Below are 57671 nucleotides of genomic sequence, written 5' to 3'. Positions count from 1 at the left end.
CCAGGCGATCGGTCCAGGCCGGGCCGCGTCCGGGTGGTGGGCGCAGGACCCATCCGAACGGCCCTGGCGCCTGCGCCTCGCCGAACACCGGCAAGGGCGGGGTGTCGGTGCGTGCGCGCCCGTCCAGCGACCAGGCCTCGACCGGCGGCGGCTGGGCGCGCGCCGGCCCGGGCGGCGCGGCCGGATCGCGATAGGCCAACATCATCAGCGCCAGGGCGTAGCGGTTGTTGGAATGCTCCAGGAAGGTCGGGAAGTCGGTCATGCCCAGGCCGTGATTGTCGAACCCGCCCTTGCCGAGGTCCATGCCCAGCACGGTGCGGATGCGACCCTTGACGCCGCCTTGCATCTTCAGGGTCGCCAAACCGGGATCAGCGTCGAGGATCGCCAGGGAGAACGGCCCCTTGGCCATCGAGCCGACGGGCAGGCGCTCGAAATTGTGGTTCTGGTCGATCAGGTTCCGGCCTCGGCGCGTGCGGCGCTGGGCGGGCGTAAGGTCGTTCTCAACCAGGGGCCAGGAGGCGACGGCCAACACCTGGCCGCTGGTCGTGTCCATCACCGTGACCGCGGCCTTGAAGGCGTCGCCGGGCTCCGGCTTGGTGTCGGGGGACGGGCTGGCGCGCACCGTGGCGACGCCGGCGGACAGGGCGTCCTGCGCCGTCTGCTGCAAGCGTGCGTCGAGCGACAGCCGCAGGGGCTTGGGCGGCCGACCGGCCATGGCGCGTTCGACCGGTTGCGCCAGGGGCCGCAGGGCCGGGAAGTAAGCGCGGGCGCCCGAGGGTTCGCCGTGGGCGATGTCGGTCGGCCCGCCGTCGAGGCGCAGCCGCAGCACCGACTGACCGGTCCGTAGGGTCAGGGTCTCGCCTTGTGGGAGGGGCGTCAGGGCCACTTCGCCGTCGGCGCGGGGCCGCGCGTCTCGGCCGCCGACCCGGATTTCCAGGATCGACGGGGTCTGCACGCGCACGACAGCCTGGTCTCCGACCAGGATCACCGAGCCGACGGCGTGCGGCGGCGCGTCGCCGTCCTTCAGGCAGATCGAGAGGGCGCGACGCGGCCCGGGCGCGCTCACGCGGCGCGTGGGCATCAGGATGTCGCAGGCGGCGGCGGGCGCGCCTCGCGGTTCCAGCACGATCGGTGGCGGGGGCGGCTCGCCCAGCGGCTGCAGGCGCGGACCTGGCGAGGGGCCGGCGCGGAACAGGATTGGCCCGCTCCAGCCGCCGCCGCCCGAGAACGGCCGATCGAGCTGATGGGCGTAAGGATCGATGCCCTCGACCCACTGGCCGTCATCGCTGAGACGCCAGACCGCCGGGTCCTGGAGGTCGTTGCGCAAATAGGACTCGTTGACGAAGGCGCGCAGACGCCGGTCGTCGCCGACCGGGCCGTCGCGCAAGGCGATCCGCGGCTCGCCGTTGGCGTCGTAGCGCACCGACAGCCATTGCCGCTGGGCGATGGCGTCGACCAGGCGATCATAGCCGCTGGCGACACCCTGGCCCGACGGCCGTCCGAGCGCGGCGAGCACCGCCGGAGCCCCGGCGACGAGCGCGACGACGGCGACCAATGGCGTGGCGATGGCCAGGGCCCGGGCCCAGCCGTTGAGGCGTTTCGGCCGGCGGCTCATCGCTTCGCCTCCGAGGCGTGTTCGGCCAGGCCCCAGACGGCCAGGGCGACCAGGATCGCCCCCTCCAGCAGGTCGCCCCCCGAGGTCGGGGCCAGGAGATAGGCGTTGCGGCCGGTGAAGGGGACCAGCTGCAGGTTGGCCAGGGTCATGTAGGCGGCGGCGCCGAACAGGCACCACAGGGCCAGAAGGCCCGTGGCGCGTCGGGCGTCGAGAACAGCCGGGCGTGTCATGACCCAGACCGCGATCGGCGCGACCGCCAGCAGGGCCAGGAGCAGGCCGGTCGCCAGGCGCCCGAACGGCGACATCAGGTGGATGGCGGTCAGGTTGTCAGTGGCCTGCACCGGCTTGAGGGCCGTGAGATTGGCGGGCGACAGGTAGCCGCGGCCGAACAGCGAGCCCGTATAGTCCGAAAGCTGGGCCGACCAGATCTTCAGGGCCTCTGCCTCGGTCGAGGCGTCCGCGCCCAACGCCTCGGGGGCGGCGATCAGGTAAAGGCGCAGCAGGTTCTGGCTGGCCTTGGCCTGACGGTCCAGCGACGCCAAGGCCTGCTCATCGTTCAGGCCCGACGACATCTGGCCGCGCGACATCTGGGCGGTCTGGCCGAGGCGGTCGGCGCGGGCGGCGCCGACGGCGCCCAGGACGGGCAGGACGAGCAGCACGGCCATCGCCGCGGCCGCCGGCGCCGTCCACGGGAAACGCGCGATCCGTCGGCGCCAGGCCAGGCCGGCGGCGACTCCGGCGATCGGCAGGAACATCAGGGCGTAGCCGCTGTCGCGCACCGTGAACGGGACGGCGAAGGTCGCCAGGGCCAGCAGCGTCCAGAAGACGCCCGGACGGAGCCATCCGGTCGGCCGGGTTTCGCTGGCGGCCAGAACGCGGCCGAAGCCGACCAGGATCAAGGGCGTGTAGACGACGCTGATCGCCAGCACCGTGACTCCGAGATCAATGCGCTCCTTCCAGCCGACCGCCCCGACCGCGAGGCGGACGACCAGGACGATGACCAGCAGCAGGACGCCGGACAGCCAGGACGATCGGGAGGCGGGCCGCTGCCGCCAGCGCGCCGCGAGGCGGCCGAGGGCCGAAGGGGCCGCGCCTCTGGCCGGCGGCGTGTTCGCGGCGCGCCAGAGCACGGCGACGCCCCAGGCGGCGATCAGCAGCAGGGTCAGGACGCTGAGGTGATGGGTCCAGGCCAGCACGGCGGCGGCGGACAGCGGCGGGGCGAGATCCAGCGTCAGGTCGCCGGCTTGGCGTGGCTCGCCGGCCCGCGTCCAGGCCAGCAGGGCGGCCGGCACGGCGACATAGGCGACGGCGGCGTCGCCGAGGATCTCGCGCCAGTCCAGCGTCGGATCGGCCTCGGCGGCGGCCAGGCCGATCAGCAGCCGCAGGGCCAGCAGCAGATGCAGCAGGCTGAGGATCGTCCACAAGGCCGGGCGGCGATGGAACAGGTCCCGGCCGACGACGAGGAGGCTGGCGGTCCAGGCGAGGATGATCAAAACCGCCGGCCAGGGCGTCGCCAGCCGATCCAGCGCCAGATGCGCGGTGCGCAGGGCAGGACCGGCGGCTGGGGCGTCCAGCCTGGCGTGGGTGAAGCGCCCGCAGGCCGGTCCTTGGGGCGCGGGAGGTGCCGAGCGGAGAGCATCGGCCGTGAGGCCGCCGACGATGGCCGCCTCGAGCCCGAGGCGTCGCGGCGTCCCGGTCGGGTCACAATGGCCGACGACCTCGGTCGGCGGCGTCCTGAAGGCGATTTCGGCCTGGCCGTCGCGCTCGGCCAGGGTCAGGCCGCGCCGCAGTTGCAGACGGCCGCGGCGCGCGTCGGGCCCATCGAGGACGCCATCGACGAAGCGCGGCTCGAAGATCTCCACCGTGATCCCGGTTCCGAGCGGGATCGGCGCGGGCGCGGCGTAGGGAACGACCCGGCCGCCGCGCGCGATGCGCGCGCCCGGATCGACGAGAAGGATCGACCAGGCCGAGCCGCCGAACCCGCCCTGCTGAAACAGGAAGCTGCGGGCCGGCGCGCGGGCTCCGGCCTTGCCGACGCAGAGCCAGCGATCGCAATCGGCCAGCACGCCGGAGTCGGGGGCGCTTCTACGGGGGAAGAAATCGCGCAACGGATGGATCGCCTGAACCGGGGTCCAATCGTTGACGCCGCCGAAGGCCAGCAGGGTCTTGCGCGCCGGCATGGCCGGACCGGCGGCGGCTTCGGGCCGTGCTACGACCTCGCCGTCGCGCCAGTCCGCGGGGACCAGGACCCGCCCGCGCAGCATGGCCCAGGCGGCGCCGGCCTTCTCGCAGGGCGCCTGGACGCAGACGGCGTCGCCGTCGGTGAAGGCCAGGGCGGTGGGCCAGGCGAGGCGGCGGCCCTGGCGCAGGCCGATCACGGTCTGCGGCGGCGCGGCGTCGGAGCCGGCGATGATCAGGGCCAGCGGCGGGGCCTCGCCGCCGCGCGAAAGATCGGGCTCGACCGTGGCGAAGCCGGTGGGCAGCCGGGAAACGACCAGGTCGTCGCGGCTGGCGTCGCCGCCGAGTCGCAGCGGGAATTGCCGGACCTCGGCCGTCAGCCGAACCAGGGACAGGCGAAGCTCGCCCGTCCGGCCCTGAAGGGCCGCCGTCAACAGGCATCCCACGACCAGCACGGCCGGCGCCGCGACGCCTACGGCCAGGGCCGCCATCCGCCAGGCCGAGGGTTTGCGCCGCGCCGGCGCGCCGTCCGCCGCCACACGCCAGAACGCCAGCCCGAGCGCCAGGCAGGTCACACCCAGCAGGACGCCGCTCATCCGCTGCCCGCCCTCCGCGCCGCCCCGAAGGTGGACCGACCCAACAACCGCCAGCGGTCGAGCGCCCGCTTCAGGGCCAGAAGGCGCCACAGCGCCAGGCCCACGCCCGCGATCGCCGCCGCGACCAGGCAGGGCCAGCCGAGGCGCGGGCCGACGGCCACGATCACCGGCGAGACCGCGGTCAGGTGCTCGAGGGGCGCTGGACAAAGCTCGGCGTCGTTGCGCACCAGGGCCCGTCGCGCTTCGCGAAAGGCCGGATCGGCGGCCATGCCGGCGCCCTGGCAGAGGTCTCGCTTCAGCGCCGCGCCATGCGGCGTGTCGCCCAGGGCCGCGAGGCGCTCAGCGAAGGCCGGGGTCGGCGACGACCAGGGCTCGAGCTGTGACAGGCCCAAGCGCTCGATCCATGCCCCGCCGCCCCGCGTGGGGGCCGCGCCGACCGTCGAGGTCCCCAGGTGCGGCGCCAGGCCAAAAGCCCAGGCGAGCCCGACCACGGCCAGCACCGCCAGGAGGCCGCTGGCGACCAGCGACCCAACGCCGCCATGCCGGGTCACGGGGCCGGCTCCGCGAGCGGCGCCTCGGCCGGCTGACGCCGACGGAACAGGCTGGCCACCCCGTCCCAGGCGCGCCGCTTTTCGGTGTGTTCCTTCAGGCGCAGCAGGGCGCGGATCAGCTCGGTGACCCCGACATGGCCCAGCCGGTAGTTGATGGTCGTCGATCCGCGCGCCACGCCTTCGAAGGCGGTGGCGAACTGGAAGCTGGCGAGGGCGAACCATTCGTCGATCTGGCGCGCGACCCCTGGGCGCAGGGCGTTGAGGGTCGCGAAGGCGTCGGCCTTGCGCGGCTCGCGCCGGAGGACGCGCAGCAGGTGGGCCGCGCGCGGATGGCCCTGCAGCAGCCGGCGGATCGGCAATTGCACCGCGTCGGAGCGGTGGGTGAGGTCGTCGCTCTTGGAAAGGACGATAAACATCGGCTTGGTCGGCTTCTTGCGCTCGGCGTCGCGGCTGCGGTCGAACACGGCGTAGGCGTCGATCGACGGATCCAGGTCGGGGCCGCCGCGCTCCTCCATCACCACCATCAACTGGGCCATGAGGCCGACGCCGCTGATATATTCGCCGAGCTCCTCGTGCTTGGAGGCCAGGCGTTGCAGCGCCTGCTCGACGCCGCCCTCCAACAGGTGCTTGCGCTCGCGGACCAGGGTCTTGAGCTTGGCCTGAGCCTTGCCGTCGCCGGTCTCCGCCGCCTTGCGCGCCTGGGAAATCATGCGCTTCAGCGTGTCGACTCGGTCGATCAGCGCCTGGGCCGGCGGCAGGCCGGCCGGATCGACGGCCGCGGTTCCGCCGGCGGCGGCGCGGCGCCACAGGGCGTCGTGGGCCAGCTCCGACAGCAGGGTCTCGTCGGCCGGCAGCAGAGTCAGGAAAGCTTGGCCGGTATGGATCACGTGCCGCATCAAGGTGTTGGACTCGCCGAGGAACGAGCCCTCCACGGCGCGCAGGAAGCGCTCGCCCGGGATGTCGATGACGTAGAAGTCGTTGGCGCCCTTGCGGAAGCGGTGGGCCGTGAACTGCACGGTGTTCTCCACGTCGCCCGGCGGCGCGCGGCGCGGATAGCAGGCATAGGCGTCGCCCTCCTGCAGTTCGTACTTCAGCCGGTTCAGGAACCAGGTCTTGCCGGCGGTCGGAAAGCCCAGCAGCACCACGGTGAACACGCCGGACTCGCGGATGCGGCGCAGGGTCTCGATGTCCAGTTCGCGGGCGGCCTGGCCGAGGATGGGGCCGTTGGCGGCGGGATCGGCCTCGGTCGGTTCGGGCGCGAAGGTCGGCGCTTCCGACGCGGCGGCGGCGGCCTGATCGACCTTCTGCTCGACCAGCGCGCGCAGGCTTTCGCTCAGGCCCTCGGGGGGCTGCGGCTCGGAGGTCGGCGGCGCCTGGGGCGGTGTCTGGGGCGGCGTCTGAGGTGACGTTTCTGGCGGCGTCATGCGGCGCAGGGTGTCGATCACCTCGCCCATGGTCACCCCGGGGGTAGGGGCGGGCGCGTCGGAGGCGCGAACCGCCGGCGTGGCCGCGCGGCCCTCGGCCAGGGCGCAATGCGGGCAGTCGGCGAAGTCCTCGCCGGAGAACGCGTTGGTGCACACTTCACAATAGATCATCGCGCCGCCCTCTCCGCGCTGGTCGCGGCGACCAGGGCCCAGGCGGCGCGGGTGAACTCGGCCGGATGGCGCGCCTGGCGCAGGCCGGCGGGGATGGCCCGAGCCGCCAGCGTGGCCGACAGCTCAGGGGCGAAGGTCTTGGCGGCCTCCAGCACTCCCGGGTCGGCGAGGGCGGCGTCGGCGCTGGCCGGCGGCGCGGCGAGCAGGGCCGAAAGGGCGATGCGAAGGCGAGCGTCCTCCAGCGTCCCGCGCGCGCATCGCAGGCGCAACAAGGTTCCGGCCAGCCACCGCGTGTCCTCGTCGTCGAGGCGGGCCAGGGCGGCGTCGAGCGCGGCGTCGAGGAACGGGGCTCCGACCGCCGCGACGGCCTCGGCGAAAGCGGGATCGGCCGCGAGCCGGGCCGCCCACAGGCGAACCACGCCGGTGAGGTCCAGGCGGTGGACGATATCGCCCAACCACGCCGCGACGGCGGGCCTGGCCATCACTGCGTCCAGGCCCGGCAAGGCGGTGAGGGCGACGGGATCGGCGCCGTCGACCAGCCCGCGCACATAGAAGGCGGCGCCCTCCGCGTCGGCGACGGCGACCACGGCGTTGAACGTTTCGGAAACGCCCTCGCGCAACGCCACGCTGACCGCGTCGGCGCCGCCGGCGTGGCGCATCACCGCGCGCAGCAGCGCGATCATCGCCGCGGGGGTCAGCGCGGCGCAGGCCGAGGCGATCTCCTCGAACATCACGTCGTCGGCGGGCAGGCGGGCCTTGTCCTGCGACCACCGGGCCGAGCGCAGGGCGGCGGCGGCCGGCTCCCGCTCGGCGATCGCGGCCAACTTCAGCCATGCTTTCCAGGCCAGGGTGGGTTCGGCGAGAGCCTTGAGCGACAGCAGCTCATGCGTGGCCTGGAAGGCCGCCGGGCTCTCGGCCGAGGCGTGGGTCACGAGCCGGAAGGCGCGGGCCGGGTCGAGATCGCCAGCCGGGGCGATCAGGCTGGTGCTGGCCCATCCGGTCAGGCGCGACCGTCGGGCCGGGGACTCGACGCCCTCGACCAAGGCGCAGAGCGCCGCCTCGGGATCCTCGTCGCCGACGTCGACGGCGACGTCGCCCCAGCCCACGCGTGACGCGGTCAGCGGCCGGGCGACGGCGTTTGTCAGGTCGCCGGGCGAGACCATGATCGGCTCGAGGCCGAAGGCGGCGTCTTCCGGTTCGGGCAACAGACGCAGCAGGCGGGGCGAAGCCCAGTCGAGGGCCTCGAGCAAGGCGGCGTCGACGACGAGCAAATGGGCGACGGCCACGGGGCCAAGTTCGCCCTCGCCCAGGTGACGCGCCCGCGCCACGGCGAAGCACGAACCGTCGCCGGCCAGCGGCAGCATGGCCACGAAACGGCGCCGTCGCAGCATGGCCCATCCGGCGAGGGAGAGGGCGAAGTCGGCGAGGCCCGCCTGGCTTTCGGAGGTCAGGCGGGGACCGGCGTAGCGGCGCAGGCCGTAGTTGCGGCCCTGGGCCTTCGGGCCGATGACGGCGGTCGGGACCAAGGCGGTCATTGGGGCGTCGCCGGTGTCGGAGCGGCCGGCGTGGCCGTGGCGGCGCCGACCGGCTGGGTCGAATGCGCAGAAGCGTCGCCGCTGGTCGTGGCGGGACGTCCCAGCGCGCGCGGCTGAGTCCGTGAGGCGGGTTTCGCAGGGGCCGGAACGGCGCGCTGAGCGGGAGGCGGCTGCTCGGTCGTGGGGCGGGGCGCAGGCCGCGCCGGCGCGTCGGGTTCCGGGACAAGCGGCGCGATCGGAGCGGCGGTGGAAGCGGCCGGCGGCGGCGCCGCTGCCGCCAGGGCGCCTTCGGTCCTGCCCGTCCGCACGCCGAGCAGGAAGGCGGCGACCAGCAGCGCGATCATGGCGACGGCGATCAGGCCGAGTCCCCAGGGGGACGCGACCCGTAAAATGCCACCGGCGTTGCCACGGCGTTCGAGCGCCTCGGCGATCCGATCGGCGGCGTCGGCGGTCAGGATCTGATGCTGTTCGGCGACGGCGCCGCGAGCGGCTTCGCTCACGGCGCGGGTCAGGGCGGTCGACATCGCGCCGTCCGGATCGTCCTTCACCGCCTTCCCGGCCCATTCGAGGATCAGGACCGCGAGTTCGCGCCGCAGAAGTTCGACGTCTGGAAAATGGCCGTCCGCCATCGTTCGGTCCTCGTCGCCGTTGGGCAGGCGCAGGCGATCGCGAGCCCGTCGGGGCTTGCCGTCTGCGCGGGCCGAAGCATCTCCCTTCCAAGATGAAGCGCGCCTGAACGAGCTTGGCTGTAGAAGCGGTCAAACTGTCGCGGGCGCCCGCGCCGTTTCGCGCCGTTCTAGCGCGAAGAACCGGGCTTGGCCGATCGGTAGCGATCAATCTCGATCCCATGGCGGCGCAGCTTGTCGTAGAAGGTCTTGCGCGGGGTTTGCAGCAGCGCCATGGCGGTGCGAGCGTCGCCGCCGCAAGCCGCGAGGGTCTCGCGAAGGATCATGGCCTCGTAGCGCCCCGTCCGTTCGGCCAGGCCCTGGGCGGCGCCCTGCGCCCCCTCCTCGACCGTCGAGGCGGACGGCAGCCCCAGCGCCACGCGCTCGGCGTAGTGGGCCAGCTCCCGCACATTGCCCGGCCAGTCGTGTCCAAGCAGGTGGCCGCGGATCGCCGAGGTCAGACGCGGCGTCGGCCGCCGCAGCCGCGCCGTCGCCTCGGCCAGGAAGTGACCGAACAGCGACGGCGCATCCTCGCGCCGCTCGCGCAGCGGTGGGATCACCAGGGTGACGACGTTCAGCCGGTAGTAGAGGTCGGCGCGGAAGGCGCCGTCGCGCACGGCTTCCGCCAGGTCGACCTTGCTCGCCGCGAGGATCCGCAGGTCCAGGTGTCGCGGCTCGGCCGCGCCGACCGGCCAGATCTCGCGCTCCTCGACGACGCGCAGCAGCTTGGCCTGCATGGCCAGCGACAGGCCCTCGATCTCGTCGAGGAACAGCACGCCGCGGTCGGCGCGCTCGATGCGGCCGATACTGGGGCGCAGGCTCGCCGCGCCGCTGGCCACGCCGAACAGGTCGGTTTCGAACACGGCCTCGGGCAGGGCGGCGCAGTTGACCGTGACCATGGGCCGATTGCGGCGCGATCCTCCGCGATGCAGGGCCTGGGCCACCAGGCCCTTGCCGACACCGGTCTCGCCCTGGATCAGCACGTCCACCTCGGCCTCGGCCAACTGGGCGATGGTGGCGCGCAGACGCTGTATGACCGGCGTGTCGCCGATCAGCAGAGAGCCGCCGGCGACCTGGGCGGCCGCCTCCAGGCGGCGGTTGTCCAGCACCAGGCTCCGCTTCTCCAGGGCGCGCGACAGGGCCGCGGCCAGCCGTTCCATCGGAAAGGGCTTGGAGACGAAGTCGTAGACGCCATCCTGCAAGGCCGCGACGGCCATGGCCACGTCGCCGTGGCCGGTGATCAGCAGCACCGGGATGTCCGGATCGACGGCCTGAATGCGCTCGAACAGCGCCAAGCCGTCCATGCCGGGCATGCGCACGTCCGAAACGACGACACCGTCGAAGTCGCGCGACACGGCCTTGAGCGTGGCCGGAGCATTGGCGAAGGCCGTGACGTCGAAGCCCCGCAGCGTCAGGCCCTGGGCCACCGCGACGCGCAGCGCCTCGTCGTCGTCGACGAGCAGGACCCTGCCGACCGGCGAGGTCATGGCGCGGCCTTGCGCAAGGCCAGGGTGAAGGTCGCGCCTTGCCCCGGCGCCGAAACCGCTGTCAGCGTTCCGCCGAAGTCGGCGGCGATGTCGTGGGCGATCACCAGGCCCAGGCCCAGGCCGCGCGGCTTGGTGGTCAGGAAGGGCGTGAACAGGGCCCGCTCCACCTCCGGCGCCAGGCCCGGCCCATTGTCGCCGACGGCGATCTCGACGGTGTCCGCGCGGTCCCGCACCGTGACGGTCACCACGCCGTCGGGGCGGCTCTCCACCGCCTCGAAGGCGTTCTGCAACAGATTGACCAGCACCTGTTCGAGCCGGACCCGCTCACCCAGCACGCTCAGTCCCGCGGTCTCGCCGCGTCGAACCAGCCGGGCCTCCTGCCGCCGCGACCGGCTGGCGGTCAGCAGCACCGAGCCGTCGATCACTTCCGAGACCAGGGTCGGCTCCACCCGGCCGTCGGCCTTGCGCGAGAAGGCCCGCAGTTCGTCGGTGATCCGGCCGATCCGCTCGGTCATGGCGACAATGGCCGAGAACGCCTCGCCGGCCGCGTCGGGACGATCGCGGGCGATCAGCAGCAGACCGTTGTCGGCATTGGCCCGGATCGCCGCCACCGGCTGGTTGATCTCGTGCGCCACGCCAGCGGCGATCTGGCCCAGGGAAGCCAGCTTGTTGGCCTGAACCAGGTCGGCCTGCAGCGAACGGAGCCGGACCTCCGTGCGCTGGCGTTCCTCGACCTCGTGCGAGAGGGCGCGGTTGGCGTCGGTCAGTTCGACGGTGCGGGCCTCGACCCGTCGTTCCAGCTCCAGACGCGTCTCGCGATCGCGCAGGGCGGCCAGGCGAATGCGCCGCCGCCTCACCCATAGCCACAGCAGGGCGGCGCTTAGCAGGATCCAGACCAGGGCGGTGATCCATCGCGCCGCCGCCGCCGCCTGCTCGGCGGGGCGAGCGGTGCTCAAGAGGTGCAGCGTCCAGCCGGGCGCCACCTCGGGCAGGCGCGTCTCGATCTGGCGATCGGCGCGCGGCGTGTCGGTCCGGACCACGCCGCCGGGCTTGGGATCCAAGGGCAGGGGCGCGAAGGTCGCCGCGCCGTACTGGCCTTGGGCGCGCAGGGCGTCACGCCGCGCTCGCGACAGCGGCTCGCGGGCGAGGAACCGCCATTCCGGCTGGCTGGTGATCAGCACCAGGCTTTGGCGATCCACGACGAAGGCCGGTTCGCCGATCGCGCGCCAGGCCGCCTCGACGCCGTCGAACTCCAGCTTGACGACGACCACGCCCAGCGGTCCGGTTGGGCCGTCGATGCGGCGCGCGAGATAGAGGCCGGGCTTGCGGCTGACCGTGCCCAGCGCGAACTGCTCGGCGTAGCCCCGACGCAGGGCCTCGGTGAAATAGGGGCGAAAGCCATAGTTCGAGCCGACGAAGCTGGTCGGCAGCCGCCAGTTGCTGGCGGCCGTGGTGACGCCGTCGGCGGCGACGACATAGACCGCCGCGGCGCGGGCCTGGACGCCCAGCGTCTCCAGCTTGCGCGACAAGGCCTCCAACCGGGCGGGCGATCGGCTGGCGAGCGCGGCCTTCAGGTCGGCGTCGTCGGCCAGGACCAGCGGCAAGGCGCGCTGCTTGTCGAGCTCGCTGCGCAGCACCGCCGCGTGCAGCGCCGCCGAGGCGTCCGCCCGCGCGCGCAGCGCCGTCATCGCCCGCGTCTCGACCAGGGCGCCGACCGCCCAGGCCAGGAGCGCGCCGATCAGCGCCGCGACCACGGCGAATGCGGCTAGCCGCGACCGCGACACGGTGGGGCCCGAGGCGGAAGGCAGTTCCGGTTCGGCCGGTTCGGGTTGTGCCATATTCCACACAATATGGGGGAGATCCGGGCGAACTATGGCACGGAGAGTCGCGCGATGACGAGCTGAAATCTACCCATTCCCGCTATTAATCATGGGCTTATGGATTTTACCGGCGACGTGGCTCTCGTCGTCCGACTCCGGCGCCATTCTTGGTCCAAGCGCCTACCTGCAAGGGCGCGCGAGGAAACAAGCCAGGAGCTCGCCGAATGATCCCGCAAGCCTCGTCCGCCGCCGCGCCGCCGCGCCCCGGCCGCTGGTACGCACACCTTTACGTCCAGGTGCTGGTCGCCATCGTCGCCGGCGCCCTGATCGGCCACTTCCAGCCGGGCTTCGGCGAGAGCCTGAAGCCGCTGGGCGACGCCTTCATCAAGCTGGTGAAGATGGTCATCGCGCCGGTGATCTTCCTCACCGTCGTCACCGGCATCGCCGGCATGCGCGACCTGGGCAAGTTCGGGCGGGTGGTGCTCAAGGCCTTCGCCTATTTCCTGACCTTTTCGACCCTGGCCCTGGCGCTGGGCATGCTGGTCGGCAACCTGGTCCATCCAGGGGCCGGCATGAACATCGATCCGGCAAGCCTGCACAGCGACAAGGTCGCCGACTACGCCGCCAAGGCCCACGAGACGACCGTCGTCGGCTTTCTCAGCAACATCATCCCGGCCACGGTCACCGGCGCCTTCGCCGACGGCGACATCCTGCAGGTGCTGTTCTTCTCGATCCTGTTCGGCGTGTCCCTGGTGCTGGTCGGCGACAAGGGGCGGCCGGTGGTCGACCTGCTGGAGTCGATCGCCCACGCCTTCTTCCGCTTGGTCGGCATCCTGATGAAGGCCGCCCCGATCGGCGCTTTCGGGGCGTTCGCCTTCACGATCGGCAAGTACGGCATCGGCGCGGTGGTGAACCTGGCCGCCCTGGTCGGCGCCTTCTACGCCACCTCGCTGATCTTCGTGCTGGTGATCCTGGGGGCCGTGGCCCGCTTCAACGGCTTCTCGATCCTGAAGCTGATCCGCTACCTGAAGAGCGAGCTGCTGCTTGTGCTGGGCACGAGCTCGTCGGAATCGGCCCTGCCCAGCCTGATCGACAAGCTGGAGCGCGCCGGCTGCGCCAAGCCCGTCGTGGGCCTGGTCGTGCCGACCGGCTATTCGTTCAATCTGGACGGCACCAACATCTACATGACCTTGGCGGCGCTGTTCATCGCCCAGGCCACCGGCGTGCACCTGTCGCTGGGCGACCAACTGCTGCTTCTGGGCGTGGCCATGCTGTCGTCGAAGGGCGCCGCGGGGGTCACCGGGGCGGGCTTCATCACCTTGGCCGCCACCCTGTCGGTGGTGCCGTCGGTGCCCGTGGCCGGCATGGCCCTGATCCTGGGCGTCGACCGCTTCATGAGCGAGTGCCGGGCCTTGACCAACTTCATCGGCAACGCCGTCGCCACCATCGTCGTCAGCCGCTGGGAAAACGCGCTCGACAAGGACGCCCTCGACGCGGCCCTGGCCGGCCACGCCGCGCCGTCCGACCTCGAGCCGGTTCCGGTCGCGGCCGAGTAGCGGGGAGAACCGACCATGCGTACGCTTTTCGCCACCACCGCCCTCGTGGCCGTCGGCTTCGCCGGCGCGGCCCGCGCCGAGGACGCCGACCTGGCCGCCCTCAAGGCCCAGATCCAGCTGCTGCAGGCGCGGATCGACGTCCTGGAGCGCCAGTCCGCTGTGCCGACCGCGCCCGCTCCATCGGTCGCGCCCCCGCCGCCGGCGGCCCCATTGGCCCCGCCGCCGCCGAAGACGGAGCCGGTGCGCTGGGAGAACTCGCCGCGCTTCACCGACCCCTCAGGCGCGACGTTCAAGCTGCGCGGCCGCATCCTGCTGGACGCCGTCGACGCGGTCGCCGAGCGCGATGGCGTGGCCGACTACCGCGCCCGCCAATTCAAGGCGCGGCAGCTGTTCCTGGGCGTCGAGGGCCAAACCGGCCGCTGGGCCTATCGCCTGGAAGGCGGCGCGGTCAGCGGCGGCGCCTGGGGCTGGGACGACGCGATCATCGAGTACAAGCTCGACGCCCAGACCTCGCTGCTGGCCGGCAACCAGAAGGCGGCTTCGCTGGAGGGGCTGACGTCGTTCAAGTCGATCACCTTCATGGAGCGCGGCGCCTATGGCGACGTGATCGACGCCGGCTACGCCCTTGCGCTCCAGGCCGTGCGCACCGGCCCCGACTGGTCGCTGTGGGCGGCCTTGCAGGGCGACAACATCAACAAGACGGACGCCGCCGGCGGCTACGACCCCAACCAGGCCGTCGAGCGTCTGGGCGCCACCGTCCGCGCCACCTGGTCGCCGCGGCTGTCGGAGACGGACCGTCTGCACCTGGGCGCCTGGTTGCGCCGGCGCGATCGGGGCGGAGAGGTCGGCTTCACCTATTCGGCGGCCGCCAATACGGCTTTCCGGTCCCAGACCTCGTCGGGCGCGACCCTGTTCTCGACGGGCGCGGTCGGCGACGGCGACACCACCGTCGGCGTCGAGGCCGCCTGGATCCACCGCGCGCTGTCGCTGCAGGGCGAAGCGGCCCGGATCAAGGTCGACCGCATCGCCTCGAGCCTCAGCCCCGCCCTGGGCGGGCCGGACTTCGACATCGTCACCGGCTATGCCGCGGCCAGCTGGTTCGCGACCGGCGAAACCCGTCCCTACAATCCCAACGGCTCGTTCGGCCGGATCAAGGTCGCCCATCCGCTCGACAAGGGCGGCTTTGGCGCTTTCGAGCTGGCGGCGCGCTACGACTATGCCGACTTCAGCGACATGGCGCCCAACAGCGTGGTCGCGTCGGCTTCGCAGACGGGTCTGGCCACGGCGGGGACCTATCGCGCGGTGACGTTGGGAGCCAACTGGTATCCCTACAGCTATGTCCGACTGACGGGGAACCTGACCCGGGCCAAGATCGACAACCGGCCGATCGCCGGCGTTCAGCTGGACGCCGACGTCACCGTGGCGCAGGCGCGGCTGCAGGTGGAATTCTAGCGGCGGGGGCGAGCTGGTGGCTTCGACCGCTAGGTGCAATCGGCATTCATTGCAAATTGCCGCCTTCCTGGGCCTTGTGCCCAGGACCCAGGGTTCAGCTTCAACAGAATTGAGGCTGAGTTCACRGTCTTTCAGCGGTGCAAACCCAGAGAGTCCACACCTGCCTCGAACATGGGTCCTGGGCACAAGGCCCAGGAAGGCAGTGAGATTTTGACCCGCCCCAGGTGAATGTCGACCCGACCTAGCCCTCGACGCGTTCGATGTCCGCGTCGCTGTACCCGAAGTGATGGGCGACCTCGTGGACGAAGACGTGCTCGATCAGCGAGGCGATGCCGGTGTCGGAATCGAACCATTCGTCCAGGATCGGGCGTCTGAAGAGACGGATGGTCGAGGGCATGGCCGCCAGGTCGAGGATGCTGCGCTGCGTGAGGTCGACCCCCTCGTACACGCCGGTCAGTTCGAACGGATCCTCGATGTCCAGGGACGCCAGCAGCTCTTCGTCGGCGAAGTCCTCGACGATCACCCGGGTTTCGCCGACCGCGGAGCGGATCGCGGCCGGAAGGCCCGTAAGCGTCTGGTTCGCGATCTCCGCGAAATAGGCCGGGGACGGCGCTTGGAGGCCGAGCCAGCCTTCGGCGGCGGAAGCGGCTCCGATGACCCGCGCATCCCCGCCCAGTTCATCGACCAGCACGTGGCTGATCAGCTCGCCGAGCGAGACGTCGCCGCGCTCGGCCCATTCATCGAGGATCGGGCGGCGGAAGAGCAGCACCGACGGGTCGGCGCCTTGATAGAGACCGGTCAGCGCGAACGGATCCTCGATCCCCTGGTCGGCCAGCATCGCCTCGGACGGAAAGTCCTCGACCCGGACCGCCACCTCGCCTGACCGGGCGCGGACGTCGGTAGGCAGGGCGTCGAAGGCCTGTTTGGCCAGGACGGCGAAGTCGTCGAGCGAGGGGGCGAGGCGGTCGGACCAGGTCATGACCCTCCAAATAGAGCGATTAGAGGCGAGCGCCATCCGGTCGCTCGGCGAAATAGCGACAGACCGCCACGTGCGGCCTTGATCGCGCTCTGGTCATGGCCGGACTAATCTGGGATTCTGATTCGACGACCCGCTGGGGTAAGCGACGCGCCTGATGACTTCGAATGACCTGATCCTCGCGGCGGCGGCTGGCGCGGTCTGCCTCGCCATTTGCGCCACCTTGTGGTCGCTGGGGCAGCGCCGGAGCTTCGAGGCCCGCATCGCCGCGCTGAAGGCGCGCCTGGCCCGGCAAGAAGGCGGGGCGTCCGGCGCCCAGGCGTGGGCCGAAGCCTTCGACACCGCCGTGATCGAGGTCGAGGGCGGCGCCGCCGGCCTGGTTTCGGGCGTCGAGAGCCTGTCGGCCTGCGCCCAGGCCCTGGGCGTCGGCCATGACGTCAATGCGGTGGTCGCGGCTTTGGGCCAGGCCGATCCCGACCACGCCCACAAGCTCTCGGCCCTGTTCGAGCGCGGCGAGGCCTGCGCCTTCGAGGTCCGAGGCCCGAGCGGCTCGGTGTCGGTTGAGGGCCGCGCGGCCGGGGCCCTGGCCTGGCTGCGAATGTCGGCCGTCACCGGCGCGGATTCAGGCCTGCCGTCCGCGGCCCGCTTCGCCGCCTTCGTCGACAGCGTCGCCGAGCCGGCCTGGGTGGCCGGGTCGGACGGCCAGGCGGTCTGGGGCAACGAGGCCTTTGTCCGCGCCGTCGGGGCGACCTCGGCCGCCGCGCCGGCCCTGGTCGGCAAGACCTTCGATCGCGCCGCCGACGCCCTGGTCATCGAGGCCGCCGAGAAGGGCGAGCGCCGCGAGGCTCTGCGCTGGATCAATCTGGAGGGCCGCCGCCGCGCGTTCCGCCTGTCTGCCCAACCGCTGGAAGGCGGCGGGGTGGGCGTGTTCTGCGCCGACGTCACCGAGATCGAGGACGTCCGCGACGCCTTCAAGAAGCACGTCGAGGCCCACGACGAGACTCTGAACCACATCGCCGAGGCGGTGGCGATCTTCAGCCAGACGCGGCGCCTGTCGTATCACAACACCGCCTTCGCCGAGCTGTGGGGCCTGGAGCGGGCCTGGCTGGACGAGCGGCCGACCCACGGCGAGGTGCTGGACCGCCTGCGCCAGCGCCGCCGTCTGCCCGAGACCATCGACTACGCCAGCTGGAAGGCCGCCGAACTGGCCCGCTACGAGGACCTGGGGCCTCAGGCCGACGACCTCTGGCACCTGCCCGACGGCCGGACGCTGAAGGTCGTGCGCCAGCCGCACCCGCTGGGCGGCATGCTGCTGATCTATTCCGACATCACCGGCGAGCTGAAGCTGCGGGCCCAGTACAACGCCCTGATCCAGGTACAGCAGGCTACGCTGGACAAGCTGAACGACGCGGTCGCGGTGTTCGGCTCGGATGGCCGCCTGCGCCTGCACAACGAGGCGTTCGAGACCTTCTGGAACGTCACCCCGCACGCCCTGGAGGCGGCCGGCGACTTCGAGGGTGTGGTCGAGCTGTGCGTCCCGCGCCTGCACGACCTGGCCTTCTGGCGCGAGCTGAAGGGGCGGGTGGCCGATCCCGATCCGCAGATGCGGGCGCCGACCTCGGGCGAGGTGCGGACCTCCGACGACCGCATCGTCGTCTATCAGAGCCGGCCGTTGCCCGACGGCGCGACCCTGATCGCCTTCGCCGACGTCACCGACACCCGCGACCTGCAAAGCGCGCTGGCCGACCGTTCCGCCGCCTTGGCCGAGGCGGAGCGACTGAAGCGCGACTTCGTCGGCAATGTCTCGTACGAGCTGCGCACGCCGCTGACCACGATCATCGGCTATTCCGAGCTGCTGGAGCGGGCCGACGGCATTTCGGAGCGCGGCCGCAATCATGTAGCCGCCGTCCGCGCCGCCGCCACCCAGCTGGCCCGCTCGATCGATGACGTGCTGGACATGGCCCAGATCGACGCCGGCGAGATGGCGCTGGAGATCGAGGACATCCGCGTCGCCGACCTGCTGCTGAACGCCCAGGAGCGCGCCCTGAAGGACGCCCAGCTGGGCGGGGTGACGCTGGCGGTGGAGTGCGAGGAGGATGTCGGCCTGATCCGCGGCGACGCCAAGCGCCTGACCCAGACCCTGGACCACCTGGTCGAGAACGCCCTGCGCCAGACCCCGCCCGGCGGCCGGGTCACCTTGCAGGCTCGCCGCGCCCTGGGCGAGGTGCGCCTCGACGTTTCCGACACCGGCCGGGGCGTGCCGTTCCACGTCCAGGCCCACATCTTCGACCGCTTCGTCGGCCGCGACCGGGGCGGCCCGGGCCTGGGCCTGGCCTTGGTCAAGGCGCTGGTCGAGCTGCACGGTGGCTGGGTGGCGCTGGAAAGCGAGCCGGGCGCCGGCTCGACCTTCACCTGCCACCTGCCCGAGACCCAGCAACCCGGCGCCATGCAGCCCGAACTGGGCTTCTAGGATGATCCGGCTGGCGGTTCCGACGCCGGCCTCATGGGCCGTCCTGGGGCCCGTCCTGCTGGCCGGTCTGCTGCTGGCCGGGCCGGCCGTCGCTCGCGACAAGCTGGAGGTCAAGGACTGGTGGGGCGCCTGCGACAACGTCCGGGCCTGCACGGCCTATGGCTTTTCGTCGAATGATGTCGACGGCGTGGCCCTGCGCGTGCGGCGGGACGCCGGACGGACCGCCCCGCCTCTATTCGACCTGGTCCTGGGGCCCGAGCAAAGCCGAGGCGTCGCGGGGGCCCTAGACCTGTTCGTCGACGGCAAGGCCGTGGCGCGGACCGRCGCTCCGGAAGGCGAGAACGACGATTTCCGCACCTGGGCCGTGGCGGACGGCGCGGCGTTTTCGGCGGCGATCGCGCGCGGAACCGGGCTGGAGCTGAGGACCGGCAAGAAGACTGTGGCGACGGTGTCGCTGTCCGGCGCCTCGGCCGTCCTGCGCTGGATCGACGACCAGCAGAAGCGCGTGGGCGGGGTCACCGCCCTGGTCGCCAAGGGGCCCGCGCCCGCCGCCGCCGTTCCCGCGCCGCCATTGGCGCCGGTTATCCGCGCCGCTCGGGCGGTCAGCCAGAAGGGCCTGACCGACAAGCCCCCGGCCTCGGTGTTGAAGCGCCTCGCCGGCCTGGATTGCGCGACCGACAATCCGGCGCTGGACGCCCCGGTGTCCAGCCGGCCGGCGCCAGGCCTGGTGCTGTGGGTGATCCCCTGCTGGGTGGGCGCCTACCAGACCGCCTCGGCCCTGGTGCTGGCTGACGAGGCGGGCGGCCACGCGCGTCTCGCCGACTTGGGAGATGGGCCCGCCGCCGAACGGGCCATGGCCACCAACGCCAGCTACGACGCCGACCATCAGAAGCTCCACAGCTACGCCAAGGGCCGGGGCGTCGCCGACTGCGGGATCACCGAGACCCGTGTCTGGACCGGCAAGGCCTTCGTCCTGGCGGCGCGTAGCGAACTCTCGGCTTGCCGAGGCCTGCCCGAAGAGTTCTGGGTTGAGACCTATCGCAGCCGATAGCGTCGGCTCGCGGCCGGTCACGCATATCGCATAAGGATATCTTTATGCGTTAATTGCTCGGAAGGGCTGGGCGCTGTATAAGCCCCACCCAAGACACTTCATTCTCACGACTTCCGCAGGAGCCGACCGTGGCCGACTATATCGTCAAGGACATCTCGCTCGCCGATTACGGCCGCAAGGAACTCGCCATCGCCGAGACCGAAATGCCGGGCCTGATGGCCACCCGCGCCGAATACGGTCCGCAGCAGATTCTGAAGGGCGCCCGCATCGCCGGCAGCCTGCACATGACCATCCAAACCGGCGTGCTGATCGAGACCCTCACCGCCCTGGGCGCCGAAGTGCGCTGGGCGTCGTGCAACATCTTCTCGACCCAGGACCACGCCGCCGCGGCCATCGCCGCCTCGGGCGTGCCGGTGTTCGCCTTCAAGGGCGAGAACCTGGTCGAGTACTGGGAATACGCCCACAAGATCTTCGAGTGGCACGACGGCGGCTACCCGAACCTGATCCTCGATGACGGCGGCGACGCCACCCTGCTCTGCGTGCTGGGCCCCAAGGCCGAGAAGGATCCCTCGATCCTGAACAACCCGCAGAACGAGGAAGAAGAAGCCCTCTTCGCCGTGATGAAGAAGTACCTGGCCGAAAAGCCGGGCTTCTACTCGGCCATCCGCGCCGCCATCACCGGCGTGTCGGAAGAAACCACCACGGGCGTGCACCGCCTGTACCAGATGGCTCAGAAGGGCGAGCTGCCGTTCCCGGCCATCAACGTCAACGACAGCGTCACCAAGAGCAAGTTCGACAACCTGTATGGCTGCCGTGAATCGCTGGTCGACGCGATCCGTCGCGGCACCGACGTCATGCTGTCGGGCAAGGTCGCGGTGGTCTGCGGCTATGGCGACGTGGGCAAGGGCTCGGCCGCCTCGCTGCGCCAGGGCGGCGCCCGCGTGATCGTCACCGAAGTCGATCCGATCTGCGCCCTGCAGGCGGCGATGGAAGGCTATGAGGTCCAGACCCTTGCCGACGTCGCTGACAAGGCCGACATCTTCGTCACGGCGACCGGCAACAAGGACGTCATCACGGTCGAAGACATGCGCCGGATGAAAAACAACGCCATCGTCTGCAACATCGGCCACTTCGACTCGGAAATTCAGGTCGCCGGCCTGAAGAACTTCAAGTGGGACGAGATCAAGCCGCAGGTCCACCATGTGGAATTCCCGGACGGCAAGAAGCTGATCCTGCTGTCGGAAGGCCGCCTGGTGAACCTGGGCAACGCCACCGGTCACCCCTCGTTCGTGATGTCGGCCTCGTTCACCAACCAGACCCTGGCCCAGATCGAACTGTGGACCAACAAGGCCAAGTACCAGAACCAGGTCTACACCCTGCCCAAGCACCTGGACGAGAAGGTCGCCTTCCTGCACCTGGCGAAGCTGGGCGCGAAGCTGACCACCTTGCGCAAGGACCAGGCCGATTATATCGGCGTGCCGGAAGCCGGCCCGTTCAAGCCGGACCACTACCGCTACTAGGCTTGGGTCGAAAAGGGCCTGTCGCTATAAAGAGCGACGTTTCCGTTACGGAAATCGCCTGATTTTCCAAGGGGAAGGCCCGCTGGCGACGGCGGGCCTTCTCTTTTGGCCTCCCCCGCGAAACCGCCCTATTCAAGTCCTCAATGCTCCGCTAATCGCTTTGCCATGCCGCTAGCCCTGATCATCTCCAGCCATGTCGCCGGCAGCCAGGTGGGCGCGACGGCGCAAGCCACCGCCCTGGCCCAGTTCCGGATCGACTCGATGGTCGTGCCGACGGTGCTGTACGGCCGGCATCCCGGCTGGGGCCTGCCCGGCGGGGCGCCAGTGCCGATCGAGGTGTTCGAGGGCATGCTGGACGGCATCGAGGCCAACGGCCTGTTCGGCCTGGTGGACGTGGTCATCACCGGCTATTTCGCCACCGCCGCCCAGGCCCGGTCCGCCGCACGGGTGATCGACGCCGTGCGCGCGAGCCCGCGCCAGGGCGCGGCCACCCGCAAGCCGGTCGTCATCGTCGACCCGACCATGGGCGACGCCGGCAAGGGCCTCTACATCCCGGCCGAGACCGCCGACGAGATCATCGCCGACTTGATCCCGCGCGCCGACGTCGTGGCCTGCAATTCCTGGGAGCTGAAGAAGCTGACCGGGACCGACGCCCGCGATCCGGTCTCGGCCATGAAAGCCGCCCGGCTGCTGGGCAAGACCACCCTGGTCTCCTCGGTCCAGCGCGGGGCCGAGATCGGCGTCGTTCTGGCCGACAAGAAAGAGGCCTGGCTGGCCGCCCACGCCAAGGCCGAGCGCTCGCCCAACGGCACCGGCGACCTGCTGACCGCCCTCTACGCCGCCTCAATCCTGGAGGGCCAGACCTTCTCGTACGGCCTGGCCCGCGCCGTCGGCGGGGTGGCCGAGACGGTCACCGCCGCCAACATCTGGAACGCCCCGGAGCTGCCGATCGTGGCCATGGGCGCGCGGATCAAGCAGACCTCGCCGACCGTGCGCATCGAGCGGCTGGCTTAGGAACAGCAGCTGTCATCCCGGGCGAAGCGCAGCGCAGACCCGAGACCGCGACAGGCTCAGAGCTTCCGGCGGTCCCGGCTCTACGCGCTTCGCGCTACGGCCGGGATGACAGTGTTGATGAGCTTGCGGTAGACGAAACCATGACCGAGATCACCGGCCTCTGCCCCGACCGCTTCGCCCGCGTCCGCGACGCCTTCGAAGCCAATTTCGTTGATGGTGGCGAGCTGGGCGCCCGCTTCGCCTTCGCCATCGACGGCGAGATCGTCGTCGACCTGATGGGCGGCTTCGCCGATCGCAAGCGCGAGGTCCCGTTTGGTCCCGACACCTTGACGGCGCTGTTCTCGACCACCAAGGCCGTGGCGGCCCTGCTGGTCGCGCGCCTGGTCGACGAGGGCCGGCTGGCCTACGACCAGCCCGTCGCCGACGTCTGGCCTGAGTTCGCGCAAAACGGCAAGCAGGCCGTCACGATCGAGCAGGCGCTGTCGCATCAGGCCGGCCTCTCCGGCTTCCCCGACGAGACCGACCCGGCCCTGTGGTTCGACTGGGACGCCACCTGCGCCAAGCTGGCGGCCATGGCCCCGCTATTTCCGATCGGCTCGGCCAGTGGCTATCACCCGGTCACCTTCGGCTACATCGCCGGCGAGATCTTCCGCCGGGTCGACGGCCGCACCATGGGGACGGCGCTGCGCGAGGACATCGCGGTCCCGCTCGGCCTGGACCTGTGGATCGGCCTCCCCGACAGCGAGCACGGCCGCGTCGCCGAGCTGATGCGGCCGACCGCCTTGCCGAAGTTCGGCGAGCTCAACGCCGCCGTGACGGCCGCCTTCCTGAAGCCGTGGTCCTCGCCCGGCGGCAAGGGCGCGGCCGAGTGGCGGCGGGTCGAGATCCCCTCGGCCAATGGCCACGCCACCGCGCCGGCCCTGGCCCGGCTGATGGGCGCCCTGGCCAGCGGCGGTAGCCTGGATGGCCGCTCGCTGATCACCCCGGCCGGGATCAAGGCCGCCACGGCCCAGCGCATCGTCGGCCAGGACCTCGTTTTGCCCTATGTGATCAGCTGGGGCGCGGGCTTCATGCGCAACGAACCCAACATGTTCTATGGCCCGACGGCCGAGGCGTTCGGCCACTCGGGCTGGGGTGGCTCGTGCGCCTTCGCCGACCCGACGCGCGGGGTGTCGGGCGCGTATGTGATGAACAAGCAGGGCAATGCGCTGATCGGCGACCCGCGCGCCGTGCGCCTGATCGAGGCGGCCTACGCCTCCTTGTAAACTGTCATCCCGGCCAAGCGCGAAGCGCGCCGAGCCGGGACCGCCGGAAGCGCGGCGTGTCCGGCGGTCCCGGGTCTCCGCTGCGCTACGCCCGGGATGACATGGGCTTTATGGTGATCCCCCCGACCACGCCCGCCGCGACCGCCGCGACGGCGCTGATCCCCATCACCCACGGATAGCCTCCACCGCTGGGGGCGAAGTAGACGAGACCCAGCACCGCCACGGCCAGCAGGCCGGCGACGCGGGCGACGGCGTTGTTGATCCCCGAGGCGACGCCYGCATGGCTGGACGGAACGGCCGCCATCACCGTGCTGGTCAGGGGGGCGACGCTGATGGTCATGCCCACGGCCAGCACCATCAGCCCGGGCAGGACCCCGGTCCAGAAGCCGCTTCCCAGCCAGGGCGCGCCCAGCAGGGCGAAGCCGAGGCCGGCGACGATCGGGCCGACGGTCAGCATGGCCCGCGCCCCGACCTTGTTGGCCATCCGGCCGGCGAAGCCCGACAGCGTCCCCATCACCGCCGAGATCGGCAGCAGGGTCGCCCCGGCCCCGGCGGCGCTGTAGCCATGCTTGGCGATCAACTCGTAGGGCAGGAAGAACATCGCGCCGGTCAGGCCGAAATACAGCGCCAGGGTCAGCAGGTTGGCGCCGCTGAACGTCGTCGAACGATAGAGGGTCAGCGGCATCATCGGATGCTTCTCGCGGCTCTGCAGCACGACGAAGCCGACCAGGATCGCCGCGCCGGCGAGGAGGGCGCTCCAGACGGTGAGGCTCTGCCAGCCGCGTTCGCCCGCGGCCGTCAGGCCCCAGGTCAGGGCGCCCAGGCCCAGGGCGGCCAGGACGGCGCCGCGCCAGTCCAGGTGCTCGACGTCGGGGTCGCGGCTCTCGGGCACGGCCTTCAGGGTCAGCCAGACGGTGGCGGCGGCGATCGGCAGGTTGATCAGGAAGATGGCTCGCCAGGACACCGCGTCGACCAGCCAGCCGCCCAGCACCGGCCCGAACGCTCCGGTCACCGCGCCAAAGCCGGCCCAGGCCCCGATCATCGGCCCGCGCGCCTTCTCGTCGAACGCGGCGCCGAGGATGGCCAGGCTGGCCGGCACGACGAGCGCGGCGGCGATCCCCTGCAAGGCGCGAGCGGCGATCAGGAAGGCGATGTCGGGCGAGAGCGCGCAGCCCAGGGAGGCGAGGGCGAACAGGGTCACGCCGATCACGAAGACCTTGCGGCGGCCCCAGCGGTCGCCGGCCGAGCCGCCGATCAGGACCAGCGAGCCCAGCAGCAGCAGGTAGGCGTTGACGATCCACTGGATCTGGTCGGGCCGGGCGTTCAGCGCCTGGCGGATGGCGGGCAGGGCGACATTGACGACCGAGCCGTCGATGAAGGCCAGGCTGGAGCCCAGCACCGTCGCCGCCAGGATCAGGCGGCCGCGCGCGGGCGAGATGGCTTCGTCGCGGCTGGGGGAGGGCGCGTCGGTCATGGGGGAGACGATGACCCGTGGCGACGCGGCTGCCTAGCCCGCTTCGACCAGTCGCTGGGCCAACCGCTCCTCCTGGCGGGTCAGCATCGAGCGGCCCTTGTTGACCTTCAGCGGCGCGGCCTGGCCGGTGGTCAGATAGGCGATCCCGCGCCCGGACCTCGGATCGACCCAGAGGCCGGACGTCAGGCCATAGGCGTCGCCGGCGTGGCCGATCCACCCCGCGCAGCTGTCGAAGACGTTGTCGCCCGTCCCGCCGGTCAGGGTCTGGACGCCCAGGCCGTAGGCGGCGATCAGGCCGCCATAGCCTTCGCCGTTCGGATGCTTGGGATCGAAGCGCCAGGTCGGCGCGGTCATCCGGGCGAAGGTCGCGGGCTTCAGGATCGGCGCGCCCTTGGCCAGGAGGACGCGGCCGATGGCGGCCAGGTCCAGGACCGAGGCGCGCAGACCGCCCTGTGGACCGAAGACGAAGCCGTTCTCCCCGGGGCGATAGCCGTCGAGGCCACGTCCGGCCGCCTCGGGCGCCGTGCGGACCGCGGGCTCCGGCGCCGGCGGGACGGCGGCGTCCAGCTGGGCGATCCAGGAGCCGTTGGCGTCCCATGGTCCGTCTTCCGACGAGGTCTTGCGATAGAGGACGGCGCGGCGGTCGCGGACGTCTTGCGGAACGCCGCTCCAGTTGTAGCCGCAGGAGAGGCCTAGGGGCGCGAACACCACCCGCGCCATGAAGCGGTCGAACCGCTCGCCGCTGACGGCCTCAATCAGCTGGGCGACCAGGGCGTAGTTGACGTCGGCATAGGCGAACCAGTCGCCGGGCGGCTCGGTCGCAGGGCCGAACCAGGCTCCGTCGTCCCACTGGACGCCGCCGGGCGTCAGGGCCGCGCTGAGCGGGCGGCCGAAGGCGACCGGATAGCTGGGCCCATTGCGCAGGCCGCTGGTGTGGGACAGCAGCCGTCGGGGCGTGATCCGCGCGTCTGGAAAGCGCGGGTGGCGCAGCGGGAAGCCCAGGATCTGGCCGGCGTCGTCGTCGAGCCCAACCTTTCCCGCCTCGACCAAGGTCATGAAGCCCAGCGCCGCGACCAGCTTGGAGATCGAGGCGATGCGGGCCGGCGAGGCGGGCGTCATGGCCCGGCCGCTGGTCACGTCGGCCAGGCCGCGCGCGACGCGGAACCGGTCGCCGCGCTGGTCGAACGCGACGCCGGCCAGGGCGGGCAGGGCGGCGTTCGGATCGCCGTCGCCGGCCAGCAGCGCGCCGTAGGGATCGGGGGCGGCCGCGCCCACGAACGTGGAAAAGGCGAGCGCGCTTCCGGCGGCGAGGACGAGGCGGCGGGTCGGCATGGACCGACCCTAGAATGATCTAGGCCGCGGGCGCCAGGGCCCGCGTCTTCTTCCACGCGCCATAGGCGAAGGTGGCCACGCCCAGCCAGATGAACACGAACGACAGGGCCCGCAGTGGCGTGAACGCCTCGCCGAACGCCACCCCCAGCAGGAATTGCAAGGTCGGGGCGATGAACTGCAGGAAGCCGACCGCCGACAACGGCAGGCGGCGGGCCGACCAGGCGAACAGGGCCAGGGGAACCACCGTGGCCGGCCCGGCCAGGGCCAGCAGGCTGGTGACCCCGGCGCCGGCGCCGAAGTGGCCCTGACCCGTCGACTGCAGGTGCAGGACGTAGAACAGGCCGGGCAGGGCTAGATAGGCGCATTCGACGAATAGGCCGGTCTGGGCGTCGGCCTTCACCTGCTTACGCAGGATGGCATAGGCGCAGAACGTCAGGGCCAGGCCCAGCGAGACGATCGGCAGGTGGCCCAGGGCGATGGTCTGGATGGCCACCCCGACGGCGGCGAAGCCGATGGCGATCTTGCCCGCCGTGCTCATGCGCTCACGAAACAGCAGGGCGCCGGCCGCCATGTTCATCAGCGGATTGATGTAATAGCCGAGGCTGGCCTCGATCACGTGGCCGGCGTTGACCGCGAAGACGTAGATCGTCCAGTTGCTGAAGATCGCCAGGGTCGACAGCGCCAGCACGCCGAGGGTCTTGGGTTGGCGCAGCACCGCCGCGACCTGGCCGCCCTGCTTGGCGATCAGCACCAGGCCGCCGGCCCACAGCACCGACCACAGCGAGCGGTGGGCGATCATTTCCCACGACGAGACGCCCAGGTTCGACAGCAGGTGGAAGTACAGGGGCAGGAAGCCCCACAGGACGTAGCAGCCGACGCCGGCGGCGTAGGCGGAGCGGCTTTCGGCCTGGGGACCGGGACTCGAGGGCATGAACCGAACCTTTTGGGGGCTTCTCTCAGTTAGGAAGCCCGCCGTCCGCCCGCATCTTGCTGGGGTTCAGAAACTTGGCCTCACCCACTGTCATCCCGGCCGTAGCGCGGCGAAGAGCCGGGATCGCAACAAGCTCAGGGCTTCCGGCGGTCCCGGCTTTCGCGGGATGACAGCTAAGGAAGAGGATCAGGCCGGGGTCTTCTGCTTGATCAGGCCCTTGTCGTGGAGGAGCTGGGCGATCTGCACGGCGTTCAGGGCCGCGCCCTTGCGCAGGTTGTCGGCGACGCACCAGAGCGCGATGCCGTTCTCGACGGTCGGGTCGGTGCGGATGCGCGAGACATAGACCGGGAACTCACCGGCGCTTTCCTTCGGCGTCATGTAGCCGCCGTCCTCGCGCTTATCGATGACTTCCACGCCGTCGGCCTCGCGCAGGATCTCGCGGACGTCGTCCTCGTCCAGCGGGGTTTCGAACTCGATGTTCACCGACTCGGCGTGGCCGACCATGACCGGCACGCGCACGCAGGTGGCGGTCAGCTTGATCGACGGATCCAGGATCTTCTTGGTTTCCGCCATCATCTTCCACTCTTCCTTGGTGAAGCCGTCTTCCATGAAGACGTCGATGTGCGGGATGACGTTGAAGGCGATCTGCTTGGTGAACTTCTTGGGCGGCGGGGCGCCCAGGACGAACACGCCCTTGGTCTGCTCCCACAGCTCGTCCATGCCTTCCTTGCCCGCGCCCGACACCGACTGGTAGGTCGAGACGACGACGCGCTTGATCTTGGCTTCGGCGTGCAGCGGCGCGAGGACCACCACCAGCTGCGCGGTCGAGCAGTTGGGGTTGGCGATGATGTTCTTCGGCAGCTTGTTGACCGCCTCGGGGTTCACTTCCGGCACCACCAGCGGCACGTCCGGGTCCATCCGGAAGTGGCTGGAATTGTCGATCACGATCGGACCGGCCGCGCCGATCTTCTCGCCCCAGGCCTTGGAGATCGCGCCGCCGGCGCTCATCAGCACAATGTCGACCTTCGAGAAGTCGAACTGTTCGAGGTCCTGGCAACGCAGGATCTCGTTGCCGAACGAAACCTCGACGCCGATGGACTTGCGGCTGGCGATGGCGTGCATCTTGTCGACGGGGAATTTGACTTCCTCGAGGATGTTGAACATCTCGCGGCCCACATTGCCCGTGGCGCCGACCACCGCGACCCGGTAACCCATCGCGCTCTCCTGAATACTGCCAAAAAACGGCTGATGTTCCGCGACAGATCGCGGAGCCGCGTTCCGTTACGCCTCATGCCCTTCGGGCGCAAGGCGAGGAAAGCTGGCGGTTCGATCAGTCCGGCTTTGAAGACTCCGGCTTGGCCGGCGCCGCCGGCGCGGGGTCGTCCTCGAACGTGAAGGCGATCGGGATGGTGATGACCAGGCCGTCGACCGTGTCGCCTTCCTTGGTCCACGGGTTCATGCGCATGACCGACACCGCCTTGATCGCCGCCGCGCCGAAGTCGAGGCCGGCGGGCTGCTCGCGGACGGCCTGGCAGGCGGTCAGTTCGCCTGTCGCGGTGACGGTGCAGGTGACGACGCCCTGGCCGGACTTGACCCCCGCCTTGACGGCCGCTTGGGGATAGACCTCGGCCATACCTTCGGCGGTCAGGGTGCGGATCCAGCGCGGCTTGGTCAGTTTGCGGCCGTCGGGCGTGGCCGGATCTCGAAAGCGGAACGGCAGGTCGACCTTGTAGTCCCTGACCGTCTTGGCCTCGCCGGGGTTCACGGGAATCTGGAACAGCTTCGACAGCTCCAGCGCGGCCTTGCCGAAGCCCTTGCTGCGCGGGTTCTCGGAGATGACGTCGCAGGACCGAAGCTGGCCGGTCTTCACGAGGTCGCAGCGCAGGGCCGCCTGGCCTGAGGACACGCCCGTCGCGGCCTTGGGCCAGGCGGCGTTGATCTCGGCCTGGGTCGGGACTCGATTCCACGGCGGATCCAGCACGACCGGCGTGCTGGTGATCGACGCGATCCCGCGCGCGGGCTCCCAGTTGATCGGGATGGTGACCTGGCCGCCCGGCACGGCGTGGCCGCCGCGGATCTTCGGCGACATGCGGAACTGAGGGGCCAGCTGCAGGCCGGCGCCGCCGAAGTCCAGGCCCGCGGGCGATTCGAAGACAACCTTGCACGCGTCGAGGAAGCCTTCGACCGTGACCCGGCACTGGATCGTGGCGCGGCCGCCGACATGCTTGTCCAGCGCCTTCTTCGGGAAGACGTTGGCCAGGTCGCGCCCGTCGGGCTTGCGCACCCAGTCGGGATTGGCGTCGCCCGGCGCCAGGAACTCGAAGCTGGTGCGCACGGGGCGACCTTCGACCGAGGCGCCCGTCCCGTCTTTGGGGGCGATCCGTTCGTAGCCGACCACCGACAGCGCCGCTTCGCCGAAGCCCTGACCGGCCGGGTCCTCGCGCACCACCTTGCAGTCGATCAGTCGGCCGTCCTTGGTCGCGACACAGCCGAGCACGGCCTTGCCGGTCATCGTCGCGCCCTTCGGAAAGGCGGCCTTCATCTTCGAGGCGGGGACATGGACGACGAAGTTCGGCCGCCAGCCTTTCGGCGCGTCGTCGTCGTCATCCTTCTCTTGCGCATGGACAGCGGTGGAGAGGCTGGCCGCCAGCAAGGCCAGCAGAAGCTTACGCGAGAGCACGATCAAACCCCGAGCCAAGTCGGCGCGCGACCCCTTCGGCGCTCGACCCTAGGTGGAGGTTATGTGATCCTTTGGCCGCCCGCCAGAGGGTTCCTCCAAAGGTTTTTCCAGAGGGTTTTCGGGGCGGGTCGCGCCCCCTATGTTGCCGGCCATGACCGACGTCGCCGCGCCCCCCCTTCCGAACGTTTCCGAGCTGACCCAGGACGGCCCCGCCGTCCGGCTGTTCCTGGTCGACGGCTCGGCCTATCTGTTCCGCGCCTACCACGCGCTGCCGCCGCTGACCCGCAAGAGCGATGGCCTGCCGGTGGGCGCCGTCCAGGGCTTCTGCAACATGCTGTGGAAGCTGATGCGCGATATGCAGGGCGACACGCCCACCCACCTGGCGGTGATCTGGGACCATTCCGAGAAGACGTTCCGCAACAAACTCTACGACAAGTACAAGGCCCACCGGCCGCCGCCGCCCGAGGACCTGATCCCGCAGTTCCCGCTGGTGCGCGAGGCGACCCTGGCCTTCGGTGTGCCGGCCATCGAGCTGCCGGGCTACGAGGCCGACGACCTGATCGCCGCCTATGCCTGCAAGGCCCGCGACGTCGGCGGCGAGGCGATCATCGTCTCGTCCGACAAGGACCTGATGCAGCTGGTCGGCGACGGGGTCTCGATGTTCGACCCGATGAAGGGCGTGCGGATCGAGCGCGAGCAAGTGTTCGAGAAGTTCGGCGTCTATCCGGACAAGGTCGTTGACGTTCAGGCCCTGTGCGGCGACAGCGTCGACAACGTGCCGGGCGCCCCGGGCATCGGCATCAAGACCGCCGCCCAGCTGATCACCGAATACGGCGACCTCGATACGCTGCTGGCCCGGGCCGGCGAGATCAAGCAGCCCAAGCGCCGCGAGACCCTGATCGAGTTCGCCGACCAGATCCGCCTGTCGCGGGCCCTGGTTAAGCTGGACTGCGACACGCCGCTGCCCCAGCCGCTGGACGAGCTGAAGGTGCGCGAGCCCGACAAGGAGGTGCTGGCCGCCTTCCTCGAGCAGATGGAATTCCGCACCCTGGCCCGCCGGGTCGGCGACGGCTCGGCCGCCGCGACGCCGGGGACGCTCGATCGGGCTCCCAGTCTTGGAGGAGGGGCCCAGCCCAAGGCCCCGGTCACCAGCGTCTCGTACATGGGGGCCGCCGCGCGCGCCGCCGCCAATCCGGTGGCCGAGCCGATCAGCATCGACCACGCCACCTATGTCCGGATCCAGGATCTCGACACCCTGAAGGCCTGGGTCGCCAAGGCGACGGCCAAGGGCGTGGTGGCGTTCGACACCGAGACCGACGCCCTGTCCTCGGCCACGGCCGGCCTCTGCGGCGTGTCGCTGGCCATCAATCCCGGCGAGGCCTGCTACATCCCGGTCGGCCACTGCGAGAAGGACGGCCTGGCGCTGGAAGCCGCCGCCGACCTGGTGCAGATCCCGCTGGACGAGGCGATAGCCGCCCTGAAGCCGCTGCTGGAAGATCCGGCGGTGCTGAAGGTGGCCCAGAACGCCAAGTACGACATCGCCGTCCTGTCGCGCTACGGGATCCAGGTCGCGCCGATCGAAGACACCATGCTGATCAGCTACGTCCTGGAGGCGGGTCTGCACGGCCACGGCATGGACGAGCTGTCGGAGCTGTGGCTGGGCCACAAGCCGATCCCGTTCAAGCAGGTGGCCGGGACGGGCAAGGGCCAGATCAGCTTCAAGCACGTAGGCCTGAACGAGGCCACCGCCTACGCCGCCGAGGATGCCGACGTCACCCTGCGGCTCTACCAGACCCTGAAGCCGCGCCTGGCGCGCGAGGGTCTTTTGACCGTGTACGAGACGCTGGAACGGCCGCTGCCGGCGGTGCTGGCGATGATGGAGAACAACGGGGTCAAGGTCGATCCCGAGGCCCTGCGCCTGCTCTCCAACGAGTTCTCGATGCGCATGGCCAAGTACGAGGAACGGGCCCAGGAGATCGTCGGCCGGCCCTTCAACCTGGGCAGCCCCAAGCAGATCGGCGACGTGCTGTTCGGCGAGATGCAGATGAAGGGCGGCAAGAAGACCGCCACCGGCCAGTGGTCTACGGACAGCGACGTGCTCGAGAGCCTGGCCCTAGAGCACGAGCTGCCGCGGGTCCTGCTGGACTGGCGTCAGCTGTCGAAGCTGAAGGGCACCTATACCGAGAACCTGATCGCCGCGATCGCGCCGGGCACCGGGCGGGTCCACACCTCCTACGCCCTGGCCGCCACGACGACGGGCCGGCTGTCGTCGTCGGATCCCAACCTGCAGAACATCCCGGTCCGCACCGAGGAAGGTCGCAAGATCCGCAAGGCCTTCATCGCTGACAAGGGCAGGGTGCTGATCAGCGCCGACTACAGCCAGATCGAGCTGCGCCTGTTGGCCCACATCGGCGACATCCCGCAGCTGAAGCGCGCCTTCCAGGAAGGCCTCGACATCCACGCCATGACCGCCTCGGAGATGTTCGACACGCCGATCGAGGGCATGGATCCGATGATCCGCCGCCGGGCCAAGGCCATCAATTTCGGCATCGTCTACGGCATCAGCGCCTTCGGTCTCGCCAACCAGCTGGGCATCGGCCAGGGCGAGGCGGGGGCCTACATCAAGACCTATTTCGAGCGCTTCCCGGGCATCCAGGCCTATATGGACGCGACCAAGGCCTTCGTGCGCGAGCACGGCTATGTCACGACCATCTTCGGCCGGAAGATCAACATCCCCGACATCCAGGCCAAGTCGGCCGCCCATCGGCAGTTCGCCGAGCGGGCCGCGATCAACGCCCCGATCCAGGGCGCGGCCGCCGACGTCATGCGCCGGGCGATGATCCGCATGCCCGCGGCGCTGGAAGCCGCCGGCCTGGAGTCGCGGATGCTGCTGCAGGTGCACGACGAACTGGTCTTCGAGACCCCCGAGGGCGAGGCCGACCGCGCCTGCGCCGTGATCCGCGAGGTCATGGAGAAGGCGGCCGACCCGGCGGTGGCGCTGACGGTGCCGCTGACGGTCGAGGCGCGCGCCGCGCTCAACTGGGACGAGGCGCACTAAATCCATCCGTGCCCGGATGGTTTTGGCGGTCTCCGCCGCCACCTCCGGCCAGCGGCGCACGTGTCGGAAGTGGTTCTGCAACCATAGGCAAGTGCTTGAGATCGCGACGGATTCTCAATGTCCGGCTCTGCGACATTGCGCCACAGTAGAGTTAACAGCCCAGCAACCTTGTGCGGCCCAAACATGGGGTCGTGCTCGGCTGCGGAAGCGCCCGTCGTGGCGAAACCGCCTCCCGAGCCCGCCCAAGAATCTCGGAGGCTGCGGTGAAGTTCGGCAATTTCAGGATCCCCACGAAGCTGCTGGTCGTGTTCGGGGTGCTGCTCGCGACCATCGCGACGATGGGCGTGGCGCTCTTCATCAATTCCAAGGTGCTGGAGGAATCGGTCGCCAAATCCGAGCGCGCCTACAAGGTCATGCAGGCGGCCGACACGGCCACCTACCGCCTGACCCGCCAGGAAAATTCGCTGCGCGGCTACCTGCTCTCGGGCGACGATTATTACGTCAAGCGCATCGAGACCGTGCACAAGGTCAAGTTCTTCGGCGCGCTGGACAAGCTGGACACGCTGGGCGCTGACAAGGCCGAGGTTCAGGCGATCCGCGACGCCTATGCCGGCTACCGCAAGGAAGCCATCGACCCGGCCCTGCGCCTGGGCGCCGATCCGGCGACCCGTCCGCAGGCCGTCGAGCTGGTCCGCAATGACGGCGTCGCCGACAAGGCCGTGGTGCCGGTCGAGGACGCCCTGGACGCCATCCAGGCCTCGGCCCAGGGGCGCATCGAGGCCGAAGCCCTGGCCCAGAAGAAGGCGCAAGGCCTGTCGAACCTGGTGCTGATGGCCGGCATCCTGCTGAGCGGCGCCATCGCCCTGGGCGGCGGCCTGCTGCTGTCCAGCTCGATCGCCAAGCCGGTCGCCGCCATGACCGCGGCCATGCGCCGCCTGGCCTCGGGCGACAACGCCATCGAGATTCCGGCGGTCAATCGCGCCGACGAGGTCGGCCAGATGGCCGCCGCCGTGGTCCACTTCAAGGAAGCGGCCATCGCCAAGATCCGTATCGAGAGCGAAGCCGAACAGACTCGCACCGCCGCCGAGCGCGACCGCGCCGCCAATGACGACGAGCGCCGGGCCACCGCCGCCGAACAGGCCCAGGTGGTCGATGCCCTGGCCTCGAGCCTGTCGCGCCTGGCCGACGGCGACCTGACCTGCCGCATCGACGCGCCCTTCGCCGGCCGCTATCAGCAGCTGCGCGACGACTTCAACAAGGCCGTCCTGAAGCTGGAAGACGCCATGAAGGCCATCGTCTCGGCCACCGGCGGCGTCAACGCCGGCGCGGACGAGATCGCCTCGGCCTCCGACAACCTGTCGCGCCGCACCGAACAACAGGCCGCCAGCCTGGAAGAGACCGCCGCCGCCCTGGACGAGATCACCGCCACGGTCCGCAAGACCGCCTCGGGCGCCCAGGAGGCCTCGCAGGTCGTGGCCGCCGCCCGCACCGACGCCGAGCGCTCGGGCCGGATCGTCAGCCAGGCCGTCTCGGCGATGACCGAGATCGAGACCTCGTCCACCCAGGTCAGCCAGATCATCGGCGTCATCGACGAAATCGCCTTCCAGACCAACCTTTTGGCCCTGAACGCCGGCGTCGAAGCGGCGCGGGCGGGCGAAGCCGGTCGCGGCTTCGCGGTCGTCGCTCAGGAAGTGCGGGCCCTGGCCCAACGCTCGGCCGACGCGGCCAAGGAGATCAAGACCCTGATCTCGACCTCGACCCAGCAGGTCGGGGCCGGCGTGGACCTGGTCGGCCAGACCGGCGAGGCCCTGAGCCGCATCGTCGAGCAGGTCGCCTCGATCGACGCGCTGATGAAGGAGATCTCGGCCTCGACCACCGAACAGGCCACCGGCCTGAACGAGGTCAATTCGGCCGTGAATCAGATGGACCAAGTCGTTCAGCAGAACGCCGCCATGGTCGAGGAAGCCACCGCCGCCACCCATTCGCTGAAGAACGAAGCCGGCAACCTGGCCGAACTGGTCTCACGCTTCCGCGTGGCTGGAACCGCGCCCAAGGCCTCCGCCGCCCCGTCGCGTCCCGCCGCGGCCGCGCGTCCGGCCTCGCGGCCGATGTCGCGCCCCTCGGCGCCCGTCTCGCGCGGCTCGGCCGCCGTGGCGGTCAACGAGGACTGGGAAGAGTTCTGATCGCGTCTGATCGATGAGGATCAGCGGGCTCTCCGGGCGACCGGGGAGCCCGTTTCGCATTCAGCCGCGCTTCAGGTGCACGGTCTCGAACGCCGACTGGGTCGGCTGCGTCCGGTTCGCGCTGGGGGCCGGCAGCACAAGGCCGATCGCGACGGAAACGAAGAGGGCGGCGGCGAAGGAGGCCTTGATGGCCATGGCTCTTTCTCGGGTCTGGCGTCTTGAAGCGATCATCGCGGACGCTGACGGAGGCTCAGATGGCCCTGTCGGCGCCGGGTTCAAGGCCTCACCGAACGAGGGTTTCTCGCAGGGTCTTTAGAAGTCCTGGTCCAACGAGAAAGGCCGGAAACCGCCTTGACGGTTCCGGCCTTGTTGGAGATCGCCCACGGAACTTTTGTCATCCCGGGCGAAGCGTAGCGAAGACCCGGGACCGCCGGGAACGCGGCGCTTCCGGCGGTCCCGGCTTTCGCCGGGATGACAAGTATCGGCTAGAAGATTTCGAACAAACCCGCCGCGCCCATCCCGCCGCCGATGCACATGGTGACCACGCCCAGCTTGGCCTTGCGGCGCTTGCCTTCCAGCAGCAGATGGCCGGCGCAGCGGGCGCCGGTCATGCCGAACGGGTGGCCGATGGCGATCGAGCCGCCGTTGACGTTGTACTTCTCCGGATCGATGCCCAGGCGGTCACGGCTGTAGAGGCACTGGCTGGCGAAGGCCTCGTTCAGCTCCCACAGGTCGATGTCGTCGACCTTCAGGCCGTGGCGCTCGAGCAGGCGCGGCACGGCGAACACCGGGCCGATACCCATCTCGTCGGGCTCGCAGCCGGCGACGGCGAAGCCCTTGAACAGGCCCAGGGGCTCCAGGTTGCGGCGGGCGGCTTCCTTGGCGTCCATGATCACCACGGCGGCGGCGCCGTCCGACAGCTGGCTGGCGTTGCCGGCGGTCACGAACTTGCCCTCGCCCATGACGGGCTTCAGGCTGGCCAGGCCTTCCAGGGTGGTGTCAGGGCGATTGCATTCGTCCTTGTCGACCACATAGTCGACGAAGGTCTCTTCCTTGGTTTCCTTGTTGACCACCTTCATCTTGGTGGCCATCGGGACGATCTCGTCCTTGAACAGGCCGGCGGCCTGGGCGGCGGCGATGCGCTGCTGGCTGCGCAAGGCGTATTCGTCCTGATACTCGCGGCTGAGATTGTAGCGCTTGGCCACGATGTCGGCGGTGTCGATCATCGCCATCCACAGGGCCGGATGGGTCTTCATCAGCTTTTCTTCAGTGATGTGGTGGCGGTTCATGTGACCGCCGCCCTGCACCAGCGAGATCGACTCGACGCCGCCGCCGATGGCGACATTGGCGCCGTCGTTGCGGACATAGTTGGCGGCCGTGGCGATGGCCTGCAGGCCCGAGGAGCAGAAGCGATTGATGGTCTGGCCCGAGACGGTGACCGGCAGGCCAGCCCACATGGCGGCGTTGCGGGCCACGTTCATGCCGGTGGCGCCTTCGGGACCGCCGCAGCCCAGGGCCACGTCTTCGACCTCGCCGCCGTCCAGGCCCGCGCGGCTCACGGCGTGCTGGATCGCGTGGCCGGCCATGGCCGCGCCATGGGTGTTGTTGAACCCGCCGCGGTTGGACTTGGCCAGGCCCGTGCGGGCGTAAGAGACGATGACCGCTTCGCGCATGAAGGCGCACTCCCCGTTAAACGTTAGTTTGAATTGAGCCCACCCTAGAGCCTTTCTGGGTCAGATGGAAACATCTGACCCAGATAAAAAGGCTCTAACTTTTTGATTGGAGCGCGCCCGGGCGGGTTAACCGCGCACACTTAACCCCGGCGCGCTCGCACTGGCTTTTTCCGGTGCGAAAGGTCACGTGTGCGTAAAGGGAAATGGGACCGGTAACCGTACGGCTTTTTCGAAGTCACTGGACGCCAGCGTCTAAAATACTGATTTCTCTCAAGCTTCGTTTCGCATTGACTTTCCCCGATTCGGGTATGAACGCTGGAGTTGCGCTCCGAGCTCGACCTCGCGGCGCGAAAAAACCAAGTCCGGGAGGTACCCATGACCATCGCCACACCGCGCCGTCGGGCGCGTCGCACGCTGCTGGGCGCCAGCGCGCTCTCCACGATCGTCGGCGCGGCCGTCCTGGCCGTTCCGGCCCTGGCCGCCGCTCGACAGCAGGCCGACCAGAACGCGATCGAGGAGATCATCGTCACCGCCACCAAGCGCGACGCGACGATCCAGGACATCCCCTTCTCGATCAACGCCCAGACGGAAAAGGACATCCAGCGCTCCGGGGCGGTGACCCTGGAGGACCTGTCGCGCAACGTCGCCGGCCTGACGATCCAGAACCTTGGCCCGGGCCAGAGCCAGGTGTCGGTGCGCGGCGTCTCGGCCGGCCAGGTGGTCCGCGACCAGCCGGGCGTGAAGGAGCAGGTCGGGGTCTATCTCGACGAATCCGTGATCTCGCTGTCGCTGTTCACGCCCGACATCGACCTGTTCGACCTGAACCGCGTCGAGACCCTGCGTGGCCCGCAGGGCACGCTGTTCGGCTCGGGCTCGGTGGGCGGCACGATCCGCTACATCACCAACCAGCCCAAGCTGGGCGTGTCCCAAGGCACGTTCGAGGCCAACGCCAACCTGGTCGACGGCGACAGCTTCGGCGGCCACGTGAAGGGCGCGGTCAATATGCCGATCTCCGACAAGGTCGCCATGCGGGCGGTCGGCTACCTGACCCGCTATGGCGGCTTCGTCGACGCCCGCAAGGAAGGCGGCAAGGTCGACAAGAACGTCAATGACGGCACGCGGCGCGGCGGTCGGATCGCGTTCCTGATCCAGCCGAACGAGACGTTCAGCCTCACCCCGCGCGTGGTCTATCAGGAGATCCGGGCGCACGGCTTCAATCGCCAGGAATCGTTCAATCTGTTCGCCAATAACAACACCACGACCCGGCCGAAAATCCAGCTGGGCGAGCGCGAGCAGTATCTGCTGCTGGACGAGAGCTTCGCCGACGACACCCTGCTGGCCGACCTGACCGCCAATGTGAACCTCGGCGGCGCGACCCTGACCTCGGTGACCAGCCTGATCAATCGGGACATCACCGTGAACCGCGACGCCAGCGCCCTGACCGGCAGCGTCTCGGTCGACCTCGGCTTCCCGGCCGCGGCGGTGCTGTTGCCGTCCAAGCTGGTCGACACCACCGACCTGGAGCAGTTCACCCAGGAGCTGCGTCTGGCCTCGACCGGCGACGGGCCGTTCCAGTGGGTGATCGGCGGCTTCTATTCGAAGGTCGACCGCGTCTACAACCAGCGCCTGCCGACCCCCGGCTACGACGCCTATACCGACGCCGTCCTGGGCGCCGGCGCCTCGGCGGCGGTGGCCAACGGTTTCGAGGCCAATTCGCCCTACGACGCCTATCTGCCCTACGACATCAAGCAGAAGGCGGTGTTCGGGGAGGTCAACTACACCCTGGGCAAGCTGACCGCGACGGCCGGCGGCCGCTACTATGACTTCAGCGAGACGCGGCAGTTCAAGTCGGGCGGTCTGTTCGCCAACGGCGACAACCGCACCGACAAGACCTCGTCCGACGGCTTCACCCCGCGCTTCCTGCTCAGCTACGAGGCGGCCGACCACGTCACCTTCAACGCCCAGGCCTCGAAGGGCTTCCGGCTTGGCGGCGTCAACGACCCGCTGAACCTGCCGCTGTGCTCGGCCCAGGACGCGGCGATCTTTGGCGGCTATCAGAACTATGACGACGAGACGCTGTGGAACTACGAGGGCGGGGTGAAGTCGCGCTTCGGCCGCGTCACCCTGAACGCGGCGGCCTTCTACACCGACATCAAGAACCTGCAGACGACCCTGGACGCCGGCTCGTGCAGCTCGCGCGTGGTGTTCAACGTGCCCAAGGCCCACACCAAGGGCGTCGAGGCCGAGGTCACCGCGCGCCTGGCCTCGGGCCTGGACATCGGCCTGTCGGGCAGCTTGCTCGAGGCCGAGTTCGACTCGACCGTGAAGGACGGCACGGGGGCGGTGATCGGCGGCATCCGCGAGGGCAATCGCCTGCCGTCGGTGCCGAAGTTCCAAGTCTCGTTCGACGTCACCTACAGCCGCGAGGTGCGCGACGGCGTGAACGGCTATCTGAAAGCCTCGGTCCAGCACGTCGGCAGCCGGTTCACCCAGGCCAGCGACCAGGAGAACAACCCGCGCTCGTTTGTCTCGAACCTGCCGTTCGGCGGCGCGACGGGCCTGGTTCCGACCATCGTCGACCTGAAGCTGCCCAGCTACGAGATCGTCAATCTCAGCGCCGGGCTGGAGATGGCCGACGGGGTCGACCTGACCCTCTACGTCAACAACCTGTTCGACGAGAACGCCCTGCTGTCGTTCGACCGCGAACGCGGCGGCCGGGCGCGTCTGGGCTACTCGATCGGCCAGCCGCGCACGGCCGGCGTGACGGTGCGCAAGTCGTTCTAGGCCCGAAAGGCGGTCGTTTCGGCGGCCGCCTTTTTCTACCCCGCGTTTTCCTCGGCCTTTTCCTTGGCCAGGGGATCGGCGTGGCGATGGATCAGCTTCCAGGCGCCGTCCTCGCGTCGGAAGAGCTCGGTGATCCGCAGGTGCATCTCGATCGGCTCGTCGTGGCCGACCAGCCGCACCTTGGCGTGCTGGAGGCCAGCCCAATAGGCGAGATCGCCGTCGGCGTCGCTGTGCAGGATCTCAAGGGTCGTCTCGCCGCCCTCGGCGAAGGCGCCGGCGTCGTGCGCATAGACATCGGCCACCCGATAGGCCCCCTCCTCGCGCCCGCCGCGCGGGGGAAAGAAGGTGGCCGGACAGGCCGTGGCGACCATCTGATCCAGCGGGCCGGCCTTGCCGTTCACATAGGCCTGGGCCGCCTGTCGGCGGATCTCCAGGAAGGCGTCGAAGTCGGACATGGCGCTCTCCGCGGTCATCACAAGAGGAAGCGCGCGAGCCGGCGTCCGTATCCTTGCGGGTTCCCCTGCGGCTAGCGCTTCGGCAGGATGGTCAGGCCGTCCGGCAGTTCGTTGCGGTCGTCGCCGCGCGGCGGGACATGGGCGGCCAGGATGGCGCCGGTCCGGGCCACGGCGGCGACGAAGCCGTCTGCGACCTTGCCGGCCTTCAGCCCGCCGACTAGGTCGGCGACCACCTCGTCCCAAACCGTGTTCGGCGCGGCCTGGTAGATGCCCTCGTCGGCGATCACCTCGACCCGGTGCTCGGCCAGGGCGGCGAAGATCAGCACGCCGGTGCGGTCGCGGGTGAGATGCAGGCCGTGGCTCAGGAACTGCTCCATGGCCGCGCGCTTGACCCGGGCGGCCTTCAGCGAGCCGGGCGTCAGGGCGCGGCGGACCGTCGGGATCGAGACGACCAGGGCCGCGACGACGAACACCACCAGTTGCAGGGCGATATAGGTCGACAGGGCCGACAGGATCGCGCCGTCCAGGGCCGAGGCATGGCCGACGCTCCAGCCGCCGAACAGCCGAGTCAGCATCTCGGGCCGGAAACCCGCGAACAGGGCCGCGGCCGGCAGGACCAGGGCCGTGGCCGCCGCCCAGACCAGGGGCGTCTCGCGATAGTCCGAGACCTCCGGCGTCAGGACGCAGAAGATCTCGCCGGCGGTGGCCTTCTCGGCCTGCGCCACCGCGCCGGCGATGCGGTCGAGGTCCTGTGGGGTCATGCGTATCGCCATCTCACCAGCTCCCCGAACTGCCGCCGCCGCCGAACGAGCCGCCGCCGCCGGAGAAGCCTCCGCCACCGCCGCCGCCCCAGCTGCTTCCGCCGCCACCGCTCCAACCGCCGCCTCGGCCGCCGTTGTTCAGCGCGCCCAGGATGATCCAGGGCAGGGCCGAGCCCAGGCCGCTGCGCCCGCGCCGGCCTCGGAACAGGCTGGAGAACAGGATGATCAGGAACAGGCCGATCATCAGGCCGACCAGGGGCGATCCCTTGGCCTTGTGGCGCTCGGGCCGGCTGGCCTCGGCGATGCGGACCTTGGCCTGGTCGGCGGGCAGGCTGAGCTGCTCGACCAGGGCGTCGGTCCCGGCCACCACCCCGCCCGGCAGGTCGCCGTCGCGGAACTTGGGCAGGATGGCGCTCTGGATGATGACGCTGGACAGGGCGTCGGTCAGCACCGGCTCCAGGCCATAGCCAACCTCGATCCGCACCTTGCGGTCATTGGGCGCGACCAGGAGGATCGCGCCGGTGTTCTTGTCCTTCTCGCCGATGCCCCAGGTCCGGCCCAGCTGATAGCCGTAGTCCTCGATCGGATAGCCCTGCAGGCTGGGCACGGTGGCGACCACCAGCTGGCGGCCGGTCGTGGCCTCCAGGGCTTCCAACTTGTCGGTCAGGTCGCGCTCAACGTCGGGCGACAGCACCTGGGCCTCGTCGACCACTCGCCCGGTCAGGGGCGGGAACTTGGGTTCGGCAAAGGCGGGCAGGGCGAAAAGCATCACGACGAGCGTCAACAGCCACATCCTCACCCGTGTAACGGGGGAGGTGGCGCGGCGCGAATACGCGCCGTGACGGAGGGGGCGCTGTGCGGTGGAGAGCGCCCCCTCCACCGCTTCGCGGTCCCCCTCCCCCGCTTCTCGGGGGAGGAGTTTCACTATTGCACCTTCGGCGGCGTCGCCGTCGGTGGGCTGCTGAAGTCCACGGTCGGGGCGTTCTGAGCGGCGGCCGAGGCCTGGAACAGCTGGGCCGGCTTCTGGCCGCTGTACATCGTCTTGGCCCAAAACACGCTGGGGAAGGTGCGCAGGGTGGTGTTGTACTTCTGGGCCGTCGAATTGTAGTCGCGGCGCGCGATCGTGATGCGGTTCTCAGTGCCTTCCAACTGGCTCTGCAGGGCCAGGAAGTTCTGGTTCGACTTCAGGTCGGGATACTGCTCCTGAATGACCATCAGCCGGCCGAGCACGCCCGACAACTGGTCCTGGGCGGCGGCGTATTTCTCGAACGCCGCCGGGTCGGTGATGGTCGAGGCGTCGACCTTGACCTGGGTGGCGCTGGCGCGGGCCTGGGTGACGGCGGTCAGCACGTCCTTTTCCTGGGCCGCGTAGCCCTTCACCGTGGCGACCAGGTTCGGCACCAGGTCGGCCCGGCGCTGGTACTGGTTCTGCACCTCGGCCCAGGCGGCCTTGGTCGCCTCGTCCTGGGTGGGGATGGTGTTGATCCCGCAGCCAGCCAGGGTCGCCGGAACGGCGACGATCAGGGCGACGCGGGCGGCGTTGTGGGCGAAGCGGTTCATGTGTCCTCCGGATGCGAACATGTATGCTCGCGTATCGCTGTTAGATAGCGCGTCCCTTGATACACGTCAGGGCGCGACGGATTAAACCTTGTCCATGAGCAAACGCGGGATCCCCGTTCGGGTTTAAACCTCGGCAGGCGCGACGAGCGGTCGCGGCCCGCCATGTCCTCGCGGAACAACGCCTTAACCCGCCCTTGACCACGCGCGGTGTAAGATTTCGGCATGATCATCATGGCCGCCTTCGCGATCCTCGGCGCGGCGCTCGGACTTCTGGTCCGGCCGCGGATGCTGGGTGTCGCCCTGCCGGTCATGCTGGCCGCCATCGTCCAGGGCGGCGTGTTCTGGACGGTCGGGGTGATGGCCAAGCAGCCGAACCGCGAACTGTTGGTCGAGCGCCTGCAGTCGATCTTCGGCGAAGGCTGGATCGGCGCGATGGGACCGGTGGCCGCCGCCCTGATCGGCGCGCTGATGGCCGCCGTGATGAGCGCCTTCACCGATCCGACCAAGGTCGAACCGCTGCTGACCGCCGACGGCATCCGCCGCCACGCCGGCAAGGACGGTCGCTATTCGCGTGTCCAGGGCATGGTCGAGGACCGCGCCATCCACGCCAAGGCCGAAAGCCGGATCGACCGGATCCTGGGGCTGTAGGAGTTCGGGGAGCTTCGTGCTTCCACATCTACCGTCATCCCGCGCTTTATGCGCGGGACCCATCTGTCCGCCGCAAGTGAAGTGCGGATCTAAATCTCTCACATGGAAGCTGAACCATGGGTCCCGCGCATAAAGCGCGGGATGACGGCGATTGGGGCAATCGAGGTCTCCGCCCTCGCCGTTTCCGCTCAGACCTCGCCGGCTTTCCTCAGGAATCCCCGTTTTCCGAAAAATCGACGCGCCCGCGAAATTCCGCTTGCGCAATTTCTTATCACTGATATCTAAGCGATGCTTAGTTCGGATCCGAAGCACCGGTGGGGATACCGGCGCTCCTAGTCCCCGGGTCCGGGCGGCCAGTACCGCTTTTCGCCGATCATCGATCTGACCGCAACTTCCCCAACACCGGAGGGCTTTCTGATGAAGCTCCGTTCCCTGACGGCCGTGGCCGCCATCACCTTCTCCATGTTCGCCGGTTCGGCCTTCGCCGACGGCCGCATCGCCGCCGCCCTCGACGCGCCGGTCGCCGCCAAGACCAAGGTCGTCGCCGGCGGCGCTGTCTTCGTCTGCGAAGGCGCCGAGTGCATCTCGACCCAAGCCCCCTCGCGGGCCCTCACTGCGGTGGCCTGCAAGGCCCTCGCCAAGGAAGTGGGCCGCGTCGCGGCTTTCGGCGGCGAAACCAAGTCGCTGGACGCCGACGACCTGACCCGCTGCAACGCCTCGGCCAAGGGCGGTTCCGCCCTGGCCTCGGCTAAGTAAGAACACGTATCGCTTTACCTTAAGTACCGGACGCTTAGGGGTCGTCGTTTCTCCGGCCTCGTCTGGCTGTTTCCTCGAGCATTCGCCTGAACGGGGCGGCGGGTCTTTCCCGCCGCCTCTTTTCTTTTTCGGGTCAGCGATTAGTTGAGAGCCATGGACATGAGCCTCGCCGCCCAGCTGGAATCCGTTCTGCGCAAGGCCGCGGGCCAGGGAGCGGCTTTGGCGTCGATGACCGTCGACTATGGCGGCGAGGGCCTGGCGGACGATCTGGAGCCGAAGGCCTGGGTCGAGCGGGCCACCCGCAGCCTGGTGTTCGCGCAGGGCGAGCTGCGTCGTCCCGACGGCGCTCTGGCGGCCTCGGCCTCGGCCGTGTTCCGCCGCGCCGGGGTCTGAACGCCCTGGCGGTCACGCCGGCTTGGTTGCGACTGCGAAAGGCCCGTGTTATCAGGCGCGCGGCTTCGGACGGGGCGGCGCGACAGCGCCGGCCCTCCATGTGCTTTTCGCGAGCGCGCTCAAGCCTTTAAGCCGCGACAGGGGTTAAACTTCTTGTCGGCGGCCATTTACAACGCACCGGGCGGATACCAAGTGGCGGACGAAACCAAGGCGACGGATGCGGGTCAGCGCTATGCGCAGTCCCTGTTCGAACTGACGATCGAGAGCGGCTCCCTGACCAAGGTCGAGGCCGATCTGAAGAGCTTGAAGGCGATGTACGCCGACAGCGCCGACCTGCGCCGCCTGATCGCCTCGCCCGCCTTCTCCGCCGAGGAGAAGGGCAAGGGCCTGGCTGCTGTCGCCACCAAGGCCGGCTTCCAGCCGCTGACCACCAAGTTCCTGGGCCTCGTGGCCGCCAACGGCCGCTCGGCCGACCTGATGGGCGCCATCACGGCCTTCGCCGAGCTGTCGGCCAAGCACCGTGGCGTCGTCACCGCCGAGGTCGTCTCGGCCTCCGCCCTGTCGCCGGCCCAGCTGAAGGGCGTACAAACCGCCCTCGCCCAGGCCCTGGGCAAGACCCCCGAAGTTTCCACGCGCGTCGATCCGTCCCTGCTGGGCGGTCTGAAGGTGCGCGTCGGTTCACGTCTGTTCGACGCTTCGCTCCGTTCGAAGCTCGATTCCCTGAAATTCGCCCTGAAGCGCGCCTAAGCCTTTAATAAGCGCGCCCAAAAAGATTAGATCGCAGAGAGCCCAGAAACCATGGACATCCGCGCCGCCGAGATTTCGGCCATCCTCAAGTCGCAGATCGCCAACTTCGGCGAAGACGCCGCCGTCTCGGACGTCGGCCAGGTGCTGTCCGTCGGTGACGGCATCGCCCGCATCTACGGCTTGGACAACGTCCAAGCCGGCGAAATGCTGGAATTCCCGAAGGCAGGCGTGAAGGGCATGGCCCTGAACCTCGAGCGCGACAATGTCGGCGCCGTGATCTTCGGCCAGGACCAGGCCATCAAGGAAGGCGACGAAGTCCGCCGCCTCGGCGAGATCGTCGACGTGCCGGTCGGTCGTGGCCTGCTGGGCCGCGTCGTCAACCCGCTGGGCGAGCCGATCGACGGCAAGGGCCCGATCCAATACACCGAGCGTCGCCGCGTCGACGTCAAGGCTCCGGGCATCATCCCGCGCAAGTCGGTGCACGAGCCCGTGCAGACCGGCCTGAAGTCGATCGACACCCTGATCCCGGTCGGCCGCGGCCAGCGCGAGCTGATCATCGGTGACCGTCAGACCGGCAAGACCGCCGTCGCCATCGACACCATCCTGAACCAGAAGGCCGTCAACGCCGGCAAGGACGAGAGCGCCAAGCTCTATTGCGTCTACGTCGCCATCGGCCAGAAGCGCTCGACCGTCGCCCAGATCGTCAAGACCCTGGAAGAGCACGGCGCCCTGGAATATACGATCGTCGTTGTCGCCTCGGCCTCGGAGCCGGCCCCGCTGCAATACCTGGCCCCGTTCTCGGGCTGCGCCATGGRCGAGTGGTTCCGCGACAACGGCCTGCACGGCCTGATCATCTATGACGATCTGTCCAAGCAAGCCGTCGCCTACCGCCAGATGTCGCTGCTGCTGCGCCGCCCGCCGGGCCGCGAAGCCTATCCGGGCGACGTGTTCTATCTGCACTCGCGCCTGCTGGAACGCGCCGCGAAGCTGAACGAGGACAACGGTTCGGGCTCGCTGACGGCTCTGCCGATCATCGAAACCCAGGCCAACGACGTGTCGGCCTACATCCCGACCAACGTGATCTCGATCACCGACGGCCAGATCTTCCTGGAAACCGACCTGTTCTACCAGGGCATCCGCCCGGCCGTGAACGTCGGCATCTCGGTGTCGCGCGTCGGCTCGTCGGCCCAGATCAAGGCGATGAAGCAGGTCGCCGGCCCGATCAAGGGCGAGCTGGCCCAGTATCGTGAAATGGCCGCCTTCGCGAAGTTCGGCTCGGACCTGGACGCCTCGACCCAGAAGATGCTGGCCCGCGGCGAACGCCTGACCGAACTGCTGAAGCAGCCCCAGTACGCTCCGCAGTCGGTCGAGGAGCAGGTCTGCGTGATCTACGCCGGCACCCGCGGCTATCTGGACAAGATCCCGACCTCGTCGGTTCGCCGGTTCGAGACCGAGCTCCTGGCCCGCCTGCACAGCGCCCACAAGGACCTGCTGGACGGCATCCGCACCAAGAAGGCCCTCGACAAGGATCTGGAAGCGTCGCTGAAGAGCGCGCTCGACAGCTTCTCGGCGACCTTCGCCTAAGGCGAGACCCATGGCTGACGCCCCCAAGACTGAAGACGCCTGGTCCGGCGAGTTCGGCGACCGCTACACAAAGCGGAACGCCGTGACCGTCGACGCCGTGCGCGGTCGGGCGGCGGCCTGGGGGCAGGTGCTGCCGCGCCTGGTCGGCGATCCGCCGAAGAGCATCCTGGAGGTCGGTCCGAATGCCGGGCTGAACCTGCGGGGGCTCCAGACGATCACCGACGCGCAGCTATGGGCCATCGAGCCCAACGGCGTGGCCTGCAAGCAGATCCTCGATGACGGCGTCCTGCCGGCCGAGCGTCTGTTCGAGGGCTTCGGCCACGACATCCCGCTGACGGATGGCGCGGTCGACATGGCGTTCACCTCGGGCGTTCTGATCCATGTGGATCCGACCCGGCTCGAGGCGACGATGCGCGAGATTCATCGCGTGTCCGCCAAGTACGTGCTGTGCGCCGAGTATTTTTCGCCGAAGGCGGAAACGATTACGTATCGAGGCGAGACGGATCTTCTGTTCAAGAACGATTTCGGCTCGCTCTATTTGGATCTGTTCCCGGATCTGGTGTTGGTTGACTACGGGTTCTTCTGGAGAAGAACGACCGTGATGGACGACACCACCTGGTGGCTGTTTAGGAAGGTCTGATAGGCGGATGGCAAGCCTAAAGGAAATGCGCAATCGGATCTCGAGCGTGAAAGCCACGCAGAAGATCACGAAGGCGATGCAGATGGTGGCGGCGGCCAAGCTGCGCCGGAGCCAGGACGCGGCCGAGGCCGCGCGTCCCTATGCTCGGCGCCTGGCTTCGGTCATCGCCAACCTGGCCGCCGGCGTGTCCGGTGACGGCGCCCCGGCCCTGCTGACCGGCACGGGCCGCGACGATCGTCACCTGATCATCGTCGCCGCGGCTGATCGCGGCCTGGCCGGTGGCTTCACGTCGTCGATCGTCCGCGCCGCGCGCGAACGCATCGACACGCTGATCCGCCAAGGCAAGGACGTGAAGATCGTCTGCGTCGGCAAGAAGACGACGGTGCAGCTGCGCCGCCTGTATGCCGACCGCATTGTCGAGAACTTCGACCTGTCGGCCTATCGTCAGTTCACCCTGTCGGTCGCCCAGCCGATCGCCGACGTGGTCACGCGCCTCTACGAGGCCGGCGACATCGATGTGGTCACGCTGTTCTACAGCCGCTTCAAGTCGGTGGTCGTTCAGACCCCGACCGCGCTGCAGCTGATCCCGGCGACGGTCGAGGGCGTCGAGGCCCCGACTGGCCCGACGGCGGTCTACGAGTACGAGCCCTCGGAAGAGGCCATTCTCGAGACCCTGCTGCCGCGCAACCTGACGGTTCAGATCCTGTCGGCCCTGCTCGACAACATGGCCGGCTTCTACGCCAGCCAGATGACCGCCATGGACAACGCCACGCGCAACGCCGGCGACATGATCAAGCGTTACACCCTCGAATATAACCGCTCCCGCCAGGCCCAGATCACCAAGGAGCTGATCGAGATCATCTCCGGCGCCGAAGCCGTCTGATCCAGCCTAACGACACAAGCACGCAGAGACCGAAAGACCCGCAAGCCATGGCCAAGACCCCGACCGAAAAGCCGGCTACCGCCGCCGCCAAGAAGCCCGCCGCCCCCAAGGCCGCCGTCGCTCCGAAGGCCGCTGCGATCAAGGCTCCCGCCACTGCCGCCGCCAAGGCTCCGGCCGCCGCCAAGAAGCCGGCCGCCCCGAAGGCCGCCGCCGCGCCGACCAACGCCGCCGTCAACCTGGACGGCGCCACCGGCCGCCTGGTGCAGATCATCGGCGCCGTTGTCGACATCGAGTTCACCGGCGAGCTGCCGGCGATCCTGAACGCCGTCGAGACCGTCAACACCGCCACCGGCCAGCGCCTGGTGTTCGAAGTCGCCCAGCACCTGGGCCAGAACACCGTCCGCGCCATCGCCATGGACGCCACCGAAGGTCTGGTCCGTGGCCAGCCTGTCCGTGACACCGGCGAGTCGATCCGCGTTCCGGTCGGTCCGGGCACCTTGGGCCGCATCATGAACGTCATCGGCGAGCCGATCGACGAGCAGGGCCCGATCCGTTCGGACATCACCCGTACGATCCACCGCGACGCCCCGACCTTCGCCGAGCAGACCAACACCGCTGAAGTGCTGGTCACGGGCATCAAGGTCATCGACCTGATGTGCCCCTACACCAAGGGCGGCAAGATCGGCCTGTTCGGCGGCGCCGGCGTCGGCAAGACCGTGACGATGCAGGAACTGATCAACAACATCGCCAAGGCTTACGGCGGCTATTCGGTTCTGGCCGGCGTGGGCGAACGCACCCGCGAAGGCAACGACCTCTATCACGAGATGATCGAGAGCAACGTCAACGTCGACCCGAAGGCCAACAACGGCTCGACCGAAGGCAGCCGTTGCGCCCTGGTCTACGGCCAGATGAACGAACCCCCGGGCGCCCGCGCCCGCGTCGCCCTGACCGGCCTGTCGATCGCGGAATACTTCCGCGACGAAGAAGGCAAGGACGTGCTGCTGTTCGTCGACAACATCTTCCGCTTCACCCAAGCCGGGGCCGAAGTGTCGGCTCTGCTGGGCCGCATCCCCTCGGCCGTGGGCTATCAGCCCACCCTGGCCACCGAGATGGGCAACCTGCAGGAGCGCATCACCTCGACGAACAAGGGCTCGATCACCTCGGTCCAGGCCATCTACGTGCCCGCCGACGACCTGACCGACCCGGCGCCCGCCGCCTCGTTCGCCCACTTGGACGCCACCACCGTTCTGTCGCGTGACATCGCCGCCCAGGCCATCTTCCCCGCCGTCGACCCGCTGGACTCGACCTCGCGGATCATGGACCCGCTGGTCATCGGCGAAGAGCACTACAACGTCGCCCGTTCGGTCCAGGAAGTGCTGCAGCAGTACAAGTCGCTGAAGGACATCATCGCCATCCTGGGCATGGACGAGCTGTCGGAAGAGGACAAGCTGGTCGTCTCGCGCGCTCGCAAGATCTCGCGCTTCCTGAGCCAGCCGTTCCACGTCGCCGAGCAGTTCACCAACACGCCGGGCGCCTTCGTCCAGCTGAAGGACACCATCCGCTCGTTCAAGGGCATCGTCGACGGCGAATACGACCACCTGCCGGAAGGCGCCTTCTACATGGTCGGCGCGATCGAGGAAGCCGTGGCCAAGGCCGAAAAGATGGCGGCGGAAGCCTAATGACCGAAGACGCCGATCTGGGCCATTTTTGCTGCGAGGAACTGGCGGAAGCGGTGTCTCCGGACACCAACGCCAGCCTCATCGAGCATGACAGCGGCCTGATCCTCCTGAATCTCGGCGAGCGGGAAGAAGAGGGCGAGACCGGCCACGTGCTGGCCACGATCCGCTTCTGCCCGTTCTGCGGGACCGAGATCCAGACCGACGAGGACATCGAGGCCGCTCTGGGCGGTGTCGAGGAGACTTTCAACTGATGGCCAAGCTGCACTTTTCCCTTGTGGCCCCGGAACGGGAGCTCTTTTCCGGCGACGTGGACCTGGTCCAGGCCCCCGGCTCGGAAGGCGATTTCGGTGTCCTGGCCGGCCACGCCCCGTTCATGACCACCCTGCGCGAAGGCAAGGTGACCGTGAAGGACGGCGCGACGACCAAGGTGTTCGACATCCAGGGCGGCTTCGCCGACGTCGGCCCCGACGGGCTGACGATCCTGGCCGAGCACGCCGCCGAAGCGGTCTGATCCGGTCCCGTCGTGACTTTCGAAGCGCCCTTGGTCCTGCCGGATCGAGGGCGTTTTCGCGTCAAGCGCGAACCTTTCCGCCTGGGCCGTAGGAAAATTACACCTGTGGCCCAATCTTGGTCTCAATCGGTAGCCATAAGGGTTGCGAGGGATCGTCTGTCGGTTTTAATGCCGACCTCTCGTCTTGTTGGGGATATCCAGCCTATGCGCCTTGCGCTCGTCAGCCTGATCGCCATCGGCGCGGTCTCGACCACCGCCTTTGCCCAGGAGCAAACCGCTCCGGCTCCCGCCGCCGCGCCCGCCCAGGCTCCCGCCGCCGCTCCGGCTCCGGCCGATCAGACCGCTCCGGCTCAAACGACGCCGGCCGCTCCGGCCGACCAGGCCGCGCCCCCGGTCGCCGCGCCGACGGCCGGCCAGGCCCCGGCCGACGCCTATGTCGCGCCGACCCGCGGTCCGCGCACCACCGACCCGCTGTCGGTGCGCCTGATGGACGTGCTGGACAAGGTCTGCAAGCCGTCGGTCGCCGGCGGCGACTTCACCCAGCTGGTCAAGGACTACGGCTTCAAGAAGAAGAAGGAGCAGTGGGTCCTCGCCCTCGAGAAGCCGTACAACATCACCCTGGACAACCCGGGCTCGAACAAGAACGTCTGCACGGTCACCATCGACTACGCCCAGACCCCCGAGCAGGCCCAGGAACTGGCCAACGCCCTGCACGATTGGGCGACGTGGGAAAACAGCCCGCAGCTACGCCTGATCCGCAACGACCAGACGGTCGGCAGCGATTTCCGCCGCTTCACCGTCTCGTGGGACGACGCCTGGGCCGGCGGCCATGCGGGCCTGGTCTATATGCGCCTGAAGAAGCTGGACGAAACCTCGGTCGGCAAGAACTTCGAGCGCGCCCAGATCCTGTACAGCACCACCAGCCGCTAACCCGGTTGCTCGCCTTTCGGGGCGAACTCTCTAGAAAAGGCGCGGGGACGACCCCGCGCCTTTTTGTTATGCCCATTTGGGTTTTTGGGGACGACCCCGCCTTTTGCAGAAAGGGCTCGTCGTGGCCTGGATCATCCTCCTCATCGCCGGCGTGTTCGAAGTGGGCTGGGCCGTGGGCCTGAAGTTCACCGAAGGCTTCACCCGGCCGATCCCGATCGCCCTGACGGCGGTCAGCCTGGTGCTGTCCATGGGCCTGCTGGGCTGGGCCGTGAAGACCCTGCCGCTGGGCACGGCCTACGCCGTCTGGACCGGCGTCGGCGCGGTCGGCACGGCCATTGTCGGCATTGTGCTGTTCAAGGAGCCGGCCACGGCGGCGCGGCTGGTCTGCCTGGGCCTGATCGTGGCGGGCATCCTGGGGCTGAAGGTGTTTTCGCCTCAATAAAAACGGTCATCCCGGCCAAGCGCGCAGCGCGCCGAGCCGGGATCGCGGCAAGCTCGGAGTTCCGACGGTCCCGGATCCTCGCTGCGCTTCGTCCGGGATGACAATAAGGGCGACTAAGCCGCCGCCCGGTCTTCCACCGCGATGAAATCCAAACACCGCCGCGCCACGGCCTCCCAGCCCGGCTCGCCCGGCAGCCAGTGGCTCATCTCGGGAAACACCTCGACGCTGCCGCCCAGGCGCGCCGCCGTCTGGCGGACGGTGGCGGGCGGATGGATGACGTCTTGGCCGCCGGCGACCGCCAGCACGGGGCAGCCCGGGGCGGAGACCGAGGTGGTCATGAACGGATCCAGCCACCAGTTCAGGGTCTCCCACAGGGCCCGGCCGCTCTCGGCCGTCATGCGGCCGAAGATGGCCTTGCGCTCGGGGCGGGCCAGGCGGTCGACGCTGTAGCGGCGCACGACGCCATAGTCCGGGGCGACGGCCTGCAGCCAGTAGGGGCCCAGGGCATAGAGGCTGACGGCCGAGACCGCCTCCTCCAGGCTCGCACCCGAGACGCCCCAGGGGGCGGACGGGGCCAGCAGGATCAGTTTGGAAACCTTGGCGCGGCTGGCGGCCATCTGGGCGACCAGGCCGCCCAACGAGTGACCGATCAGGATCGGCGGCGTCTCGCAGGCCTCGGCCAGGCGCGCGATCTGGCGGGCATAGTCGCTCATCGAAACGCCGGCGGCGCTGCTCTGGCCGTCGTGGCCGATCAGGTCGGGCGTGAGGACGCTATGGCCGGCCGCCTCGAAAGGGGTGCGGAACGCGTCGAAAGTCCAGCCGCCGCAAAAGGCGCCGTGGACCATAATCACCGGTGCGCGCATGGACGCCCTAAGCAAACCCCGCCGGCGAAGCAGCCGGCGGGGATCAGCCTACACTTACTTCTTGGCCTTGGGCGAGGTTTTGGCGGGCGCCTTTGTCGCAGGCTTGGCCGCGGCCTTGGCGACGGGCGTCTTGGCGGCGGCTTCGGCCTTGGGCTTGGCCGGGGCTTTGGCGGCCGGCTTCGGCGCGGCGGTCTTGGCCGGAGCCTTGGCCGGGGCGGTCGCCTTCGGGGCCGGCTTGGCGGCCGCGGGCTTCGCCGCCGCCTTGGGGGCGGGAGCGGCCTTGGCGGTCGGCGCCGCCTTGGCTTGGGCGGCTGGGGCGGCCTTCGGCGCGGGAGCGGCCTTCGGCTTGGCGGCCGGCTTGGCCGTGGCCTTCGGCGCGGCGACCTTCTCGGCGGCCGGCGTGGCGGGCTTGGCCGGGGCCTTGGCGGCCGGAGCGGCCTTGGCCTTCGGAGCCACGGTCTTGGCGGGGGCGGCCTTCGGGGCCGCCGCCTTCGGAGCCGCTGCCTTGGCCGCAGGCGCCTTGGCTTCCGCCTTCGGCTTGGCGGCGGCCTTGGCCGCCGGAGCCTTCGTCGGCGCGGGCGCGGGTTTGGCGGCTGGCGTCGCGGCGACTGGGGCCGGCTCCACGGCCTTTACCGGCGCGGGCGCCGGCGCGGGTTCGGGCGCCTTCACGGGCTCGGCCTTGGGAGCTTCGGCCTTCGGAGCTTCGGCCTTGGGGGCTTCGGCTTTCGGCGCGGGCTCGGCGGCCGGCGTCAGTTTCTTGCCCGTCAACCAGGCGATCACGTCGTCGAGGATCTTCATCGTGTTTGGCTCGTCTATCAGGTAGTGGGCGTTGTTGGGATATTCGTTGTAGTCGGCATTGGCGTACTTCTTGCCGACCAGGCGCGTGTCCGAGGTCGGGGTCGTGCGGTCCAGGGCCCCGGCCAACACCAGCACGGGCACGGTCACCTTGGCGGCGTCGACATGGGCGGTCTTGTGGGGATCCTTGGCGGGCCAGGCCAGATCGGCCAGCACCTGACCGCTGTCATAGACCATTGTCGCGTAAAGGTCGTCGTGGCGTGTGGCCGGCACGGCGTTGACGACGCCGTACTTGAAGCCGGCCTTCCACATCTTGCCCGCTCGGGTCTCGGGCTTGCTCTGCAGGGCCAGGTTCAGGAAGGTGAAGACGGGCGACAGCTTCGGCTTGCCGCGCGCATCGGCGGGCGAGGCCGGAGCGAACAGGACCAGGCCCGCCGCGTGACCGGCCTCGGCGATCTTCTGGGCGATCAGCCCGCCCATCGAGTGGCCGACGACCAGCGGCTTCTTGCCGGTCTCCTTGGTCAGGGTCTGGGCCAGGGCGGTCATCTCGGCGACATAGTCGGCCAGGGTCAGGCCCGCCAGGCCTGCCCGGGGGCCCTCGACGGTGCGCACCGCCGACCGGATGGTCGGGGCCACGACGCGATAGCCTTCGGCCTTCAGCCGCGCGGCGACGGGACCCCAGACGTCCCCCGCGCAGCCGTAGCCGTGAATCAACAGAACCGTGTCCGCCATTCCGTCTCCCCAACGCGACGGGACCAGGATCAGCCCCTCCGCGCGAACCCCTGGAACGCGGTGACCACCGCTTCGTAGACCCCGCGCTTGAAGGGTACGATCAGTTCGGGCGTTTCGTCGAGCCTGCCCCACGTCCAGGCGTCGAACTCGACGTGCTCGTCCGCTTCCAGGTCGATCTCGGACTCCTCGCCGGTGAAGCGATAGGCGAACCAGACCTGCTTCTGGCCAAGCCAGCCGCGCGACCGTTTCTCGTTGGCCAGCACCTCGGGCGGGAAGTCGTACGTGACCCAGCCTTCCGTGCGGCCCAGCAGTTCGACCGAGGTGACGCCGGTCTCCTCGGCCAGCTCGCGGCGGGCGGCGGCCTCGAGGTCCTCGCCGTCGTCGACCCCGCCTTGCGGGAACTGCCAATTGTAGGGCGGCGGCTGCTTGTTCCGGCGACCCAGCCAGACCCGGCCGTCCGGATGGAACAGGACGACGCCGACGTTCGGGCGGTGCTGCGGATAGTCTAGCTCGGTCATGCCGAGCCCTTATCTCAGGAGACTGCCCCGTACGCCAGCCTAGCGGCGCGCGAGGGCCGAGGCGGGGGCCAATTGCAAGCCGCGCGCCTGCAGGCCGGCGGCCCAGATACCCACCTGGCTGATTGTCACCGGATAGGCGAAGCCCGAACCCAGCGACTGGCCGCGACCGGCCGCGCCGTTCTCCAGCGCCCGCAGTTGGGCGTCGATGGCGGTGGCCGACAGCTCGTCGTCGATCACTCGGTCGGCCGAGGCGCGCGGGATCGGACCACCGCGGCGCGACGCCAGGCCGTCGTCCACGAAGGCCAGGCCTCGGGCCTTCAGCACGGCGTTGAAGGTGTTCATCGCCTGGTCGTTCTCGACGAAGCGGGCGCCCAGATAGTTCGACAGGCCGAAATAGCCGGTGGCGCGCGACATCAGCCATTCCAGCTTGCGCACGGTGTCTTCGGGCCGGTTGGCGGCGATCAGGGTGTAGGGGCCCGGATCGTTGGCCGGATAGTCGGCCGGCTCCATCGGGGTCTCCAGCAGCACCTCGTGGCCGTGGGCGCGGGCCAGGTCGATCCAGCCTTGCAGGCCGTCGGCATAGGGCGCGAAGGACAGGGTGATCTCGCCCGGCAGGGTCTCGATCGCCGCGCGGGTGGTCTGGGCGTTGAGGCCGAGGCCGCCGATGACCACCGACACCTTGGGGCGGCCATTGGGCGTGAACGGGCGGGCATAGGCCTCGACGGCCGTCCGGCCGTCGGCGGCGATGATCGGCAGCGGGCCGCCGCCGGGGCCGGGGGCGCTCAGGCCGGCGATCGGAGCCTGGGCCAGGCCCGGACCTTGCTGGATCGGCGGCGGGGCCTGCAGGCCGTCCATCGGTGGTGTCTCGCCTCCGAGGCCCCCGGTCGACGGGGCGAACGGATGGCTCGACAGGTCCAGTTGGCCCGGGACCAGGCCGGCCTCGTGCGCGCTCTCGGCGCCCAGCGCCTCGCGCCAGCCGTCGGGTATGTTCTTGGTGGCGCCGATCTTGGTCAGCGGCAGGCGAATCACCGGCGAGCCGGCGTGCGGGTCGCTGGTGATCAGGACTAGCGTCGCCAGCGAGGCCAGGAACAGGCAGGCCGCGCCGCTGGCGCTGATATAGGGATTGGCCACCGCCGCCATCAGCTTGGCGCGCAGCTCGCCCGACCCGCCCGAAGCGGGCGCGGCGGCGGCGTAGGCGGGCTTGCGCGAGAAGGTGACGGCCATGACCGTGAGGCTAGCGGATCAGGGCCGAACATATGGTTAACAAGACGTGTCGCGCGCCGCTTGGCGGTGCGGCGCGGCGACGCGGTCAGCTCTGCTCGCGCACGGCCTGGGCCAGGCGAAGGATCGCCTCGTCGATCCGCGTGGCCTCGACCTGGCCGAAGCCCAGGACCAGGCCCGGCGGCGGCGCGGCCTCGGCGGCATAGACGTCCAGGCTATCGACCGCCACGCCCAGCGCCGAGGCCCGCTGGACCACGCCGCGGGCGTCGATCGGCGGCCGCAGCAGGGTCGTGACGTGCAGGCCGGCGGAGGCCGGGATCGGCTCCAGCAGGTCTTCGGCGTGCGCGGCCAGGGCGGTCAGCAGCGCGGCCCGGCGCTCGGCGTAGATCCGCCGCATCTTGCGCACGTGGCGGGCCAGGTGACCCTCGGCGATGAAGGCGGCGAGGGTGGCGTGTTCGATGGCCGGGCCATGCCAGTCGCTGCGCTCGCGGGCGGCCAGCAGGGCGGCGCGGGCCCGCGCCGGCGCGACGACGAAGCCGATGCGCAGGGCCGGCAGCAAGCTCTGGGAGAAGGTGCCGACATAGACAACCCGGCCGTCACGGTCCTGGGCGCGCAGGGTCGACTGAGGCGGCCCCTCGAAGCGGAACTCGCCGCCATAGTCGTCCTCGACGATCAGGGCCTGGTTGCGCGCGGCATAGGCCAGCAGCGCCTCGCGCCGAGCCGGCGAGAGCGGGGCGCCCAGCGGGTACTGCTGCGAGGGGGTGACGCAGACCAGGGCCGCGCCTTCCGGCAGGGCCTCGACGACCAGGCCCTCGCGGTCGACCGGGACGGCGACCACCTTGGCCCCGGCGGCGGCGAAGGCCTCGCGGGCGGCGGGGTAGCCGGGATCCTCGACCACCACCGTCCGGCCGGGCGCGACCAAGGTGCGGGCGACCAGGTCGAAGGCCTGCTGGGCCCCGACCGTGACGACGATGTCCTCGGGCGGGCAAGCCAGGGCGCGGGCGAACGACAGGTGGCCGGCTATGGCCTCGCGCAGGGCCGGATGGCCGGCGGGCTCGCGATAGTTCGTGGTCGCGCGGCTGAAGCGGCGGAGGGCGCGGCCGGTCAGCCGCCCCCAGATGTCGAACGGAAAGCTGGCGGTGTCCGGCCGGCCGGGCCGCAGGTTGAACAGCGCTTCCGTCCGTGGGCTGGCGCAGGGTTCCAAGGGCGGCTTTGGCGTCGCCCCGGCCACGAAGGTCCCCGCGCCGGGCCGCGAGACGATGTGGCCTTCGCTCAGCAGCAGGTCGTAGACCGCCATGGCGGTGTTGCGCGACAGGCCCAGCTGCTCGGCCAGGGCCCGGCTGGCGGGCAGCTGGACGCCGGCGGCCAGACGGCCGTCCAGGATCGCCGCCTTCAACTGGGCGTGCAGCCGCTGGCGCACGTCGCGCGATCCGGCGGGCGGCAGTTGCAGCGCGAGTTCCAGCACGACGCTCATCGCCGCCTTTGTGCGCGCCGGCGCGAGCCAGCTCAAGTCGCGCGCCAATGGCGCCCCGAGGTTCCCCGGGATTGGACCTCGTCCGCCTGGCGCGGCGGCCTCAGAACCATGACGGCAAGAGGAGGGACCTCATGAAGCGATCGATCATCCTGGGCCTGCTGGCCGCCGTGGCGCTGGCCGCGCCGGCCTGGGCCGACCAGGACAACGTCAAGCCCAAGGCGGGCCAGGACCTTTCCGGCCTGCACGCCTTCGATCTGCGGGTCGGCAAGTGGACCGCCACGCACCGCCGCCTGAAGGAGCGCCTGGTGGGCGACACCCGCTGGGAAACGTTCACCGGCGAGCAGATCTGGTGGAAGACGCTGAACGGTCAGGGCAACGCCGACGACAATCTGCTGCGCCTGCCCGACGGCGACTACTGGGGCTTCACCACGCGCGCCTATGACCCGACGACCGGCGAGTGGGCGATCTGGTGGCTGGACGCCCGCAGGCCCGGCGTGATCGACGTCCCGGTCAAGGGCAAGTTCGTCAACGGGGTCGGGACCTTCTACGCCGACGACACCCTGCGCGGAAAGCCGATCAAGATGCGGTTCACCTGGTCGGGCATCACCGCGACCACGG

The 57671-nt window shown here is 69.7% G+C and carries 48 protein-coding genes and 2 pseudogenes (1 of these 50 running past the window's edge); 23 read left to right on the top strand and 27 right to left on the bottom strand.

What is annotated here, in order from left to right; all coding sequences use genetic code 11:
• The 8 genes from AC1DSO_RS00820 to AC1DSO_RS00785 form a co-directional block, all read right to left on the bottom strand.
• On the bottom strand, positions 1-1615 hold the 5' portion of the coding sequence (locus tag AC1DSO_RS00820; protein WP_477067025.1) for a hypothetical protein. Its footprint begins 971 nt before the window's first position; 1615 of the gene's 2586 nt are visible here — the first part of the coding sequence; it begins with the start codon at positions 1613-1615; its stop codon lies beyond the left edge, outside the window.
• Complete coding sequence (locus AC1DSO_RS00815) at positions 1612-4389, bottom strand: hypothetical protein (RefSeq protein ID WP_477067024.1); 2778 nt, start codon at positions 4387-4389, stop codon at positions 1612-1614. Before AC1DSO_RS00815 ends, AC1DSO_RS00820 begins: the two co-directional genes overlap by 4 nt.
• A complete protein-coding gene (locus AC1DSO_RS00810; protein WP_477067023.1) occupies positions 4386-4940 on the bottom strand; it encodes a hypothetical protein in 555 nt (184 codons plus the stop codon). The genes AC1DSO_RS00815 and AC1DSO_RS00810 overlap by 4 nt, the downstream gene beginning before the upstream one ends.
• Positions 4937-6535 carry a hypothetical protein gene (locus tag AC1DSO_RS00805; protein WP_477067022.1) on the bottom strand — a complete coding sequence of 533 codons (1599 nt, stop codon included), beginning with the start codon at positions 6533-6535 and terminating at the stop codon, positions 4937-4939. The genes AC1DSO_RS00810 and AC1DSO_RS00805 overlap by 4 nt, the downstream gene beginning before the upstream one ends.
• Positions 6532-8070 carry a hypothetical protein gene (locus AC1DSO_RS00800; protein ID WP_477067021.1) on the bottom strand — a complete coding sequence of 513 codons (1539 nt, stop codon included), beginning with the start codon at positions 8068-8070 and terminating at the stop codon, positions 6532-6534. The genes AC1DSO_RS00805 and AC1DSO_RS00800 overlap by 4 nt, the downstream gene beginning before the upstream one ends.
• The gene (locus tag AC1DSO_RS00795; protein ID WP_477067020.1) at positions 8067-8699 is read right to left on the bottom strand and encodes a hypothetical protein; all 633 of its coding nucleotides are present in this window, start codon (positions 8697-8699) and stop codon (positions 8067-8069) included. Before AC1DSO_RS00795 ends, AC1DSO_RS00800 begins: the two co-directional genes overlap by 4 nt.
• Before the next feature lie 167 nt (positions 8700-8866).
• On the bottom strand, positions 8867-10222 hold the full coding sequence (locus AC1DSO_RS00790) for a sigma-54-dependent transcriptional regulator (RefSeq protein WP_477067019.1): 1356 nt from the start codon (positions 10220-10222) through the stop codon (positions 8867-8869).
• Positions 10219-12060 (bottom strand): sensor histidine kinase, encoded by a 1842-nt coding sequence (locus AC1DSO_RS00785; RefSeq protein ID WP_477067018.1) that lies wholly within the window; start codon positions 12058-12060, stop codon positions 10219-10221. Before AC1DSO_RS00785 ends, AC1DSO_RS00790 begins: the two co-directional genes overlap by 4 nt.
• Positions 12061-12266: 206 nt before the next feature.
• Here AC1DSO_RS00785 and AC1DSO_RS00780 point away from each other — a divergent pair, with 206 nt between their 5' ends.
• Both AC1DSO_RS00780 and AC1DSO_RS00775 read left to right on the top strand, forming a co-directional pair.
• On the top strand, positions 12267-13598 hold the full coding sequence (locus AC1DSO_RS00780; RefSeq protein WP_477067017.1) for a dicarboxylate/amino acid:cation symporter: 1332 nt from the start codon (positions 12267-12269) through the stop codon (positions 13596-13598).
• A gap of 15 nt (positions 13599-13613) precedes the next feature.
• Positions 13614-15050, top strand: coding sequence for an OprO/OprP family phosphate-selective porin (locus tag AC1DSO_RS00775; RefSeq protein ID WP_477067016.1), 1437 nt, complete (start codon positions 13614-13616; stop codon positions 15048-15050).
• 241 nt (positions 15051-15291) lie between these two features.
• Here the strand turns inward: AC1DSO_RS00775 and AC1DSO_RS00770 are convergent, their stop codons facing one another.
• Positions 15292-15741 carry a metallopeptidase family protein gene (locus AC1DSO_RS00770; RefSeq protein ID WP_477067087.1) on the bottom strand — a complete coding sequence of 150 codons (450 nt, stop codon included), beginning with the start codon at positions 15739-15741 and terminating at the stop codon, positions 15292-15294.
• Positions 15721-16029 (bottom strand): annotated as a pseudogene (locus AC1DSO_RS00765) (metallopeptidase family protein); the annotation flags it as partial. The pseudogene AC1DSO_RS00765 and the gene AC1DSO_RS00770, both read right to left, overlap by 21 nt.
• A 154-nt stretch (positions 16030-16183) precedes the next feature.
• On the opposite strand from AC1DSO_RS00765, the gene divL reads away from it, so the two are divergent.
• The 5 genes from divL (at position 16184) to AC1DSO_RS00740 (ending at position 23346) form a co-directional block, all read left to right on the top strand.
• Positions 16184-18496, top strand: a complete 2313-nt coding sequence (divL, locus tag AC1DSO_RS00760) for a cell cycle protein kinase DivL (RefSeq protein WP_477067015.1) — start codon at positions 16184-16186, stop codon at positions 18494-18496.
• 1 nt (position 18497) lies between these two features.
• Positions 18498-19547 carry a DUF1176 domain-containing protein gene (locus AC1DSO_RS00755; protein ID WP_477067014.1) on the top strand — a complete coding sequence of 350 codons (1050 nt, stop codon included), beginning with the start codon at positions 18498-18500 and terminating at the stop codon, positions 19545-19547.
• Between the two features lie 128 nt (positions 19548-19675).
• Positions 19676-21067: an adenosylhomocysteinase gene (gene ahcY, locus AC1DSO_RS00750; RefSeq protein ID WP_477067013.1), complete on the top strand. Its 1392-nt coding sequence runs from the start codon at positions 19676-19678 to the stop codon at positions 21065-21067.
• A 165-nt stretch (positions 21068-21232) separates the two neighbouring features.
• Positions 21233-22081, top strand: a complete 849-nt coding sequence (locus AC1DSO_RS00745; RefSeq protein ID WP_477067012.1) for a bifunctional hydroxymethylpyrimidine kinase/phosphomethylpyrimidine kinase — start codon at positions 21233-21235, stop codon at positions 22079-22081.
• A gap of 140 nt (positions 22082-22221) precedes the next feature.
• Positions 22222-23346, top strand: a complete 1125-nt coding sequence (locus AC1DSO_RS00740) for a serine hydrolase domain-containing protein (RefSeq protein WP_477067011.1) — start codon at positions 22222-22224, stop codon at positions 23344-23346.
• An 85-nt stretch (positions 23347-23431) separates the two neighbouring features.
• Here the strand turns inward: AC1DSO_RS00740 and AC1DSO_RS00735 are convergent, their stop codons facing one another.
• The 5 genes from AC1DSO_RS00735 to AC1DSO_RS00715 form a co-directional block, all read right to left on the bottom strand.
• Positions 23432-24820 carry an MFS transporter gene (locus AC1DSO_RS00735; RefSeq protein ID WP_477067010.1) on the bottom strand — a complete coding sequence of 463 codons (1389 nt, stop codon included), beginning with the start codon at positions 24818-24820 and terminating at the stop codon, positions 23432-23434.
• 33 nt (positions 24821-24853) lie between these two features.
• Complete coding sequence (locus AC1DSO_RS00730; RefSeq protein ID WP_477067009.1) at positions 24854-26152, bottom strand: serine hydrolase domain-containing protein; 1299 nt, start codon at positions 26150-26152, stop codon at positions 24854-24856.
• A gap of 19 nt (positions 26153-26171) precedes the next feature.
• Positions 26172-27083 carry an EamA family transporter RarD gene (rarD, locus tag AC1DSO_RS00725; RefSeq protein ID WP_477067008.1) on the bottom strand — a complete coding sequence of 304 codons (912 nt, stop codon included), beginning with the start codon at positions 27081-27083 and terminating at the stop codon, positions 26172-26174.
• Positions 27084-27269: 186 nt separating this feature from the next.
• A complete protein-coding gene (locus tag AC1DSO_RS00720) occupies positions 27270-28298 on the bottom strand; it encodes an aspartate-semialdehyde dehydrogenase (protein ID WP_477067007.1) in 1029 nt (342 codons plus the stop codon).
• 115 nt (positions 28299-28413) lie between these two features.
• Positions 28414-29763: a TonB family protein gene (locus AC1DSO_RS00715; RefSeq protein WP_477067006.1), complete on the bottom strand. Its 1350-nt coding sequence runs from the start codon at positions 29761-29763 to the stop codon at positions 28414-28416.
• 151 nt (positions 29764-29914) lie between these two features.
• Here AC1DSO_RS00715 and polA point away from each other — a divergent pair, with 151 nt between their 5' ends.
• Together polA and AC1DSO_RS00705 are read left to right on the top strand one after the other, a co-directional pair.
• Positions 29915-32821: a DNA polymerase I gene (gene polA, locus AC1DSO_RS00710; RefSeq protein WP_477067005.1), complete on the top strand. Its 2907-nt coding sequence runs from the start codon at positions 29915-29917 to the stop codon at positions 32819-32821.
• 263 nt (positions 32822-33084) lie between these two features.
• Positions 33085-35004, top strand: coding sequence for a methyl-accepting chemotaxis protein (locus AC1DSO_RS00705; protein WP_477067004.1), 1920 nt, complete (start codon positions 33085-33087; stop codon positions 35002-35004).
• A 60-nt stretch (positions 35005-35064) separates the two neighbouring features.
• Here AC1DSO_RS00705 and AC1DSO_RS00700 read toward each other — a convergent pair whose 3' ends face one another.
• Both AC1DSO_RS00700 and AC1DSO_RS00695 read right to left on the bottom strand, forming a co-directional pair.
• A complete protein-coding gene (locus tag AC1DSO_RS00700; RefSeq protein WP_477067003.1) occupies positions 35065-35199 on the bottom strand; it encodes a hypothetical protein in 135 nt (44 codons plus the stop codon).
• A gap of 290 nt (positions 35200-35489) precedes the next feature.
• Positions 35490-36677 (bottom strand): acetyl-CoA C-acyltransferase, encoded by a 1188-nt coding sequence (locus AC1DSO_RS00695; protein ID WP_477067002.1) that lies wholly within the window; start codon positions 36675-36677, stop codon positions 35490-35492.
• A 375-nt stretch (positions 36678-37052) separates the two neighbouring features.
• Between AC1DSO_RS00695 and AC1DSO_RS00690 the strand changes: the two genes are divergently transcribed.
• Entirely contained in the window at positions 37053-39461 is a 2409-nt protein-coding gene (locus AC1DSO_RS00690; protein ID WP_477067001.1) for a TonB-dependent receptor, read from the top strand.
• 35 nt (positions 39462-39496) lie between these two features.
• Here AC1DSO_RS00690 and AC1DSO_RS00685 read toward each other — a convergent pair whose 3' ends face one another.
• The 4 genes from AC1DSO_RS00685 to AC1DSO_RS00670 all read right to left on the bottom strand — a co-directional run bounded on the left by AC1DSO_RS00685 (position 39497) and on the right by AC1DSO_RS00670 (position 42237).
• Positions 39497-39916 (bottom strand): YybH family protein, encoded by a 420-nt coding sequence (locus tag AC1DSO_RS00685; protein WP_477067000.1) that lies wholly within the window; start codon positions 39914-39916, stop codon positions 39497-39499.
• A gap of 71 nt (positions 39917-39987) precedes the next feature.
• Complete coding sequence (locus AC1DSO_RS00680) at positions 39988-40677, bottom strand: TPM domain-containing protein (protein ID WP_477066999.1); 690 nt, start codon at positions 40675-40677, stop codon at positions 39988-39990.
• 13 nt (positions 40678-40690) lie between these two features.
• Positions 40691-41602 carry a TPM domain-containing protein gene (locus AC1DSO_RS00675; protein WP_477066998.1) on the bottom strand — a complete coding sequence of 304 codons (912 nt, stop codon included), beginning with the start codon at positions 41600-41602 and terminating at the stop codon, positions 40691-40693.
• Positions 41602-42237 (bottom strand): LemA family protein, encoded by a 636-nt coding sequence (locus AC1DSO_RS00670; RefSeq protein WP_477066997.1) that lies wholly within the window; start codon positions 42235-42237, stop codon positions 41602-41604. Before AC1DSO_RS00670 ends, AC1DSO_RS00675 begins: the two co-directional genes overlap by 1 nt.
• Before the next feature lie 231 nt (positions 42238-42468).
• On the opposite strand from AC1DSO_RS00670, the gene AC1DSO_RS00665 reads away from it, so the two are divergent.
• Positions 42469-42885 (top strand): hypothetical protein, encoded by a 417-nt coding sequence (locus tag AC1DSO_RS00665; protein WP_477067086.1) that lies wholly within the window; start codon positions 42469-42471, stop codon positions 42883-42885.
• Positions 42886-42918: 33 nt separating this feature from the next.
• On the opposite strand, the pseudogene AC1DSO_RS00660 reads toward AC1DSO_RS00665, so the two are convergent.
• Positions 42919-43003: pseudogene (locus tag AC1DSO_RS00660) on the bottom strand (hypothetical protein); the annotation flags it as partial.
• A gap of 299 nt (positions 43004-43302) precedes the next feature.
• On the opposite strand from AC1DSO_RS00660, the gene AC1DSO_RS00655 reads away from it, so the two are divergent.
• The 11 genes from AC1DSO_RS00655 to sugE all read left to right on the top strand — a co-directional run bounded on the left by AC1DSO_RS00655 (position 43303) and on the right by sugE (position 51450).
• Positions 43303-43641: a DUF8200 family protein gene (locus AC1DSO_RS00655; RefSeq protein ID WP_477066996.1), complete on the top strand. Its 339-nt coding sequence runs from the start codon at positions 43303-43305 to the stop codon at positions 43639-43641.
• 153 nt (positions 43642-43794) lie between these two features.
• Positions 43795-44034: a hotdog family protein gene (locus tag AC1DSO_RS00650; protein WP_477066995.1), complete on the top strand. Its 240-nt coding sequence runs from the start codon at positions 43795-43797 to the stop codon at positions 44032-44034.
• Positions 44035-44226: 192 nt separating this feature from the next.
• Positions 44227-44781, top strand: coding sequence for a F0F1 ATP synthase subunit delta (locus AC1DSO_RS00645; RefSeq protein ID WP_477066994.1), 555 nt, complete (start codon positions 44227-44229; stop codon positions 44779-44781).
• A 51-nt stretch (positions 44782-44832) separates the two neighbouring features.
• Complete coding sequence (gene atpA / locus AC1DSO_RS00640) at positions 44833-46365, top strand: F0F1 ATP synthase subunit alpha (RefSeq protein ID WP_477066993.1); 1533 nt, start codon at positions 44833-44835, stop codon at positions 46363-46365.
• Positions 46366-46375: 10 nt separating this feature from the next.
• Entirely contained in the window at positions 46376-47005 is a 630-nt protein-coding gene (locus AC1DSO_RS00635; protein ID WP_477066992.1) for a pseudaminic acid biosynthesis-associated methylase, read from the top strand.
• A 7-nt stretch (positions 47006-47012) separates the two neighbouring features.
• Positions 47013-47888, top strand: a complete 876-nt coding sequence (locus AC1DSO_RS00630) for a F0F1 ATP synthase subunit gamma (RefSeq protein ID WP_477066991.1) — start codon at positions 47013-47015, stop codon at positions 47886-47888.
• A gap of 47 nt (positions 47889-47935) precedes the next feature.
• A complete protein-coding gene (atpD, locus tag AC1DSO_RS00625; RefSeq protein ID WP_477066990.1) occupies positions 47936-49567 on the top strand; it encodes a F0F1 ATP synthase subunit beta in 1632 nt (543 codons plus the stop codon).
• Entirely contained in the window at positions 49567-49818 is a 252-nt protein-coding gene (locus tag AC1DSO_RS00620) for a hypothetical protein (protein ID WP_477066989.1), read from the top strand. The genes atpD and AC1DSO_RS00620 overlap by 1 nt, the downstream gene beginning before the upstream one ends.
• Complete coding sequence (locus tag AC1DSO_RS00615) at positions 49818-50078, top strand: ATP synthase F1 subunit epsilon (RefSeq protein ID WP_477066988.1); 261 nt, start codon at positions 49818-49820, stop codon at positions 50076-50078. The genes AC1DSO_RS00620 and AC1DSO_RS00615 overlap by 1 nt, the downstream gene beginning before the upstream one ends.
• Before the next feature lie 168 nt (positions 50079-50246).
• Positions 50247-51008, top strand: coding sequence for a hypothetical protein (locus AC1DSO_RS00610; RefSeq protein ID WP_477066987.1), 762 nt, complete (start codon positions 50247-50249; stop codon positions 51006-51008).
• Between the two features lie 121 nt (positions 51009-51129).
• Complete coding sequence (gene sugE, locus AC1DSO_RS00605; protein WP_477066986.1) at positions 51130-51450, top strand: quaternary ammonium compound efflux SMR transporter SugE; 321 nt, start codon at positions 51130-51132, stop codon at positions 51448-51450.
• 113 nt (positions 51451-51563) lie between these two features.
• Here the strand turns inward: sugE and AC1DSO_RS00600 are convergent, their stop codons facing one another.
• The 5 genes from AC1DSO_RS00600 to pdxR form a co-directional block, all read right to left on the bottom strand.
• Positions 51564-52313: an alpha/beta fold hydrolase gene (locus AC1DSO_RS00600; protein ID WP_477066985.1), complete on the bottom strand. Its 750-nt coding sequence runs from the start codon at positions 52311-52313 to the stop codon at positions 51564-51566.
• 54 nt (positions 52314-52367) lie between these two features.
• The gene (locus AC1DSO_RS00595; protein WP_477066984.1) at positions 52368-53840 is read right to left on the bottom strand and encodes an alpha/beta hydrolase; all 1473 of its coding nucleotides are present in this window, start codon (positions 53838-53840) and stop codon (positions 52368-52370) included.
• Positions 53841-53869: 29 nt separating this feature from the next.
• Positions 53870-54358, bottom strand: a complete 489-nt coding sequence (locus AC1DSO_RS00590) for an RNA pyrophosphohydrolase (protein WP_477066983.1) — start codon at positions 54356-54358, stop codon at positions 53870-53872.
• Between the two features lie 39 nt (positions 54359-54397).
• Positions 54398-55582, bottom strand: a complete 1185-nt coding sequence (locus AC1DSO_RS00585) for a divergent polysaccharide deacetylase family protein (protein WP_477066982.1) — start codon at positions 55580-55582, stop codon at positions 54398-54400.
• Positions 55583-55667: 85 nt separating this feature from the next.
• A complete protein-coding gene (pdxR, locus tag AC1DSO_RS00580) occupies positions 55668-57089 on the bottom strand; it encodes a MocR-like pyridoxine biosynthesis transcription factor PdxR (RefSeq protein WP_477066981.1) in 1422 nt (473 codons plus the stop codon).
• 95 nt (positions 57090-57184) lie between these two features.
• Between pdxR and AC1DSO_RS00575 the strand changes: the two genes are divergently transcribed.
• On the top strand, positions 57185-57671 hold a 487-nt coding region (locus AC1DSO_RS00575; RefSeq protein WP_477066980.1), incomplete at its 3' end, for a hypothetical protein.

The sequence above is a fragment of the Caulobacter sp. P4_E5 genome, from assembly GCF_056401555.1.
This window is presented reverse-complemented; position numbering and strand designations above follow the sequence as displayed.

Coding starts and splice junctions, on each gene's coding strand:
- AC1DSO_RS00650 (WP_477066995.1), top strand. CDS start 43,795: ATGGACATGAGCCTCGCCGCCCAGCTGGAATCCGTTCTGCGCAAGGCC.
- AC1DSO_RS00670 (WP_477066997.1), bottom strand. CDS start 42,237: ATGAACCGCTTCGCCCACAACGCCGCCCGCGTCGCCCTGATCGTCGCC.
- AC1DSO_RS00700 (WP_477067003.1), bottom strand. CDS start 35,199: ATGGCCATCAAGGCCTCCTTCGCCGCCGCCCTCTTCGTTTCCGTCGCG.
- AC1DSO_RS00680 (WP_477066999.1), bottom strand. CDS start 40,677: ATGACCCCACAGGACCTCGACCGCATCGCCGGCGCGGTGGCGCAGGCC.
- rarD (WP_477067008.1), bottom strand. CDS start 27,083: ATGCCCTCGAGTCCCGGTCCCCAGGCCGAAAGCCGCTCCGCCTACGCC.
- AC1DSO_RS00800 (WP_477067021.1), bottom strand. CDS start 8,070: ATGACCGCCTTGGTCCCGACCGCCGTCATCGGCCCGAAGGCCCAGGGC.
- AC1DSO_RS00815 (WP_477067024.1), bottom strand. CDS start 4,389: ATGAGCGGCGTCCTGCTGGGTGTGACCTGCCTGGCGCTCGGGCTGGCG.
- AC1DSO_RS00630 (WP_477066991.1), top strand. CDS start 47,013: ATGGCAAGCCTAAAGGAAATGCGCAATCGGATCTCGAGCGTGAAAGCC.
- AC1DSO_RS00790 (WP_477067019.1), bottom strand. CDS start 10,222: ATGACCTCGCCGGTCGGCAGGGTCCTGCTCGTCGACGACGACGAGGCG.
- AC1DSO_RS00795 (WP_477067020.1), bottom strand. CDS start 8,699: ATGGCGGACGGCCATTTTCCAGACGTCGAACTTCTGCGGCGCGAACTC.
- AC1DSO_RS00665 (WP_477067086.1), top strand. CDS start 42,469: ATGGCCGCCTTCGCGATCCTCGGCGCGGCGCTCGGACTTCTGGTCCGG.
- AC1DSO_RS00585 (WP_477066982.1), bottom strand. CDS start 55,582: ATGGCCGTCACCTTCTCGCGCAAGCCCGCCTACGCCGCCGCCGCGCCC.
- AC1DSO_RS00655 (WP_477066996.1), top strand. CDS start 43,303: ATGAAGCTCCGTTCCCTGACGGCCGTGGCCGCCATCACCTTCTCCATG.
- AC1DSO_RS00590 (WP_477066983.1), bottom strand. CDS start 54,358: ATGACCGAGCTAGACTATCCGCAGCACCGCCCGAACGTCGGCGTCGTC.
- AC1DSO_RS00780 (WP_477067017.1), top strand. CDS start 12,267: ATGATCCCGCAAGCCTCGTCCGCCGCCGCGCCGCCGCGCCCCGGCCGC.
- divL (WP_477067015.1), top strand. CDS start 16,184: ATGACTTCGAATGACCTGATCCTCGCGGCGGCGGCTGGCGCGGTCTGC.
- AC1DSO_RS00685 (WP_477067000.1), bottom strand. CDS start 39,916: ATGTCCGACTTCGACGCCTTCCTGGAGATCCGCCGACAGGCGGCCCAG.
- AC1DSO_RS00600 (WP_477066985.1), bottom strand. CDS start 52,313: ATGCGCGCACCGGTGATTATGGTCCACGGCGCCTTTTGCGGCGGCTGG.
- polA (WP_477067005.1), top strand. CDS start 29,915: ATGACCGACGTCGCCGCGCCCCCCCTTCCGAACGTTTCCGAGCTGACC.
- AC1DSO_RS00690 (WP_477067001.1), top strand. CDS start 37,053: ATGACCATCGCCACACCGCGCCGTCGGGCGCGTCGCACGCTGCTGGGC.
- atpD (WP_477066990.1), top strand. CDS start 47,936: ATGGCCAAGACCCCGACCGAAAAGCCGGCTACCGCCGCCGCCAAGAAG.
- AC1DSO_RS00805 (WP_477067022.1), bottom strand. CDS start 6,535: ATGATCTATTGTGAAGTGTGCACCAACGCGTTCTCCGGCGAGGACTTC.
- AC1DSO_RS00595 (WP_477066984.1), bottom strand. CDS start 53,840: ATGGCGGACACGGTTCTGTTGATTCACGGCTACGGCTGCGCGGGGGAC.
- AC1DSO_RS00785 (WP_477067018.1), bottom strand. CDS start 12,060: ATGGCACAACCCGAACCGGCCGAACCGGAACTGCCTTCCGCCTCGGGC.
- AC1DSO_RS00720 (WP_477067007.1), bottom strand. CDS start 28,298: ATGGGTTACCGGGTCGCGGTGGTCGGCGCCACGGGCAATGTGGGCCGC.
- AC1DSO_RS00740 (WP_477067011.1), top strand. CDS start 22,222: ATGACCGAGATCACCGGCCTCTGCCCCGACCGCTTCGCCCGCGTCCGC.
- AC1DSO_RS00745 (WP_477067012.1), top strand. CDS start 21,233: ATGCCGCTAGCCCTGATCATCTCCAGCCATGTCGCCGGCAGCCAGGTG.
- AC1DSO_RS00775 (WP_477067016.1), top strand. CDS start 13,614: ATGCGTACGCTTTTCGCCACCACCGCCCTCGTGGCCGTCGGCTTCGCC.
- AC1DSO_RS00730 (WP_477067009.1), bottom strand. CDS start 26,152: ATGCCGACCCGCCGCCTCGTCCTCGCCGCCGGAAGCGCGCTCGCCTTT.
- AC1DSO_RS00620 (WP_477066989.1), top strand. CDS start 49,567: ATGACCGAAGACGCCGATCTGGGCCATTTTTGCTGCGAGGAACTGGCG.
- AC1DSO_RS00635 (WP_477066992.1), top strand. CDS start 46,376: ATGGCTGACGCCCCCAAGACTGAAGACGCCTGGTCCGGCGAGTTCGGC.
- AC1DSO_RS00695 (WP_477067002.1), bottom strand. CDS start 36,677: ATGCGCGAAGCGGTCATCGTCTCTTACGCCCGCACGGGCCTGGCCAAG.
- AC1DSO_RS00610 (WP_477066987.1), top strand. CDS start 50,247: ATGCCGACCTCTCGTCTTGTTGGGGATATCCAGCCTATGCGCCTTGCG.
- AC1DSO_RS00615 (WP_477066988.1), top strand. CDS start 49,818: ATGGCCAAGCTGCACTTTTCCCTTGTGGCCCCGGAACGGGAGCTCTTT.